At 68.9% G+C, this 53010-nt stretch carries 62 protein-coding genes (1 of these 62 only partly in view); 29 read left to right on the top strand and 33 right to left on the bottom strand.

The features are described from left to right. Together ACFOM9_RS16215 and ACFOM9_RS16210 are read right to left on the bottom strand one after the other, a co-directional pair. Positions 1 to 413, bottom strand: the 5' portion of a protein-coding gene (locus ACFOM9_RS16215; protein ID WP_386713342.1) for a hypothetical protein. The gene continues 82 nt to the left of window position 1, outside the view; the window shows 413 of its 495 coding nt (coding positions 1-413); its start codon is at positions 411 to 413; its stop codon lies off the left edge, out of view. A gap of 83 nt (positions 414 to 496) precedes the next feature. After that, entirely contained in the window at positions 497 to 685 is a 189-nt protein-coding gene (locus ACFOM9_RS16210) for a CPXCG motif-containing cysteine-rich protein (protein WP_386713339.1), read from the bottom strand. 70 nt (positions 686 to 755) lie between these two features. Here ACFOM9_RS16210 and ACFOM9_RS16205 point away from each other — a divergent pair, with 70 nt between their 5' ends. Further along, positions 756 to 1985, top strand: a complete 1230-nt coding sequence (locus tag ACFOM9_RS16205; protein WP_386713336.1) for a PQQ-dependent sugar dehydrogenase — start codon at positions 756 to 758, stop codon at positions 1983 to 1985. 120 nt (positions 1986 to 2105) lie between these two features. Here the strand turns inward: ACFOM9_RS16205 and ACFOM9_RS16200 are convergent, their stop codons facing one another. Together ACFOM9_RS16200 and ACFOM9_RS16195 are read right to left on the bottom strand one after the other, a co-directional pair. Beyond that, positions 2106 to 2876 carry a lytic transglycosylase domain-containing protein gene (locus ACFOM9_RS16200; RefSeq protein WP_386713333.1) on the bottom strand — a complete coding sequence of 257 codons (771 nt, stop codon included), beginning with the start codon at positions 2874 to 2876 and terminating at the stop codon, positions 2106 to 2108. A 10-nt stretch (positions 2877 to 2886) separates the two neighbouring features. After that, positions 2887 to 3486 (bottom strand): hypothetical protein, encoded by a 600-nt coding sequence (locus ACFOM9_RS16195; RefSeq protein ID WP_386713331.1) that lies wholly within the window; start codon positions 3484 to 3486, stop codon positions 2887 to 2889. Positions 3487 to 3711: 225 nt separating this feature from the next. Here ACFOM9_RS16195 and ACFOM9_RS16190 point away from each other — a divergent pair, with 225 nt between their 5' ends. From ACFOM9_RS16190 to ACFOM9_RS16180, 3 genes are all read left to right on the top strand, one after another. Beyond that, complete coding sequence (locus tag ACFOM9_RS16190) at positions 3712 to 4968, top strand: sensor histidine kinase (RefSeq protein WP_386713328.1); 1257 nt, start codon at positions 3712 to 3714, stop codon at positions 4966 to 4968. Continuing rightward, the gene (locus tag ACFOM9_RS16185) at positions 4958 to 5749 is read left to right on the top strand and encodes a LytR/AlgR family response regulator transcription factor (protein ID WP_386713325.1); all 792 of its coding nucleotides are present in this window, start codon (positions 4958 to 4960) and stop codon (positions 5747 to 5749) included. Before ACFOM9_RS16190 ends, ACFOM9_RS16185 begins: the two co-directional genes overlap by 11 nt. A gap of 68 nt (positions 5750 to 5817) precedes the next feature. Beyond that, positions 5818 to 6198: a hypothetical protein gene (locus tag ACFOM9_RS16180; RefSeq protein WP_386713322.1), complete on the top strand. Its 381-nt coding sequence runs from the start codon at positions 5818 to 5820 to the stop codon at positions 6196 to 6198. Positions 6199 to 6755: 557 nt separating this feature from the next. Here ACFOM9_RS16180 and ACFOM9_RS16175 read toward each other — a convergent pair. Further along, on the bottom strand, positions 6756 to 7184 hold the full coding sequence (locus ACFOM9_RS16175) for a hypothetical protein (RefSeq protein WP_386713387.1): 429 nt from the start codon (positions 7182 to 7184) through the stop codon (positions 6756 to 6758). A 274-nt stretch (positions 7185 to 7458) separates the two neighbouring features. Here ACFOM9_RS16175 and ACFOM9_RS16170 point away from each other — a divergent pair, with 274 nt between their 5' ends. The 3 genes from ACFOM9_RS16170 (at position 7459) to ACFOM9_RS16160 (ending at position 10491) form a co-directional block, all read left to right on the top strand. After that, complete coding sequence (locus ACFOM9_RS16170; protein ID WP_386713319.1) at positions 7459 to 8622, top strand: M23 family metallopeptidase; 1164 nt, start codon at positions 7459 to 7461, stop codon at positions 8620 to 8622. A gap of 64 nt (positions 8623 to 8686) precedes the next feature. Next, complete coding sequence (locus ACFOM9_RS16165) at positions 8687 to 10000, top strand: APC family permease (RefSeq protein ID WP_386713316.1); 1314 nt, start codon at positions 8687 to 8689, stop codon at positions 9998 to 10000. 287 nt (positions 10001 to 10287) lie between these two features. Continuing rightward, positions 10288 to 10491 (top strand): hypothetical protein, encoded by a 204-nt coding sequence (locus ACFOM9_RS16160; RefSeq protein ID WP_386713313.1) that lies wholly within the window; start codon positions 10288 to 10290, stop codon positions 10489 to 10491. A 22-nt stretch (positions 10492 to 10513) separates the two neighbouring features. On the opposite strand, the gene ACFOM9_RS16155 is transcribed toward ACFOM9_RS16160, so the two are convergent. From ACFOM9_RS16155 to ACFOM9_RS16145, 3 genes are all read right to left on the bottom strand, one after another. After that, positions 10514 to 11476: a cation diffusion facilitator family transporter gene (locus ACFOM9_RS16155; protein ID WP_386713310.1), complete on the bottom strand. Its 963-nt coding sequence runs from the start codon at positions 11474 to 11476 to the stop codon at positions 10514 to 10516. Positions 11477 to 11524: 48 nt separating this feature from the next. Beyond that, a complete protein-coding gene (locus ACFOM9_RS16150) occupies positions 11525 to 12160 on the bottom strand; it encodes a DUF2242 domain-containing protein (RefSeq protein WP_386713307.1) in 636 nt (211 codons plus the stop codon). 87 nt (positions 12161 to 12247) lie between these two features. Next, a complete protein-coding gene (locus ACFOM9_RS16145; RefSeq protein WP_386713304.1) occupies positions 12248 to 12481 on the bottom strand; it encodes a hypothetical protein in 234 nt (77 codons plus the stop codon). Positions 12482 to 12673: 192 nt separating this feature from the next. Between ACFOM9_RS16145 and ACFOM9_RS16140 the strand changes: the two genes are divergently transcribed. Continuing rightward, a complete protein-coding gene (locus ACFOM9_RS16140) occupies positions 12674 to 13192 on the top strand; it encodes an adenine phosphoribosyltransferase (RefSeq protein WP_386713301.1) in 519 nt (172 codons plus the stop codon). Between the two features lie 253 nt (positions 13193 to 13445). Then, on the top strand, positions 13446 to 13979 hold the full coding sequence (locus ACFOM9_RS16135) for an outer membrane beta-barrel protein (protein WP_386713298.1): 534 nt from the start codon (positions 13446 to 13448) through the stop codon (positions 13977 to 13979). A gap of 84 nt (positions 13980 to 14063) precedes the next feature. Here ACFOM9_RS16135 and ACFOM9_RS16130 read toward each other — a convergent pair whose 3' ends face one another. The 3 genes from ACFOM9_RS16130 to ACFOM9_RS16120 all read right to left on the bottom strand — a co-directional run bounded on the left by ACFOM9_RS16130 (position 14064) and on the right by ACFOM9_RS16120 (position 15069). Beyond that, on the bottom strand, positions 14064 to 14195 hold the full coding sequence (locus tag ACFOM9_RS16130; protein WP_386713295.1) for a hypothetical protein: 132 nt from the start codon (positions 14193 to 14195) through the stop codon (positions 14064 to 14066). A 98-nt stretch (positions 14196 to 14293) separates the two neighbouring features. Next, a complete protein-coding gene (locus ACFOM9_RS16125) occupies positions 14294 to 14476 on the bottom strand; it encodes a hypothetical protein (protein ID WP_386713292.1) in 183 nt (60 codons plus the stop codon). A gap of 68 nt (positions 14477 to 14544) precedes the next feature. After that, positions 14545 to 15069, bottom strand: a complete 525-nt coding sequence (locus ACFOM9_RS16120) for a YciE/YciF ferroxidase family protein (protein WP_386713289.1) — start codon at positions 15067 to 15069, stop codon at positions 14545 to 14547. 410 nt (positions 15070 to 15479) lie between these two features. Between ACFOM9_RS16120 and ACFOM9_RS16115 the strand changes: the two genes are divergently transcribed. From ACFOM9_RS16115 to ACFOM9_RS16080, 8 genes are all read left to right on the top strand, one after another. Continuing rightward, positions 15480 to 15776: a hypothetical protein gene (locus ACFOM9_RS16115; protein ID WP_386713286.1), complete on the top strand. Its 297-nt coding sequence runs from the start codon at positions 15480 to 15482 to the stop codon at positions 15774 to 15776. A gap of 164 nt (positions 15777 to 15940) precedes the next feature. Then, entirely contained in the window at positions 15941 to 16471 is a 531-nt protein-coding gene (locus ACFOM9_RS16110; RefSeq protein ID WP_386713283.1) for a hemerythrin domain-containing protein, read from the top strand. Between the two features lie 6 nt (positions 16472 to 16477). After that, positions 16478 to 16951 (top strand): hypothetical protein, encoded by a 474-nt coding sequence (locus tag ACFOM9_RS16105; protein ID WP_386713280.1) that lies wholly within the window; start codon positions 16478 to 16480, stop codon positions 16949 to 16951. A gap of 212 nt (positions 16952 to 17163) precedes the next feature. Beyond that, on the top strand, positions 17164 to 17826 hold the full coding sequence (locus ACFOM9_RS16100; protein ID WP_386713277.1) for a DUF4142 domain-containing protein: 663 nt from the start codon (positions 17164 to 17166) through the stop codon (positions 17824 to 17826). 201 nt (positions 17827 to 18027) lie between these two features. Further along, positions 18028 to 18777, top strand: a complete 750-nt coding sequence (locus ACFOM9_RS16095) for a hypothetical protein (protein WP_386713274.1) — start codon at positions 18028 to 18030, stop codon at positions 18775 to 18777. Beyond that, positions 18761 to 19318: a DNA-3-methyladenine glycosylase gene (locus ACFOM9_RS16090; protein ID WP_386713271.1), complete on the top strand. Its 558-nt coding sequence runs from the start codon at positions 18761 to 18763 to the stop codon at positions 19316 to 19318. Before ACFOM9_RS16095 ends, ACFOM9_RS16090 begins: the two co-directional genes overlap by 17 nt. A 567-nt stretch (positions 19319 to 19885) precedes the next feature. Continuing rightward, complete coding sequence (locus ACFOM9_RS16085; RefSeq protein ID WP_386713268.1) at positions 19886 to 20371, top strand: pyridoxamine 5'-phosphate oxidase family protein; 486 nt, start codon at positions 19886 to 19888, stop codon at positions 20369 to 20371. A gap of 79 nt (positions 20372 to 20450) precedes the next feature. Continuing rightward, a complete protein-coding gene (locus ACFOM9_RS16080) occupies positions 20451 to 20624 on the top strand; it encodes a DUF1328 family protein (RefSeq protein ID WP_386713265.1) in 174 nt (57 codons plus the stop codon). A 128-nt stretch (positions 20625 to 20752) separates the two neighbouring features. Here the strand turns inward: ACFOM9_RS16080 and ACFOM9_RS16075 are convergent, their stop codons facing one another. The 3 genes from ACFOM9_RS16075 to ACFOM9_RS16065 form a co-directional block, all read right to left on the bottom strand. Next, positions 20753 to 21205, bottom strand: a complete 453-nt coding sequence (locus ACFOM9_RS16075; RefSeq protein ID WP_386713262.1) for a GFA family protein — start codon at positions 21203 to 21205, stop codon at positions 20753 to 20755. A 67-nt stretch (positions 21206 to 21272) separates the two neighbouring features. Then, a complete protein-coding gene (locus ACFOM9_RS16070; protein ID WP_386713259.1) occupies positions 21273 to 24275 on the bottom strand; it encodes a bifunctional diguanylate cyclase/phosphodiesterase in 3003 nt (1000 codons plus the stop codon). A gap of 251 nt (positions 24276 to 24526) precedes the next feature. Continuing rightward, positions 24527 to 25174 (bottom strand): glutathione S-transferase family protein, encoded by a 648-nt coding sequence (locus ACFOM9_RS16065; RefSeq protein ID WP_386713257.1) that lies wholly within the window; start codon positions 25172 to 25174, stop codon positions 24527 to 24529. A 226-nt stretch (positions 25175 to 25400) separates the two neighbouring features. On the opposite strand from ACFOM9_RS16065, the gene ACFOM9_RS16060 reads away from it, so the two are divergent. After that, positions 25401 to 25904 carry a VOC family protein gene (locus ACFOM9_RS16060; RefSeq protein WP_386713254.1) on the top strand — a complete coding sequence of 168 codons (504 nt, stop codon included), beginning with the start codon at positions 25401 to 25403 and terminating at the stop codon, positions 25902 to 25904. 1 nt (position 25905) lies between these two features. After that, the gene (locus ACFOM9_RS16055) at positions 25906 to 26550 is read left to right on the top strand and encodes a glutathione S-transferase family protein (protein ID WP_386713251.1); all 645 of its coding nucleotides are present in this window, start codon (positions 25906 to 25908) and stop codon (positions 26548 to 26550) included. Between the two features lie 23 nt (positions 26551 to 26573). On the opposite strand, the gene ACFOM9_RS16050 is transcribed toward ACFOM9_RS16055, so the two are convergent. Further along, a complete protein-coding gene (locus ACFOM9_RS16050; RefSeq protein ID WP_386713248.1) occupies positions 26574 to 27056 on the bottom strand; it encodes a pyridoxamine 5'-phosphate oxidase family protein in 483 nt (160 codons plus the stop codon). Positions 27057 to 27226: 170 nt separating this feature from the next. Between ACFOM9_RS16050 and ACFOM9_RS16045 the strand changes: the two genes are divergently transcribed. The 3 genes from ACFOM9_RS16045 to ACFOM9_RS16035 all read left to right on the top strand — a co-directional run bounded on the left by ACFOM9_RS16045 (position 27227) and on the right by ACFOM9_RS16035 (position 30556). Continuing rightward, complete coding sequence (locus tag ACFOM9_RS16045) at positions 27227 to 28507, top strand: putative DNA modification/repair radical SAM protein (protein WP_386713245.1); 1281 nt, start codon at positions 27227 to 27229, stop codon at positions 28505 to 28507. 2 nt (positions 28508 to 28509) lie between these two features. After that, complete coding sequence (locus ACFOM9_RS16040) at positions 28510 to 29940, top strand: UdgX family uracil-DNA binding protein (RefSeq protein WP_386713242.1); 1431 nt, start codon at positions 28510 to 28512, stop codon at positions 29938 to 29940. Positions 29941 to 30088: 148 nt separating this feature from the next. Further along, complete coding sequence (locus ACFOM9_RS16035; protein WP_386713384.1) at positions 30089 to 30556, top strand: Hsp20/alpha crystallin family protein; 468 nt, start codon at positions 30089 to 30091, stop codon at positions 30554 to 30556. Between the two features lie 90 nt (positions 30557 to 30646). On the opposite strand, the gene ACFOM9_RS16030 is transcribed toward ACFOM9_RS16035, so the two are convergent. Both ACFOM9_RS16030 and ACFOM9_RS16025 read right to left on the bottom strand, forming a co-directional pair. Next, positions 30647 to 30862, bottom strand: coding sequence for a hypothetical protein (locus ACFOM9_RS16030; protein ID WP_386713239.1), 216 nt, complete (start codon positions 30860 to 30862; stop codon positions 30647 to 30649). A 338-nt stretch (positions 30863 to 31200) separates the two neighbouring features. After that, positions 31201 to 31446, bottom strand: coding sequence for a hypothetical protein (locus ACFOM9_RS16025; RefSeq protein WP_386713236.1), 246 nt, complete (start codon positions 31444 to 31446; stop codon positions 31201 to 31203). A gap of 328 nt (positions 31447 to 31774) precedes the next feature. Between ACFOM9_RS16025 and ACFOM9_RS16020 the strand changes: the two genes are divergently transcribed. Beyond that, a complete protein-coding gene (locus ACFOM9_RS16020; protein ID WP_386713234.1) occupies positions 31775 to 32833 on the top strand; it encodes a GGDEF domain-containing protein in 1059 nt (352 codons plus the stop codon). Between the two features lie 205 nt (positions 32834 to 33038). Here ACFOM9_RS16020 and ACFOM9_RS16015 read toward each other — a convergent pair whose 3' ends face one another. The 5 genes from ACFOM9_RS16015 to ACFOM9_RS15995 form a co-directional block, all read right to left on the bottom strand. Beyond that, entirely contained in the window at positions 33039 to 34880 is a 1842-nt protein-coding gene (locus tag ACFOM9_RS16015) for a putative bifunctional diguanylate cyclase/phosphodiesterase (protein WP_386713231.1), read from the bottom strand. Next, positions 34877 to 35329: a YfiR family protein gene (locus ACFOM9_RS16010; RefSeq protein WP_386713228.1), complete on the bottom strand. Its 453-nt coding sequence runs from the start codon at positions 35327 to 35329 to the stop codon at positions 34877 to 34879. The genes ACFOM9_RS16015 and ACFOM9_RS16010 overlap by 4 nt, the downstream gene beginning before the upstream one ends. Positions 35330 to 35379: 50 nt before the next feature. Further along, a complete protein-coding gene (locus ACFOM9_RS16005) occupies positions 35380 to 37476 on the bottom strand; it encodes a TonB-dependent receptor plug domain-containing protein (protein ID WP_386713225.1) in 2097 nt (698 codons plus the stop codon). Positions 37477 to 37716: 240 nt separating this feature from the next. After that, positions 37717 to 38160 carry a DNA methylase gene (locus tag ACFOM9_RS16000; protein WP_386713222.1) on the bottom strand — a complete coding sequence of 148 codons (444 nt, stop codon included), beginning with the start codon at positions 38158 to 38160 and terminating at the stop codon, positions 37717 to 37719. A 76-nt stretch (positions 38161 to 38236) separates the two neighbouring features. Next, positions 38237 to 38728, bottom strand: coding sequence for a hypothetical protein (locus ACFOM9_RS15995; protein WP_386713219.1), 492 nt, complete (start codon positions 38726 to 38728; stop codon positions 38237 to 38239). A 296-nt stretch (positions 38729 to 39024) separates the two neighbouring features. On the opposite strand from ACFOM9_RS15995, the gene ACFOM9_RS15990 reads away from it, so the two are divergent. Then, a complete protein-coding gene (locus tag ACFOM9_RS15990; RefSeq protein WP_386713216.1) occupies positions 39025 to 39735 on the top strand; it encodes a GGDEF domain-containing protein in 711 nt (236 codons plus the stop codon). A 159-nt stretch (positions 39736 to 39894) separates the two neighbouring features. On the opposite strand, the gene ACFOM9_RS15985 is transcribed toward ACFOM9_RS15990, so the two are convergent. The 3 genes from ACFOM9_RS15985 to ACFOM9_RS15975 all read right to left on the bottom strand — a co-directional run bounded on the left by ACFOM9_RS15985 (position 39895) and on the right by ACFOM9_RS15975 (position 41828). Beyond that, positions 39895 to 40638: an MOSC domain-containing protein gene (locus ACFOM9_RS15985; protein ID WP_386713213.1), complete on the bottom strand. Its 744-nt coding sequence runs from the start codon at positions 40636 to 40638 to the stop codon at positions 39895 to 39897. Between the two features lie 248 nt (positions 40639 to 40886). Next, a complete protein-coding gene (arr, locus tag ACFOM9_RS15980) occupies positions 40887 to 41336 on the bottom strand; it encodes an NAD(+)--rifampin ADP-ribosyltransferase (RefSeq protein ID WP_386713210.1) in 450 nt (149 codons plus the stop codon). A gap of 276 nt (positions 41337 to 41612) precedes the next feature. Continuing rightward, entirely contained in the window at positions 41613 to 41828 is a 216-nt protein-coding gene (locus ACFOM9_RS15975; RefSeq protein ID WP_386713207.1) for a DUF4287 domain-containing protein, read from the bottom strand. 254 nt (positions 41829 to 42082) lie between these two features. On the opposite strand from ACFOM9_RS15975, the gene ACFOM9_RS15970 reads away from it, so the two are divergent. The 3 genes from ACFOM9_RS15970 to ACFOM9_RS15960 all read left to right on the top strand — a co-directional run bounded on the left by ACFOM9_RS15970 (position 42083) and on the right by ACFOM9_RS15960 (position 45442). After that, positions 42083 to 42667, top strand: a complete 585-nt coding sequence (locus tag ACFOM9_RS15970) for a glutathione S-transferase family protein (protein ID WP_386713204.1) — start codon at positions 42083 to 42085, stop codon at positions 42665 to 42667. A 153-nt stretch (positions 42668 to 42820) separates the two neighbouring features. Beyond that, positions 42821 to 43318: a hypothetical protein gene (locus ACFOM9_RS15965; protein ID WP_386713201.1), complete on the top strand. Its 498-nt coding sequence runs from the start codon at positions 42821 to 42823 to the stop codon at positions 43316 to 43318. A 438-nt stretch (positions 43319 to 43756) separates the two neighbouring features. Continuing rightward, the gene (locus ACFOM9_RS15960; RefSeq protein ID WP_386713198.1) at positions 43757 to 45442 is read left to right on the top strand and encodes a GspE/PulE family protein; all 1686 of its coding nucleotides are present in this window, start codon (positions 43757 to 43759) and stop codon (positions 45440 to 45442) included. 151 nt (positions 45443 to 45593) lie between these two features. Here ACFOM9_RS15960 and ACFOM9_RS15955 read toward each other — a convergent pair whose 3' ends face one another. The 6 genes from ACFOM9_RS15955 to ACFOM9_RS15930 all read right to left on the bottom strand — a co-directional run bounded on the left by ACFOM9_RS15955 (position 45594) and on the right by ACFOM9_RS15930 (position 50124). Further along, positions 45594 to 46511 (bottom strand): TolB family protein, encoded by a 918-nt coding sequence (locus ACFOM9_RS15955; RefSeq protein ID WP_386713196.1) that lies wholly within the window; start codon positions 46509 to 46511, stop codon positions 45594 to 45596. A gap of 141 nt (positions 46512 to 46652) precedes the next feature. Then, complete coding sequence (locus tag ACFOM9_RS15950; protein WP_386713193.1) at positions 46653 to 47054, bottom strand: FKBP-type peptidyl-prolyl cis-trans isomerase; 402 nt, start codon at positions 47052 to 47054, stop codon at positions 46653 to 46655. Positions 47055 to 47111: 57 nt separating this feature from the next. Beyond that, positions 47112 to 47585, bottom strand: a complete 474-nt coding sequence (locus ACFOM9_RS15945) for a hypothetical protein (RefSeq protein WP_386713191.1) — start codon at positions 47583 to 47585, stop codon at positions 47112 to 47114. Positions 47586 to 47737: 152 nt separating this feature from the next. Next, the gene (locus tag ACFOM9_RS15940; protein ID WP_386713188.1) at positions 47738 to 48358 is read right to left on the bottom strand and encodes a cytochrome b; all 621 of its coding nucleotides are present in this window, start codon (positions 48356 to 48358) and stop codon (positions 47738 to 47740) included. Further along, complete coding sequence (locus ACFOM9_RS15935; RefSeq protein ID WP_386713185.1) at positions 48355 to 49464, bottom strand: catalase family peroxidase; 1110 nt, start codon at positions 49462 to 49464, stop codon at positions 48355 to 48357. The genes ACFOM9_RS15940 and ACFOM9_RS15935 overlap by 4 nt, the downstream gene beginning before the upstream one ends. Before the next feature lie 426 nt (positions 49465 to 49890). Further along, positions 49891 to 50124: a hypothetical protein gene (locus ACFOM9_RS15930; protein ID WP_386713182.1), complete on the bottom strand. Its 234-nt coding sequence runs from the start codon at positions 50122 to 50124 to the stop codon at positions 49891 to 49893. A 199-nt stretch (positions 50125 to 50323) separates the two neighbouring features. Here ACFOM9_RS15930 and ACFOM9_RS15925 point away from each other — a divergent pair, with 199 nt between their 5' ends. Further along, positions 50324 to 51244 carry an SOS response-associated peptidase family protein gene (locus tag ACFOM9_RS15925; protein ID WP_386713179.1) on the top strand — a complete coding sequence of 307 codons (921 nt, stop codon included), beginning with the start codon at positions 50324 to 50326 and terminating at the stop codon, positions 51242 to 51244. A 315-nt stretch (positions 51245 to 51559) separates the two neighbouring features. Here the strand turns inward: ACFOM9_RS15925 and ACFOM9_RS15920 are convergent, their stop codons facing one another. Both ACFOM9_RS15920 and ACFOM9_RS15915 read right to left on the bottom strand, forming a co-directional pair. Further along, positions 51560 to 51910, bottom strand: a complete 351-nt coding sequence (locus ACFOM9_RS15920) for a DUF2200 domain-containing protein (RefSeq protein WP_386713176.1) — start codon at positions 51908 to 51910, stop codon at positions 51560 to 51562. Between the two features lie 251 nt (positions 51911 to 52161). Beyond that, positions 52162 to 52398 (bottom strand): type I restriction-modification system subunit M N-terminal domain-containing protein, encoded by a 237-nt coding sequence (locus ACFOM9_RS15915; RefSeq protein ID WP_386713173.1) that lies wholly within the window; start codon positions 52396 to 52398, stop codon positions 52162 to 52164. A 138-nt stretch (positions 52399 to 52536) separates the two neighbouring features. Between ACFOM9_RS15915 and ACFOM9_RS15910 the strand changes: the two genes are divergently transcribed. Then, a complete protein-coding gene (locus ACFOM9_RS15910) occupies positions 52537 to 52965 on the top strand; it encodes a competence protein CoiA family protein (RefSeq protein WP_386713170.1) in 429 nt (142 codons plus the stop codon). Positions 52966 to 53010 lie beyond the last annotated feature (45 nt).

Here is a 53010-nt window from a genome sequence, read left to right as displayed (position 1 = left end):
CCGCAGGTCAAAGGGCTGAGTTGCGCGCCTGACTGCATGGCTGCGTCGAAGTGTCCGAAGTGGACCCAGCGCCAGGCCAGCCGGGCGACCAGCAGCAGCGCGATCAGCCCGCCGATCCAGGGATTGGGAACGTATTCGCGCATCCCCGCCACGATGGCCACGCGGGTGTGTCGCAGCGCCAACCATCCGAGCATCGCGCCAGCGATGGCGCCGATCGCCAGCGCGGGACCCAGTCGCGGCGCCAGCAAGCCGATCGCCAGCAACCCGCACGCGACCAGCGACAGCAGGACGATGCGCAGCATCGTGCGCCTGGGACGATAGGGCTGGCGCCCGAACTGGCGGCGGATGCGCCGGTAGTACAGCCAGCCGATGCCGGCGGTGGCGAGCAGCGGCGCAATCGCGGTTGCGGGCATGGCGGTGATCCTCCGTGACGGGAGCATAGCGCCCGGCGGCCCCGGCGCAGCTGCCGGAGGCCACGCCGGCCTGGCACGCGTCGTCAGACTTCATCCTCCGCGCGCACGCCGACGGTGGGTTCCCCGTCCGCGTCCAGGGTGACCGTCACCTGGATCGGCCGGCAACAGACCTGGCAGTCCTCGATGTATTGCTGGTCGCCGGCGGAGCCGTCGACGAACAGGGCAATGGTTTCGCCGCAGTACGGGCAACCGATGTCGATCGCTGGCAGCATCCGATCCTCCTTGCACGCTGGTGCTAGTGTGCATTCCCACCCGTGTCGACACGTGAACCGGAGCGCCGCCATGACCGTTTGCCGCATCACTCCCCGCCGCCTCCATCGCCGCCTGCTCGTGCTCGCCTGCGCGGGCAGCCTGGGCCTGCTGGCGTGCACCGGACCAGGCGACGCCGCGGCACCCGATCCATCCGCGCCATCCGCCGCGGCCACGCCAGCGCCGGCCTCTGCCACGCCCGCCGCGGCGCCTGCCGACCGCGGTGCACTCCCGTTCGCGGCCACCGAGGTTGCCACGTTCGACGAGCCGTGGGCGATGGCCTTCCTGCCCGATGGGCGCCTGCTGGTGACCGAGAAGAAGGGCGGGCTGAAGCGCGTCGACCCCGCCACCGGCGCAAGCGCCGACATCCGCGGCGTGCCCGAGGTCGACTACGGCGGCCAGGGCGGATTCGGCGACATCGCCCCGCATCCGGATTTCGCCCACAACCACGTCGTGTACGTCAGCTACGTCGAGGCCGGCGACGACGACACCCGCGGCGCCGCCGTGGCCCGTGGCACGCTGGCGCTCGACGACAGCGGTGGCGGCGCCCTGCAGGACCTCGCGGTCATCTGGCGGCAGGTGCCGAAGGTGGACGGCCGCGGCCACTTCGGCCACCGCCTGCTGTTCGGCAGCGACGGCAAGCTGTGGATCACGTCCAGCGAGCGGCAGAAGTTCGACCCGGCGCAGGACATGCAGTCGAACCTCGGCAAGGTCATCCGGCTCAATGACGACGGCAGCGTGCCGGCCGACAACCCGTTCGCCGCCAAGGGCGGTGTGACCGCGCAGGTCTGGTCGCTGGGCCACCGCAACCTGCTGGGCATCGACTTCGACGCGCAGGGCCGGCTGTGGGAAGTGGAGATGGGACCGCAGGGCGGCGACGAGCTCAACCTGGTCGAGCGCGGCGGCAACTACGGCTATCCGATCGTCTCCAACGGCGACCACTACGACGGCCGCGTCATCCCCGACCACGACACCCGCCCGGAATTCAGCGCGCCCAAGGCCTGGTGGACGCCGGTGATCTCGCCATCGAGCCTGATGATCTATTCGGGTGCGATGTTCCCGGACTGGCAGGGCGACGCGTTCATCGGCGGCCTGTCGTCGCAGTCGCTGGTGCGGGTCGAGTTCGATGGCGATGCCGCGCGCGAGGCGCAGCGCTTCGACATGGGCCAGCGCATCCGCGCGGTGGAACAGGGGCCTGACGGTGCGATCTGGCTGCTTGAGGACGGCAAGGGCGGGCGGTTGCTGAAGCTCACGCCGCGCTGATCCTCGCTCGCGTGGGAGCGGCTTCAGCCGCGAGCTTTTGGCGCTCTTCTCGAAAGCGCTGCGATTCGGGAGCAAGACTCGAGGCCCGGGCGGCTTCCACGGAATTGCCCACCGCAAGCACTACTGTGCCGGCGTTTCCCGCCGGACGCCCATCGCCTCGCGGTAGCGCTCGTACAGGGTCAGCACCTTGTCGATGTAGGTGCGCGTTTCGGCGTACGGGGGCACGCCCTTGTAGCGGGCCACGGTGCCGATGCCGGCGTTGTAGGCGGCGGCCGCCAGCGCGCGGTCGCCATCGTAGCGGCGCAGCAGCGACTTCATGTAGCGCGCGCCGCCTCCGATCGACTGCGCCGGCGCGAACGGATCGCTGACCCCGTACTCCGTCGCCACCGCTGGCATCAGCTGCATGACGCCCTGCGCACCCTTGGGCGACACCGCGCGCGCATCGAAGCCGCTTTCGGCGTGGGCGATCGCGCGCAGCCACGCGTCCTCAACGCCGGTCGCCCTGGCCGCGGCCTTGAACAGCTTGGCGTGGCGGTCCAGCTGCGGCCTGCCCACCTTGCCCAGGCCCACGTGCGCTGGCTCGCCCGGCGGCGTCTGCACGGTGAACTTCAGGAACACGCGCGACCCGGGCAGGTTGCGGGTCGAATACACCAGCCGACCGTCCTGTTCGCGCTCATAGAGCGTGCCGCTGAACACCCCCATCTCGCCCCACAGATTGGGCGCCTGCACCGCGTTGTCGTCGATCTGCTTCGCGACGCATTTCGAACCCGGCTCGGGCGCGGTCGCCAGGCTTACCGTGCCGTCGCGCACGCAGCGATAGACCGTGCGCGCCTGCGCGTCGATGGCGGTCGCAAGCAGCGCGGCGGCGAGCAGGACAGGCCAGGGGTGCATGGTGGCTCGGCTATTGCGCCGGCTGGATCGCGACGACGCGCACGTCCGGATTCGCGCAGTTCCCGTCGGCGCAGACACCGTTGATCCAGGCTTCGCCGTTGCCGAACATCACCCCGCGCTGGTTGACGAACAGGTCGGCGTAGCGCTGGTCTCCGATCGCACGCGCGATGGCCGGCGTGACGATGTCGTCGTAGCGGGCGACGAATGCCGCCGCGTCCGCGATGCGAACCTCACCGCGGTCGAGGTGAGCGGTGAATGGATAGGCCACCATCGCCGCGACCGCTGCCCGGTCGCCCGCCTGCACCGCGGCGCGGAACGCGAGCACGGCGCGTTCGTACGGCGCGTGGTCGCCAAGCACGTTGTCGATCCGGGCGTTGACCGCGGCATGGTCGTCCGGCTCCGCTGGTCCCTCCGTCCGGCCAGCGGGCGCGGCATCGTCCGGGACACCGGCAGCCGGGACGGCGGTCGCAGCCGGGGCATCCGCCTGGGCAGCAGATGGCGCGGTGGCGGGCGACGTGCTGGCGGGTTCTGCCGGGGCAGCCCGATCCTGCCCGCATCCGGCAATGGACAGCAGCAAGGCGGCAGCGATGGCCAGCAGGGCAAAGCGCATGTGGAGTCCTTGGTTCGAACCCGGGCAGCCGGGACCGGCATCATCCCCCATCGCTGCGCACCACCGCGTCAATGCCCTGCCCGCGGCCACGCGACATCCGGCGGCGCTGGCTCCACGCGCGCAGCCGGCGCTTCGGTCGCCGTTTTCCCGCCTTCGTCGCACGGCGCTGCCAATGGGCAGGGGGCGTCGTTATCCTCGCCGCATGATTTCCCGGGCCGCATTCCGATGACCACCCTGTTCTTCGTCACCCGCCACGTCCTGGCCTGGTGCATCTTCTATCTGCTGGTGCTGATGGTCTGGTCTTCGGCATTGAACCTGCCCGAATTCCCCATCGTGCTGCTGTGGATGATCACCCTGGCGTTCGTCGTGCCCGACGTGATCTCGCATATCCACCGCGTCCGCATGATCGTCGGCCAGGACGCGACCGCCGAGCAGCTGCGCAACCGGCAGCGCCGACAGATCGAGGTGCCGTTTCCCGCCGACGACGCGTTCGGCCTGGTCGATGCCGCGCTGCGCGAGTTGCCCAGGGCGGTCGACATCGAGTCCGCGCGCGACAGCCTGCGCGTCCGCTCCGGCGTGAGCCGCCCCGATCCCTACGGCGCGCACAGTCGCTTCGATCCCATGCACTGGCTCGATACCCGGCTCGGCGGACAGCGCGACGTGGTGGTCGCCACCGTGCTGCCGGGCGGCGACACCTCCAGCATCACCCTGGCGTGCGAGCCCGAAAGCGGCGCATGGACCGACTGGTTGCGCGTCGACCACGGCAGGAACCTCGAGACCATCGAAGCGATCACCCGCGCCATCACCCGCCGCGTGGCCGAACACCGGCGCGGCGAGAAGGAAGTGGTGCGCGACACGGCCAGCGCCAGGGAGCTGAGCGAGGCCAAGCTGAGCCTGCTCAACGCCCAGGTCGAGCCGCACTTCCTCTACAACACCCTGGCCAGCGCGCAGCTGCTGACCCGCAGCGACCCGCAACGCGCCGACGCCATGCTCGGACACCTGATCGCCTACCTGCGCCGCTCGCTGCCGCGCACGCTGCAGGGCCAGTCCACGCTGGGCGAGGAACTCGAGCGCGCCAACGCCTACCTCGAGATCCTCAAGATCCGCATGGGTCCGCGGCTGTCGACCCAGGTCGACGTGCCCGAGGCGCTGCATGCGCTGCCGTTCCCCTCGATGATGCTGCAGACGCTGGTGGAGAACGCGATCAAGCACGGGCTCGAATCCAAGCCCGGCGGCGGCACCGTCTGGATCCGCGCCACCACCGGCAACCAGGAACTCTCGGTCACCGTCGCCGACGACGGCCGCGGCTTCAACGCCGAAAGCAGCGGCACCGGCATCGGCCTGAAGAACGTGCGCGAGCGCCTGCGCCTGGCCTACGGCAACGCCGCCCGCTTCAGCATCGCCGCCAACTTCCCCGCCGGCGTCGCCGCCACCATCACCCTGCCCACCGACAACGCCCGGGAGCACGACCATGTCGCGTGACACCGCCGTCGCTTCGAGTCCCACCTGCGTCATCGCCGAGGACGAGGAGATCCTGCGCACCGCGCTCGAATCGCTGCTGCGCCAAGCCTGGCCGGAGCTGTCGATCGTCGCGACCTGCGACGACGGCGGCAGCGCGGTCGAGGCGATCGCCGAACACCAGCCCGACGTGGCGTTCCTCGACATCCGCATGCCCGGGCTGACCGGCCTGGAAGTCGCGTCCACCGCGGCCGAGGCCAGCCCGCGCACGCAGGTGGTGTTCGTCACCGCCTACGACCAGTACGCGATCGATGCCTTCGACAACGGCGCGGTCGACTACCTGCTCAAGCCGGTGTCGCGCGAACGCCTCGATGCCACGGTGCAGCGCCTGCGGGCGCGCGCGGCGGGGGCGCACCCGGATGCCGCCACGCTCGCGGCGCTGATCCGCCAGCTCGACGCCACCCGCACGCCGGCGGCGACGCCGCTGTCGTGGATCACCGCCAGCGCCGGCAAAGACACGCGCCTGATCCTGGTCGAGGACGTGGCGTATTTCCGCGCCGACAACAAGTACACCACGGTGATGACCGCCGAGGGCGAGGCGCTCCTGCGCACGCCGATCCGCGAACTGCTGGGCCTGCTCGACCCGGCGATGTTCAAGCAGGTCCATCGCTCGACCATCGTCAACCTCAAGGCGATCGCGTCGATCACCCGAGACGACAGCGGCCGCGGCGCGATCCGGCTCAAGCAGCGACCGGAAACGCTGGCGGTGAGCCAGCCGTTCATGCCCCTGTTCCGCAACATGTGACATCCGACGCGCACGCGCGAACCACTGATCTGCCTCCCCCGCTATCGCGACAACCGCAAGGAAACGCCATGCGCAACGCCGTCGTATTCGCCACACTCCTGTTGTTGGCCGGTTGCAGGATCGACGCCGGCACCACCACGATCACCAACGTGTCGATCGACGGCAAGGCGCAGAACGTGATGCGCTCGTACGTCAACGGCGGCGCCGGCGACTTCGAGTGCATCAAGAGCATCAGCGGCCGCTGCCACTACCTGCTGTTCGTGCGCGAATGTGGCGACGCGGCCGACGAGCCGGGCGATGACGCGCGCTGCGACACGCGGACCGTGCAGGCCTTCACCCTCGACGCCGGCACCTCGCGGCACCTGGCCAACCTGCCGCCGCGGCTGCAGCAGTGCGTCAGCCACGACCGCGAACCGTCGGCGCCCGATTGCCTGGCATCCCAGGGTTGATCGCGAAGGTGCGGGTGGCCGTGGATCCTCTGCAGGAGCGGCTTCAGCCGCGAGCCTTTCCATCGGTTTGCTCGATTCAGAGGCTTGCCATGAGCCGCCTGCAATATCGATCGCGACGGCCAAAAGAGTTCTTCGCTCTACCGGGAAAAGCCACTGCTTGCAATGGACTGAGCGCCGGATACGAATGCCCTGGGGCGCGAATGTCCTCCGGCGCCGGCGTTGCCGACGCCTCCCCCTTGATTTCGCGCCCCAGGACATCCGCATCCGGCGTTCCGGCTTGCGCGGCGGTCCACCGAGTCCACGTCACCCTCAGGGCCCCGGCTATGCAGTCTGCGATCCAATCGTCCGCCGCGACCTGCAGGCCTTTGGGGCGAAATCAAGGAGGAGGCATTCGCCCAAGGCAAATGCCGGAGGACATTCGACCCGAAGGCCTGCAGGTCGCAGCGGACCCGCCAGGTCGCGGGGAACACGAAACAGAGGCGTTCCCTGAAAGCGGAGAAGAACCCCAAAAAAAAGCCCCGCGCAGGCGAGGCTTCTTCCGTACGACACGCGATCGCCTATTCGCGATAGCCGCTGTCGTCCTTGTTGTGGATGATCCAGATCAGGTTGCCACCCGTGCCCATCGACTGGCCGGCGAACACCAGCCGGCCCTGGCCCTTGTAGGCCATCTCGTAGCGATACTTGTCGCCGCCGAAGAAGAACGGGATGAACGCCTTGCCGGTGACGTAAGCACCCTGGTCCGTGGGTTCGCCGATCAGGTCGGTGACCTGCTTCATCGGCATGCCGATCTTGAGTTGGGTGAACTTGCTGCCCGGCGCCGGCTTGCCGGTGATCTCGCCCTCGTAGTCGTTGATGCCGACCACTTCCTCGCCCCAGCCGGCCTCGACCTGGGCGGAATTGACGACTTCACCCGCCTCGTTCATGCCCGGGCCGACGCCGGACTGCTTCTTCTTGGCCAGCGCCGACATCGGCGCGGCGACCACCAGGGCCGACAGCGCGACCGCGAGCAATACCTTCTTCTTCGACATGCCTGAAATCTCCATTCTCAGTTGATCCCCATTCCTGTCCATCACGCCTCCCCCGAGCCTGGCGGCGGGGACACCGCCACGGACCAAGACGCGGCGCATAGTGTCAACGGACATGCCGGCCGGCACAAGCGTCGATGCACGATGCCGCATTGCTGCGGGCAGTGACTTCCGATCCCTGCCTGCGCCCTGAGGCGCGGCTATCCTGGGAGCGTCCTTCCCTGGTGGACATGACATGGCAGATTCCCCCCGCGTCGCGTGGCGCGCGCTCGCCGGCCTGCTTGTTTGCCTCGCCAACGCCGCGCCCGTGGCAGCCGGGGTGGTGCTGACGCAGTCGTTCGACCTGCAGGTCCCGGCCGTGCCACGGGCCGTGCCTGTCAATGGCCGGCACCTGCTTCGCCACGAGTTGCACCTGACCAACTTCGGACGGGAGCCGCTGGTGCCCGTGAGCATCGAGGTGCGCGACGCGGACGCCGGTAGCATGCTCGCCCGCATCGAAGGTCCCGCACTGGCGCAGCTCCTCGCCATCCCCGGCTCGGACAGGCAGGGCATGGGCCCGCCGGCTATCGCACCCGGAATGCGCGCCGTGGCCTACCTCGACATCATGTTGCCGGGCGAGGTGCCGACAGCGCTCGAGCATCGGGTCGAGTATCGCGTCGCCGGTGGCGATGGAAGCAACGGCGCGGTGGAGGGCGCACGCGTCGCGGTCGATTCGCGCCCGCCACCCGTGTTGGGCCGGCCGCTGCGTGGCGGCCCGTGGGTCGCGGTGCATTCGCCGGCGTGGCCGCGCGGTCACCGCCGGGCGCTCTACGCGCTGGATGGCCGCGTGCGCATCCCCGGGCGCTTCGCGATCGACTGGGTGCGGGTCGATACGCGGGGCCACATCGCCGATGGCGACCCCGACCGCGTCGACGACGCCCCGGGATACGGTGCCGACGTGTTGGCGGTCACGGACGCCACGGTGTCTGCCGTGCGCAACGACGTCCAGGAAAGCAGCACCATCTCCGGCCATCGGCCACACGCACTCGCCGATGCCAGCGGCAACTACGTCGCACTGGATCTCGGCGACGGCCGCCACGCTTTCTACGAACACCTGCAGCCGGGCAGCATCCGGGTGAGGCCCGGCCAGCGCGTGCGCCGCGGCGAGGTGATCGCGGCGCTCGGCTTCACCGGCGATTCCACCGGCCCGCATCTGCACTTCCACGTCGCCGACGGATCGTCGCCGCTGGGGGCGGAAGGCATTCCGTTCGTCATCGACCGCTTCCGCGTGCTCGGCCACTATCCGGACATCGGCACGCTCGGCGCGGCCCCTTGGCTGCCACCCGCCGCGGAGCGGCCGGCGCTGCACCTGATGGAATGGCCGGCGTCGAACGTGGTGGTCGACTTCAATACCGATTAGCCGCGCGGCGCGACGGCGGCCCGGCATGCTAGGTTGCGCCGGTCGCCACCGTGGATGAACGCCCATGCTCACCCCGCCGTCGCCTGACGTGCCGCGCCTCGACGACGCCGAACCCGCCATGCGCCGCGCGGTCGGGCGCTGGCAGCTGTACGGGCTGTCGATCAACGACGTGATCGGCAGCGGCATCTACCTGCTACCCGCGGCTGCGGCGCTGCTGCTGGGGCCGGCGAGCCTGTGGGCGGTGCTGCTGGCGGGACTGGCAGTGAGCCTGCTGGTGCTGTGCTACGCGCAGGCGGCGAGCTATTTCGACCAGCCCGGTGGCGGCTACCTGTATGCACGCGAGGCGTTCGGTCCGCTGGTGGGTTTCGAGGTCGGCTGGATGCTGCTGATCACGCGCGTCGCCAGCGCCGCTGCGCTGGCCAACGGCCTGGCCGAGGCGGTGACGCATTTCTGGCCGCACGCCGCCAGCGGCGCCGTTCGGGTCGCGATCGTCTTCGGCTCGCTGGCGTTCCTGGTCGCCGTCAACGTGATCGGCGTGCGCGCCGCCGCGCGCACCGGCGTGTTCCTGGCCGTCGCGAAAGTGCTGCCGCTGCTGATGTTCATCGGCATTGGCGCGATGTACGTCGACCTGTCGCTGGCCACGCCGCTGCCCGGGCCGATCCCGCTGCGCGACCTGGGCGAGGCCGCGCTGCTGCTGCTGTTCGCCTACGCCGGCTTCGAGAACCTGCCGGCCGCCGCCGGCGAATACCGCAACCCGCGCCGCGACGTGCCGTTCGCGATGCTGGCGATGATCGTCACCGTGACCGCGCTGTACTTCGCGGTGCAGTGGGTCGCGCTGGGCACCCTGCCCGGCCTCGCCCAGTCGCAGACGCCGCTGGCCGATGCCTCCGCGCGCTTCGGCGGCGCCTGGCTGGCGATGGCGCTGACGGTGGGCGCGGCGGTGTCGATCCTGGGCACCAACAGCAACACCATCATGCTCGGGCCGCGCTACCTGCACGCGCTGGCGATGGACGGCTACGGCCCGCGGGCGCTGGCGCGCATCCACCCGCGCTTCCGCACGCCCGCAGTGGCGATCGTCACCGTCGGCGTGCTCTCGCTGGCGCTGGCGCTGTCGGGTTCGTTCGTGCAGCTTGCGCTGCTGTCGGTGGTGGCGCGGCTGTGCACCTACATCGGCACGTCGCTGTCGGTGCTGGTGCTGCGGCGTCGCCACGGCCACCGTGACGGCGCCCTGCACCTGCCCGGCGGGCCGCTGATCCCGATCGCCGCGACGCTGCTCTCGATCGGACTGCTGGCCAGTGCAACCGCGTGGAACCTGCTTGCCGGCGTGGTGGCGCTGGTGCTGGGCGCGATCGTGTTCCAGTTCCGGCGCAAGGTCTAGGCAGGCCAGGCGTTCGGACCTTGCTCGGCATCGTCGCGCAGGTTGGCGTCCGGCCTGCAAAGCCAGGGTCCATCGATGACCAAGCTTTTTGTTGAAGGCCCGCCCCCACGGGAATGACCGCCAGTTTCGCGGCATCCCGGCGTGACCCGCCACGCATCGCGGGTCCGACCAGTCCGACGAAATCCCGCAGGCGCGAGGCGCGGCACCGGTAGCGCGACGCACACGGTTCACGCGCTCGCTTCGCGGCAGCCGGCATGCTCGTGCCACCTCCATCGCCGAACACGCCGATGCACCACGACCAATTGCATTCCGAACCCGATCCCGGTGATCCCGATCCCGCGCCAAGTCCCGATGTCCCCGGCCAGGTGCCCAATCCGGTCCGCGACCCGATGCCCGGGCGACCGGTGGACCCGGTGATTCCGCCGATCCACGATCCCGGCACCCCGGGCCGCCCCGAGCGGCCGGAGCCGCCGCCCGTGCAGCGGCCCTAACGCACGACGGCGAGGCGGCAGGTCACAGCCCTGGCGTTCCGGTGTCGGACAGCCGCGTCAGCCGCTGTCGCCACGTCGCCTGCGTCTGCGGCTTGACGAACAGCGCCGCGAGCGCGGGATGCGCGGCCTTGGCCGCGTGTTCCACGCGGCTCACGCAGGCCTCGATCTCGGTCGTGGTGAGCGCGTCCTCGAACTCCGCGCTGAGCGCGGCCACCACCTGGTCCGGCCCAAGCTGCACGGTGAGCACGCCGTTGGCGGTGCGGATCGCCGCATCCTCCCCCGCGATCCGCAGGATGTCGTCGCGCACGTGCGGATGCGCGGACTCGCCCAGCAGCAGGCCCTTGGTTTCCCGCGCCAGGAGCAGCGACGACGCGGCCAGGACCCCGCCAATGAGGATCGATGCGATGCCGTCGAATTCCGGCCGTCCCAGCACGTGGCTGGCGGTGATGCCCGCCAGGGCGATGAACAGGCCGATCAGCGCTGCGCTGTCCTCGAACAGCACGGTGAACGTGGTCGGATCCTTGCTGTGGCGGAACGCCTCGAAGTATCCCAGCCTGCCCTTGCCGGCGCGGAACGCGCGCAGCGCGATGCACCAGGTCACGCCCTCGAACACGATCGACGCCGCCAGCACCACGTAGTTCACCAGCGGCCGGGTCATCGGTTCGGGGTGGCGGAGATGGCTGATCCCTTCGTACACCGACATGCCCGCGCCGAGCGCCAGCACCAGCAGCGCGACGATGAAGGCCCAGAAATAAAGTTCGCGGCCGTAGCCGAACGGATGCTGCGCGTCCGGCGGCCTGGCCGCGCGCGCGCCGCCGTACAGGAGCAGCACCTCGTTGGTCGAATCGACCATCGAATGCACCGCCTCGCTCAGCATCGCCGAACTGCCCGTGATCGCCGCCGCAGCGAACTTGGTCGCGGCGATCGCGAGGTTGCCGGCGAGCGCGGCATACACCACCAGCTTCGAGGACGGAGTGCGTGGCATGGAGGATTCGCGATGCGGGGCCGATGGCCGCGCCGACGCCTGCGTCGGCTACGGATCCGGCGTGGCGGCGGCCGGGGGCGGGTCGGGCGGCGCGGCGGGTTCGGCAGGCGGCAGCGCCACCGCCCTGTCGGGGCCCGACGGCAGGTAGTACTTCACGCGCTCGAAGAAGCGGCGGTAGAAATCCTGGTTCTGCACGGTGTTGCTGGCGACCTTCACCAGCGAATCGTCGCTGCTGCCGACCGGCAGCGACACCGAACCCAGCACGCCAACGCCGAGGCTGGCGGAACTGGACGTCTTCTTCAGCGCATAGCGGTCCTGCACCGCGTTGACGAACACCAGCGCGCGGCCGTCGTGCCTGGGCATGCAGGTCACGCGCACCACCAGCTGGGTATGGGTCTCGGCGTCGGGCTGGAAATTCTTGCTGGCCTCCACGCCTTCGCCGCTGGCCCGGCTCACCACGTAACCCTGCCCCAGCAGTGCGCGCTGCGCCGCCTCGCAGGCCTGCGCCGGCAGCGACTCGTAGCTGCGCGAATAGGTGTCGTCGGCGTCGAAGGTCTCGCCCGATGGCGCCATGTCCTGCTTGCCATGCGACGCGCAGCCGGCCAGCAGCGCGCCGAGCGCGAGGCCAAGCAGCGCGCCGGAAGCACGAGAGACGTCGGGACGGAACAGGGCGGGACGAGGCATGGTGGGAAGCAGCGGCGGGAAAGTCGCGAGTCTAGCGACCAGCGTGTTCAGGCGGCCTGAACGCAGCTGCGCCGCGGACCGCAGCGTCTAGGCGCGGTCTTCGATGCCTTCGACGCCCGCATGCTTTGCGCAATGTGCGCAGCAATACATCGATCCGGCGTGTTCCGCGCCATGGCCGATGATCCTGCACTGGCAATGTGCGCACGTCGGCGCCATCTCGTGGATCGCGCATTCGAACGAGTCGTAGGTGCCGCGGCGGTCGCCCATGACGACCTGGAATGCCTTGTCGTAGTCGTTGCCGCATACGTCGCAGATGGCCATTTCCTGTACTCCATGGGAGGGACCCGCAGGCTAGTCCGCGGCGCGGCCAAGGCGGGTGAAGCCCCGCGCAGCACGTCGATGGGATGCCGCTGCGCGGCCAGAACGGGCGAAGCCGCGCGCGACACATCGATGCGATGCCGCTGCCAGCGATCTCCGCTAGCATCGCCGCCTGTCCGACACGAACAAGCGCCCATGCCCGACTGGCAGACACTGATCCGCGACGTCCGCGACTTCCCCAGGCCGGGCGTCACCTTCAAGGACATCACGCCGCTGCTCGCCGACGCCGATGGCTACGCGGCGGCGATCGATGCGATGGCTGCGCCGTGGCGCGGGGTGGCGCTGGACGCCGTGCTTGGCATCGAGGCGCGCGGCTTCATCCTCGGCGCTGCGCTGGCGCGTGCGCTGGGAACGGGCTTCGTGCCGATCCGCAAGCCCGGCAAGCTGCCGGGGCGCACGCATGCCCAGGCCTATGCGCTCGAGTACGGCAGCGACCGGCTGGAAATCCACGCCGACGACTTGCCGCCTGGCGCCCGCGTACTGATCGTCGACGACGTGCTCGCCACCGGCGGCACCCTGCGCGCCGCGCTCGCGCTGGCGCGACGGCAGGGTGCGCTCGTCGTCGGCGCGGCGGTGCTGCTCGAGATTGCGGCGCTGGGCGGTCGCGCGGACTGGGATGATGCCGTCGCGCTGGAAGTGACGGTCGGCTACTGAGCCGCACCGGTTTTCCTCGGCCACGAGGGCTGGTGTGATTTTAAAAGTGGCAGCGTCCCGATCTCGCACCAGCGGATCCCATCGCGTGGCCCACTGACGGGACGATTCATCCCCTTTTCCGCACTTCCATGCCACCGCCGCATACCCACTTCTCCCGTGCAGCGATGGTTGCCCAGGCATTCCGCCGGGGCCCGTCGCACGGAAATCGCCACCCTCCCCTGCGCGATCTCCGCTGCTGGAGTGCAATGCAATGATGAGCAACAAGATGCTGTCCCGCGCCCTGTTTGTCACCCTGCTTGGCGCCACCGCGTTCGGCGCCCAGGCGGCCGAAGACCACGGCTTCTACGCCGGCGTCGGCGCCGGCCAGTCGTTCGTCGACGAAGCCGCGTACGACGACGAGGACACCGCGTTCTCGGCGTTCGGCGGCTACCAGTTCAACCGCTACTTTGGCCTCGAAGCCGGCTACGCAGACCTGGGCGAACTGGAGTCGGAGACCACCGGCGCGGCGCTGGAAGCAAGCTCGGCCTACTTCACCGCGGTAGGCACGCTGCCGTTCACTGAAAAGTTTTCCGGCTATGCCAAGGCCGGCATGCAGCGCTGGGATCTGGACACCGCGATTCCCGGCCTGACCGGCACCAATGACGACACCGGCACCGATCCGGTCTACGGCGTCGGCCTGCAGTACCGGTTCACCGATACGGTCGCACTGCGTGGCGAATACAGCCGCTTCGAGATCGAGGACCTCGACGCCGACCTCGCCCAGCTGCAGGTCCGCTTCGACTTCTGACCAAAGCGCGCGATCACGACAAGGCCGCCGGCGCGTCGCACCGGCGGCCTTTCTCCTTGCCATTGCCGCGCGGTTGCGCGAGCGTCAACCGTTCTTCTGGTTGTCGCGGGCCTGGTCGGTGCGCTCTTCCTGGCTGCGCTGATCCCGGCGCATATCGCGGTCCTGGTCGCTCTCGCGCTTGTTGCCGTTGGGATTGTCCCGCTTCTCTTCGGTCATGAGGTGCTCCGCTGCCTGGTCGCCGGCCATTAGGGACCGGCGTTGGTCCGATCGTTACGCACCGCCCCGCAAGCAGGCGGCAACGCTGGCGATCGGTTCTATTTCTTCTTCTGGTCGCCGCGATCGCCCTGCCCGGATTTCACGACGGTTTCGGCCTTCTTGGCCCGGTCCTGCTTGAGCGACCTGCCCAAGTCGTCCTGTTCGGCGAATTCGCCCTTTTCGTTCCGCCGCACATACCGGCTGTCGCCTTCGTGCGGGGTGATGAGCTCGCGCTTGGTCATGTCGGTGTCCTCTGGATACGAAAGGTGGATCCGCGGACGTGCGTCAGCGCCGCGGGATACAGGGTCGGTCACGCGGCCTTCTTGCCCTTGCGCGCAGCCGGTGCGTCGTCGGCTTCTTCGTTGGCGCCGCCTTGGGCGATCATCGACAGCTTCTCGTCGGTCGACTTTTCCTCGTCCAGGGTCTGCTTGAGCAGCTTGACTGCCTCGGTGTAGCCGAGCTGCCTGCCCAGTGCGCACAGCGTGCCGCGGCTCGCGATCTCGTAATGCTCGACTTTCTGCGCCGCATTGATCAGGCCCGCGTCGCGCACCGGTCCGGCGTCGATTTCCTCGATGACCTCCGCGCCTTCCTCGACCAGGCCTTCCATCGCCACGCACTTGATGCGCTTGAGCTTGAGTTCGAGCAGATCGACCACCTGGTCGATGCGCTCGATCTGGCCCTGCGTTTCCCCGAGGTGCGCGGTGAACGCATTCTTCAGGGCTGGATTGGTTGCAGCCTTGGCCAGTTTCGGCAGGGCCTTGGTCAGCTGTTTTTCGCCGCTGGCCATGTCCGAAAGGGCGTGGAGGAACAGGTCTTCGAGTGTCTTGACCGCCATGGGGGGGCCTCCGGTTGGTTGGTAGGGTGGCAGGCGATCGACGGCGATCACGCTGCGGGTGTGCGCCCGCCTGGGGGTGAGCGCGGCATCGCGCCGCACGCATGGCGACTGCAATCATCGACAGCGGTAGAACCTACGCCGCGCGATGCTGGCGATGCGTGAAAACAATGCAGCGCAAACATGAATCCTTCACTTTGGACATCGGGCCTGCGAGCGCTCCGCAAGCGCTCGTGCAGCGGGCTACGTCGTCGCTCGACGCGCGCTCCGGGCAGCGTCCCTCCAGGCGTTCACGCCCTCCGCGCGCTCCCGCTCCCTATCGTTTGCCTTTGCCGGGAGTACGCGATGCATGGACCAAGGGCGGTCACGTCCGTCGATAGACGATATAGACCGTCCCGCTGCGGAGGCGGCCGGTGAACCCGGATCTGGTGGGATGGGCCGCATCCGCGGTGCTGCTGGCCACCCTGTCGCGCCAGATCCACACGCAGTGGCAGGACAGGGAAGCCAAGGGCGTGTCCCGGTGGCTGTTCCTCGGGCAGATCGTTGCTTCGGCCGGCTTCATCGCCTACAGCTGGATGCTCGACAACCTGGTTTTCATCGTCACCAACGCGCTGATCCTGATGACCGCGGTCGTGGGCGAGGTCGGCCTGCTGGTGCGTCGGCGACGGACATTGCGATCGCGCGACACGGCGTCACGGACGCGCGACTAGGGTCCACGCGGTGAACAGCCGCGGCGGAATAGCGTGGCCGTCGATACGTGCAGGCGAACGGCCCTCCTGTCAGCGCACACGCGCGCGAACCGTCGCCGCAGGACATCACGTTTCCTCGACCCCGACTCGCACAATGTCGCTGCCTCCGATCCGGAAATATCCCCATGGCCACCCGCGACATCCTCAAGACGCTGCAAGCCGAACACGACGAGCTACGCTCCCTGTTCGAAGAAATGGAAGCCACGACCGATCGCGCCACCAAGAAGCGCGCCGACCTGCTGCTGAAGATCAAGGCCGGCCTGCTGCCGCATGCGAAATGGGAGGAGCAGGTCTTCTATCCCGCGTTCGCCGAGCGCGCCGATCGCGACGGGCTCAAGACCCACGCCGAAGCCGTCGAGGAACACCGCGCGGTCGAGAAGACCGTCATGCCCGACGTGCACGCCGCCGACTTCGGCACGCCGCAGTTCGCAGGCCGGGTGAAGGTGTTCGGCGAGATGATCGACCATCACGCTACCGAGGAAGAAACCACCATGTTCAAGATGGCGCGGCGCCTGTTCACCGCCAAGGAACGCTCCGAGCTGGATGTCGCGTACGAGGAATGGAAGGCCTCCCCCGCCGCGGCCGCGGCCGTGGCCGCCGCCGAGGGCGAAACCGGCGTCAAAGCCGTGGTCCGCAAGATCACCCGGCGCGCGTAGATCCCCATGATTGACCGGGTCGTCATCGAAGTCGCGCGTCGCAACCTGCAGGCAGCAGCCGGACTCGACGAGGCCGCGTTCTGGCGCGAATACGCCGCGATCGAGGATGCCGCCCTGTTCTGCACCGAGCAGAAGGAGCATGGAGAACTGATCGATCTGCTCAACGCCATGCTGCTCGACCTGGGCAAGATCCGCGGTTTCGACACCGGGCTTCCCGCCCCCCGAAAGACGCGGGACGAACTCGACCAGAAACTTTCGCGGCTGGCAATCGACCTGCCTGCGATCCTGCGCTTCACGCCCAGCCAATCCAGGGAGTCGGTCCTGTCCGACATCGCGCGCGACCTGCTGTCGTCGGCGTCGGTGGAAGACCGGGACTATGTGTCGTCCCGGCTGGAGCGCCTGTCCGCTGAATTCGGCATGGCGCCCGACGACCGGAACGGCGCAGGCGCAAACCCGGCTGGCGCCTTGCCAGCATCGTGATTCCGACGGGCGACACGCCCGTGGGTGCTGCCTCGATAGCCGTGGCGCGAATCCGATTCGCGCTGCCGGCTTGCCGCCGATTCCGGCGTACGGAAGCATCCGGCACGAGGGCCACAATGCGAGCGCACGTTCAGTGAACAGACACCTCGCGCTCACGTCTCCCGCACGTTGCCGGTGGCATTTTTTTCGCCCCCCAGCAAACGAGCACGGACATGAAAGCACCCCTGATTGCCGTCACCCTTCTGAGCCTCGCGATCGCCAGCGGCTGCGACCGCGACCGGACCGATGACCAGACCGCAATGGCCGACAGCACGCCGGCCACCGACACCAGCGCGCCCGCCGACGCCGCGGTGACTACGGATGCCAACGCGAATGCGAATTCGATGTCGGCCGATGGCGCGGCCATGCCGCAGGACGACACGATGCCAGGTGGAGACGCCGCGCAGACCGGCGACGCCCTCGCACTGGGCCTGCTGGCCGCCGTCGACGAACACGAGATCGCCGCGGCGAAACAGGCGCAGGAAAAAGGCGTGACCGGCGACGTGCTGGACTACGCCAGGATGATGGAGAAGGAACACGGCGACAACCTCGCCAAGACCCGATCGCTCGGCAGCCCCGCCGATGGTTCCGACGTGCAGGCACTGAAGGACAAGGGCGCGAAGGAACTGCAGACCCTGGACGCGGCTTCGGGCAAGGCTTACGAGAAGGCCTACATCGATGCCATGGTGAAGGGCCACCAGGAAGCGCTGGACGCGATCGACAACAAGATGATGCCCGCCGCGACGACCGACACGGTCAAGCAGCACCTGACCGACACTCGCACGCACGTCGCCGCACACCTCGACAAGGCCAAGGCGATCGCCGCCAGGCAGTAGGCGGCGCATCGCGGACACGGGCGACGGCTGCGGCCGTCGCCTTTCTTATGCAAGAAAAATCCGGAAGGCTACTGCCTTACGGTCAACGCACAGCGTTCAGCGCTGCCGGTTCTGGCCTTCCTGACGACATGTCGCCGGTGACCCAAAATTTCGGCGGCTGGGGGACGAGGATTTCGAACTGTCCAGCGGCGCCAGGCCGCTGTGGCATCCCGATGGTCGCCGCGCCGCGCCGCGACGATCGGCGACGTGCGCGGGCTGCACCGGCTGGTGCTCGTCGACGTGGAACAGGGCACGATACGCACGCCATCGCTGGACGAGCAGTCAGTGGAGGACCTGGCGCAGTGCGGCGAGCGCTTTTGCATGGGCGGCACGGGCATGCGCGACCTGGACGAGATCCACAGCGTGGACTGGGACGGCAACGACGCGAATGCATTCGAGTTCAATGACTGGTTCGAGAAGCGCCAGCGTCCGCGCGCATCGCTGCGGCGCTTCGAGGTGCCCGACGGCCAGGATGGAACCGAAGAAGCCGAGGCCTGGCTGCTCCTGCCGGCCGAAGGCGAAGGCCACCGGGACGGTCCGTATCCGCTGCTGGTCGACATGCACGGCTGGCCACACAGCATCGTGCTGGTGGGCACCCACGTGCCTGGCGATGGCGCCGCGCGGAGCAAGGCCAGCTTGGGGCGTTGCCCCAGCTTTCACGCGTGCTGCGCGGCGTTCGCAGCATCCTGTTTCGTCATGGCCACGCGCACAGAATTGCTGACCGACATCGAGCGGCTGGACCAACCGATGCCATCGCCCGCGGGCGAAGGAAGCCGCTTCGTCCGCAGCTTGGAGGAGCGCGCCGGCCGGCCGGCGGCATTGGCCTTCGCGGGTGGGTACGCACGGCTCGTGGACGGGGTGCCGCGCATGGCTCGGTGGCCCGGCATCGCGCCCGATGCGCCGGATCGCTGACGTGCGCCGGCTCGGACGCGAGTTCTTTGACCGTGACGTGCTGCTGGTCGCGCCCGACATGGTCCACAAGGTGCTGGCGGTCGCCGACGGGCGCGCGGGTCGGATCGTGGAGGTCGAGGCCTATCGCGGCGCCGACGACCCGGCCGCCCACAGCTACCGTGGCCCGACGCGCCGCAACCGCGCGATGTTCGGGCCGGCCGGCCATCTCTACGTGTACCTCAGCTATGGGCTGCACTGGTGCGCCAACGCCACCTGCGGGGCCGGCACCGGCGTCCTGATCCGCGCGGTTGCGCCGCTGTCCGGGATCGACGCGATTCGCGCGGCGAGGCCGGGCGTGCGCGATCGCGACCTGGCGAACGGCCCGGGCAAGGTCACGCGCGCGCTCGGCATCGACGGCAGCTTCGATGACTTGGACCTGGTGACCGACCCGCGCGTGAGCATGTTCGACGACGGTTATGCGCATCCGCACCCGCATCGCGTCACGCCGCGCATCGGCATCACCAAGGCGGTCGATCGCCCGTGGCGATGGGTGGCGGGATGATCGGGTCGGCGCGCATCGCGGCGAGGGCGACCCTGCGGTCGGCCGCCCATGATGCCCACGCCGCCCACGGCGTCATCATCGTGGCGCCCGCGCACGGGAGCCAGGCGCCTGCGGTGCTGAAGCTGCGACATCGCGGAGGCGCTGGGCGATTGGCTGGCGCGAGCGGGATTGATCGAGGCCGGCAGGTCATCGCAGCTCGATCGCGCCATCGAACACTGTGCACCTTGCGCCACCCGCCACGCGGGGCTGGACGCCAAGGCGCCGAATGGTCGTGGAACCCCGCAGCGCCGTGCGCTCGCTGGACCGCGCGCAGGAATGCAGCCGCGCCGTTGTACGGGCGGCGCGCACCTGAGAGCTGCGCAGGAAATGAGCGCAATCGACAGCCAGTCGAGCGACCGCGTGCCGCGAAGCCGTGGCCGGTCGCAGCGTGCCGATCCTCCGGGACGAGCCCGGCCGCAGCGGCGATGCCGACGGCGATTCATCTTCGTGACCAGGGTCGAACGCTTCTTTCACGTCAGCGCCAGTGTGCGCGCCCTAGGATCGAACGCCCCCACCTGGAGCGACCACATGAGCAATGACCCGCGGGAACTGGAGAAGAAATTCTGGGACGCGCTGAAATCCGATCGCACGATGATGCTCGGCCTGGACGGCGTGGAAGACGGCCATGCCCGCCCGATGACGGCGCAGGCTGAAAACGATGCAGGTCCGATCTGGTTCTTCACTGCCATCGACAACGCGATCGTTGCGAACCTGGGTCGCGGCAATCGCGCGATCGCGACGTTCACCGCCAAGGACCACGACCTGTTCGCCAGCATCAAGGGCAACCTGAGCGTGGACAACGATCGGGCCACCATCGATCGCCTGTGGAATCCCTTCGTCGCCGCCTGGTACGAGGGCAAGGATGATCCCAAGATCGCGCTTCTGCGCCTGGACGCCGAGGACGCCGAGATCTGGTTGAACGGTTCCAGCCTGCTGGCCGGCGTGAAGATGCTGTTCGGCGTCGACCCGAAGCAGGACTACCAGGACAAGGTGGCGCAAGTCGACCTGCGCTGAGCGATCCGCCGGCCGCCGCATCACGTTACCCCGACCGGCGAGGGCCTACCGTACGGCTCTTCTTTTCCGGAGCCTTGCCATGATCAAGTGGGCCATCATCTTCCTCGTCATCGGCCTCATCGCCGGCGCGTTGGGTTTCGGCGGCATCGGCGGGGCCGCCATCGGCATCGCCAAGTTCCTGTTCTTCGCGGCGATCGTGATCGCGGTCGTGCTGTTCCTGTTGGGGGTCACGATCTTCAAGAAAGTGACCTAGGGCGGCGCCGATCAAGGGGTCGTGGTCGTCATTTCTGCGACGCGGCGTATGCCGACGCCGTGGCTTCTGAGGCCGGTCGTCGAGAACCGTCGGGTTGGCGGATCGACACTCGCTGCGCCCGCCGCGGGTCAGTCTTCGAAGCGGCTCGTCGCCTTGCGGTTCCGCTCGTATCGATGCGCGAGCGGAAACGGCGGCAGCCAAGATTCGCGGCGAATGGTCCAAAGCTCGTAGGTCGGCCGGAACTGGTCCGGCTCATCCAGCGCGCCCACGCTCACTTCGATCTCGTCATCGGTGCGCGCGAATACCGAAGAGCCGCAGCGCGGGCAGAAGTGCCGCCCGGCGTAATCGCGGGTCGCGCCTTCGATCGCCACGGCCTCGGCGGGATAGATCGCCGACGCGTGGAACAGCGATCCGTGGTGCTTGCGGCAATCCATGCAGTGGCACAGGCCAACCCGGCACGGGCGGCCGGAGGCCACCAGGCGCACGTCGCCACACAGGCACCCGCCGGTGAATCGTTCCATGCTGCGTCTCCTCTGCAAGGCAAAGCCAGTCGCCGACATCAGGCAGCGCGTGGTCGACAAGCCTGTCGCGAGGCCCGTTCGCGGAGCAGCGCCCGTATCCAAGCCATGCGCATGCCGCACCCGTGGCTCAATGGCTGCCCGGATCGTTGGAAGGCGCACCAGGGGCCTGTCCGGCAAGCTGCCGTTCAATGGACGCCACCACGTCCTCCAACGGCGCGGGACGGCCCAGCAGGAAACCCTGCGCTTCGTCGCACCCCTGATCGCGCAGCCATGAAAGCTGCGCCTCGTCTTCCACGCCCTCGGCGATGATGCGCAGATCCAGGCCGTGGCCAAGCGCGATCAGCGCGCGGCAGATCGAGGCATTGCGCTCGTCGTGGTCGACGTCGGTGACGAAGGCGCGGTCGAGCTTGAGGTAGTCGAGCGGCAGCGCCTTGAGATAGGCCATGCTGGAATACCCGGTGCCGAAATCATCGAGGGCGATGCGCACGCCGTCGTCGCGCAATTGGCTCATGACCGCGCGCGCGGAGTTGGGGCGCCGCAGCAGCGTGCTCTCGGTCAGCTCCACCTGCAGCGCGCCGCGTCGCAGGCCGTGCTCCCGATGCAGATCGCGCAGCAGCGCCGGCAGGGAATCGGCGAGCAGCTGCACGGCCGAAACGTTGACGGCGATCGACAGGTGGCCCAGGCCGCGCGCCTCGAGGGCGCGGTGGTAGCGCGCCGACTCCTCCAGCACCCATTTGCCGAGCGGCACGATCAGTCCGGACTCCTCGCACAGCGGGATGAACTTCGCCGGCGACACGAAGCTGCCGTCGGCCTGGGGCCAGCGCAGCAGGGCTTCGAGCGAAACCACGCTGCCATCGTCGAGCCGGTGGATGGGCTGCAGGAACAGTTCGAACTCGCGCCGCTCCAGCGCCCGCCGAAGGCGCCCGGCCAGGGCCACACGCTCGTTGGCCTCCGCAGCCATGGGCGCGTCGAACTGCATCACCATCCCGTGCTCCCGGCGCGCCTGCAGCGCGGCCAGCGCGGCATTTCCGATCAGGATCTCCGTGCTTTCGCCGGCCGCGGTCCGATCGGCAAGGCCGATCCACGCCGCCAGCAGGTGGGTGCCGCCATCGCCTTCGACCGGGCTGGCGATGGCCCGCACCAGCGCCGCAAGCATGGCGTCGCGCTGGGCGTGGTCCAGCACGACGATCACGAACGCATCCGCGGGCCGGTAGGCAGCGAATCCGTACGTACGGCCGATCCAGCCAAGGCGCTCGGCCGCGGCCTCCAGGATCGTCTCGCCGGCGCGGCGGCCCAGCGTCGGTGCGACCAGGTCGAGGTCGCGCAGCTGCACATAGGCGACGGCGAGCCGGCTGTCCGGCGCTTTCTCCAGTAGCGCCTCCACCTGCTCGATCACCGCCGGCACCGTGAGCATGCCGGTGGTGACGTCGTGCGTGGCACGCCATGCCAGGTCGCTTTCGTAGGCGATGCGTTCGCTGACGTCCTCGGCCAGCACCAGGCGTGCCGGCCGCCCGGCGAACTCGATGCTGCTGCTGTGCACGCGCACGTTGATGCGCCGACCGTCGCGCGTCACGTGGACCCAGACCCGGTTATCGAAGCCGCCCTTGGGAATGTCCCACATCGACTTGAGCACCGCCTCGACGTCCTCGCCGGGACGGATGTCCAGGATCGTCATGCCCAGGAATTCCTCACGCGAGTAGCCGTACTTGCGCACCGCGGTTTCATTGACCGCGAGGAAGGCCAGCGTCTTTACATCGAAGACCCAGAACGGCAGCGGATTGCGTTCGAACAGCTCGCGCAGCTGGGACTCGGCGCTTTCGATGCGCAGCATCGCCTCGCGGCGCTGGGTGATGTCGCTGATGGTGCCGGTCATCCGCTCGTTGCCACGGCGATCGGTGGCCATCGCACCGTAGGCGATGATCCAGCGACAGGTGCCGTCGGCCAGCATCACGCGATACTCGGAACGGAACGGTGCCCGGTTCGCCTGCGCCTCGGCGAACTCGGTGCGCACGCGCGGTCGGTCGTCGGGATGCATCCGCTCGAAGACGCTTTCGAGCGGGACGAGACTGGTCGATGCGGGGAACCCGAACAGTTCGGCGGCTTGTTCGGAGACGCGTACCTGGTCCTGGTCGGGCTCCATCCGCCACACGCCGGTACGCGCAGCCAACTGCGCGTCGCGCAGCCAGTCCGCGCTGGCCCGCAGTTCCTCGAGCATCGCCTCCCGCGCCACTTCCGCACCGCGCATGCGACGCACCAGGAACCACCATCCGAGCCAGTACAGCAACAGCAGCAATGCGACCGCGCCGGCATAGGCGCGCCACGGCGCCATCGCCTCGCGCAGCGCGATGCCGGCGCTGACCACCACCGGATAGCCGCTGTCTGCGCTGAAGCTGGCCTGGCGCTCGATGCCATCGAGCTGGCTGACCATGCGCAGGCTGGTCGTACCGTCTTCCTGCAGCTGCGCAGTGGGCACGCGCACATGCCGGCCAACGAACGCACCTTGGGCGCCGGTGCGCGCCAGGACCGAGCCGTGACGATCAAGTACCGCCACGCTGCCCTCGCGCCCGGTATCCAGCCCGCGGATCATCCGCTCGAATTCGGCGGTGCGCAGCCGCAACACCAGCCATTCCCCCGCTTCGGTGCGCAGTGCGATCGGCAGCGTCCAGTCGCCGTCGCGTCCGGCCCGGACTCTGCCGAAAACCAGCGGGCGCGTTCCCCTCGACCCGGCCGCCAGCCAGCTTGCCAGCGCCGGGTCGTCCGCGCCCGCGGTCAGCGCATGTCCCTGCGTGTCGTACAGCACGATCGTCTCGAGCTCGGGATGCCGCGAGAGCACGCCGGCGATCGACTCCGACAGCATCGCCGGCGCGCGCTCGGGAACGGTGCGGCGCAGCTGCTCGCTGTCGATCGCGATCCCGGTCATCGCGCGCTCGAGGTTGCGCAACTCGTACATGAGCAGGCGATCCACGCCGGTCGCCAGCGCCTGGCTGTGGCGTTGCGCCCCGTCCAGGCGCTCGACCCGGGCCTGGCCCAGCATCGCGGCCATGCCCGCAGTGACGAAGAGACCGAGCAGCAGGCCAATCGTGCGGACCGTCCGGGCCGAACCCAGTGAATTGCGATCATCCGTTCGCAATGCGTGCCTCCGCCCGTGGAGATCGACCTTGCCAACTCGCGCGGCGGTGTGCAACCCCGCGGCGGCGCGATGGCCCCAGACGGATCCTCGTTCACGAGCGGTGACGGGCACGTGCTTGCCAGCGCTGCGGCGATCCCAGGCTGCTGCGCCATGGTGAACCTGCGGTGCGAGCGCGGGACGGTGCCTTCCCGGGCAGCGGCGGCGACGGCTGCCGGCGCTCGCGCAACCCGCGCATGCGCTGGCTCGAGGCGTCAGCCCTGCGTGCCGTTGAACACCGCCAGCTGCGCGGCGAATGCGCGCCGGTAGCCCGGTCGCGCCTCGGCGCGGGCGAGATAGGCGCAGAGGTTCGGATAGCCGTCGAGCAGGCCGGTGGGCCGCGCCCGCAGCAGCACCGTCGCCATGAGCAGGTCGCCAGCGCTGAAGGCGCCATCGAGCCACTGGGCATCGCCGAGGCGACGGGACAGCTGTGCCAGCCGATGGCGTACGCGCTGTTCGACGGCGGGCAGGCGCTGCGCATACCACGGCTCGTCGCGCTCGAGGATGCCGACCATCGAGCGTTCCACGATCGGCGGCTCGACCGTGTTGAGCGCCGCGAACATCCAGGCGATCGCCCGCGACCGCGCACTGGCCTCGTCCGGCAGCAGGCCCGCGTGCTGCTGCGCGATGTGGAACACGATCGCTGCAGATTCGAAGAGCACCAGGTCGCCCTCTTCCCAGGTCGGGATCTGCCCGAACGGATTGAGCGCCAGGTGCGCGGGTCGCTTCATGGCCGCGAAAGACACCAGGCGCACGTCGTAGGGCTGGCCGACCTCTTCCAGCGCCCAGCGCACGCGCATGTCGCGCGCCAGTCCCTGGCCGCGATCGGGCGACTGTTCGAAGGCAGTGATCGTGGGCGTCATGGGCATGCTCCGGGTGGTTGCCTGGAATGACGAACGGCGCGCCCTGGAATCGACAGGGCCGAGCCGGAACGCCGCGGCGGCCTTCACGGGAGCGGCTGGCTGTCCACCGCACGATCCCGCTGCCGCTGCGCGCGCCATGTCGAAATCCTGCACCGCCGTTCGTCGATCGAGCACGGGCGGCAATTGCCGCCTTCCACCACGCAGCCAACCCGCCCCAGGAGACGCCATGACCACGCCCGCGAAGAACAGGCCCAATAAAAACACGATTTGCCTCTGGTACGACGGCACCGCGCTGGACGCCGCGACCTTCTATGCACAGACCTTTCCCGACAGCGCCGTGACCGCCGTCCACCACGCGCCCGGCGACTATCCCGACGGCAAGCAGGGCGACGTGCTCACGGTCGAGTTCACGGTGCTGGGCATCCCCTGCATCGGGCTCAACGGCGGACCGGTCTTCAAGCACAGCGAGGCGTTCTCGTTCCAGGTTTCGACCGAGGACCAGGCCGAGACCGACCGCCTGTGGAACGCGATCGTCGATAACGACGGGCAGGAAAGCGAATGCGGCTGGTGCAAGGACAAGTGGGGCCTGTCGTGGCAGATCACGCCGCGCGCCCTGATCGAGGCCTACACCGGATCGGACCCTGCCGCGGCCAAGCGCGCCTTCGATGCGATGATGACGATGCGCAAGATCGACATCGCCGCGATCGAGGCGGCGGTGCGCGGTGACTGAGATGCTCAGGCTCTATGGCTTCTCGCGGGTGAACCCGATCGCCCACGGCAGGACGCGCGACCTGCGCGTGCTGTGGGCGCTGGAGGAGATGGATCAGCCGTTTGAACTGGTCGGACTGGATCATCCCGCCAAGGAGCTCAATACCGCGGCCTACCGGGCCGTGAGCCCCTTCGAGCAGATCCCGGTGATCGAAGACGATGGCCTGGTGCTGTCCGAGTCGGGTGCGATCGTGTTGTACCTGGCCCGCAAGACCGGCCGCCTGATCCCGGCCGATGCAGCCGGCGCGGCGCGGGTCGAACGCTGGTGCTTCGCCGCGCTCAACACGATCGAGGTGCCGCTGCTGAACCTGCAGCTGATGGATTTCGTCACGCACGACAGCGGCGCGAACGAGTATCGCGGCTTCCTGGTGCAGTGGGCGATGCGCCAGCTCGGTGCGCTCGAGCGCTGGCTCGAGGGACGCGAGTACGTCGCGAACGACGATTTCAGCGTGGCCGACATCCTCCTGTCGCACGTGCTGACCGAAACCGACGACCCGGCCCTGCTCGACTCTCATCCCGGCGTGCGCGAGTACCGCGAGCGCTGCCTGTCGCGCGCGTCCTGGCGGCGCACGATCGAGCGCTACCGCGAGCGGGTCGAAGCGGGTTGACCGGCCGGGCGCACCGTGCCGCTTCACCGCAGGTCGACGTCCGCCACCTTGTCCTGGTAGTCCTGCTTGGGATCGGAACCGAACAGCAACTTCACCCCCGCCAGCAGGTTCGATTCGTTGAGCCAGACCTGGGCGTGTTCGGCATCGAAGCGCAGCAGCACCAGCTTCGGATCATCCTTGCCTTCGAACCATGCGGCGATGAAGGGGTTCCAGAGCCGGTCGATCACCGCACGGTCGTTGTCCACCGACAGCCGGCCCTGGATGCTTGCGAACAGGTCGTGTCCCTTGGCGCTGAATGCCGCGATCGCGCGCCGGCTTTGACTGAGGTGATCGATGACCGCGTTGGGCTTGCCGGTGAAGAACCAGATCGGCCCGGATTCGCCCTCCACCATCGCCGTCATCGGGCGGGAATGCCCATCCTCGACGCCATCGACGCCCAGCATCACAGTGCGATCGGATCCTATGGCCTTCCAGAACTTGCGTTCGAGTTCTTCCTGCTTGGACATGGTGTGTTCCCGGTTGGCGCCGCAAGGCATTCGCGGCGGCGGATCCATGTTGTAGGGGTGCGGGGGTGAAGTAGGCGTGGCGACTGGGCCGCGTGTCCCGGCCGCCAGCGTTCATCTAGCTGACCGCCCCGCTCCCTTGCAGTGAGACCCGTTGGCGACACACTGGCTGCATGGAATTGAACCGCAAGCTCGCGATCCTGGCCGACGCCGCCAAGTACGACGCCTCGTGTGCGTCGAGCGGCGCGGGCAAGCGGGATTCGAGCCGCAGCGGCGGTATCGGCAGCACGCAGGGCATGGGCATCTGCCACAGCTACACGCCCGACGGGCGCTGCGTGTCGCTGCTGAAGATCCTGCTGACCAACTTCTGCATCTTTGACTGCGCCTACTGCGTCAACCGGGTGTCGAGCAACGTGCCGCGCGCGCGGTTCGCCACCGACGAGGTCGTGCGGCTGACCCTGGACTTCTACAAGCGCAACTACATCGAGGGCCTGTTCCTGTCGAGCGGCATCATCCGCGACAGCAGTTACACCATGGAACAGCTGGTGGAAGTGGCGCGCAGCCTGCGCGAGGACCATCGCTTCGCCGGTTACATCCACCTCAAGACCATCCCGGACGCCGCGCCGGAGTTGCTCGAGCGCGCCGGCCGCTTCGCCGACCGGCTGAGCATCAACGTCGAGCTGCCGACCGAAGCCGGGCTGTCCGCGCTGGCGCCGGAGAAGAGCCTGCCGCGCATCCGTGGCGCGATGGGCGAGTTGCGCTGGCGGATCGAAGAAGCCAGGGAGGCGCGCAAGCCGCAGGCGGCCAGCAGCAGCGCCGGCATCGGCAGCGGCACGCGCAGGGCGCGTCCGCCGCGATTCGCGCCCGCCGGCCAGAGCACGCAGATGATCGTCGGCGCGGACAGCGCCAGCGACCGAGACGTGCTCGCCGCCAGCAGCAACCTCTACGGCAACTACCGCCTGCGCCGGGTGTACTACTCGGCCTTCAGCCCGATCCCCGATGCCGCGCGCAGCCTGCCGGCGCTCGCGCCGCCGCTGCAGCGCGAACACCGGCTCTACCAGGCCGACTGGCTGCTGCGCTTCTACGGATTCGACGTGGAGGAGATCGTCGCGCCGGGCAGCGACGCCGGCATGCTCGACCTGGACATCGATCCAAAGCTGGCATGGGCATTGCGCAACCCGGCGCAGTTCCCGGTCGACCTCAACCACGCGCCCCGCGAGGCCCTGCTTCGCGTCCCGGGACTAGGCACACGCAACGTCGACCGCATTCTGGCGTCACGAAAGCATGCGCACCTGCGGCTGGCGGACCTGGCGCGCCTGCGCACCCCGCTGGCCAAGCTGATGCCCTTCGTGCAGCTGCTCGACCACCATCCGGGTCGGCGGCTGGATGATCCCGCGCGCCTGCGCGCGGAACTGGCGCCGAAGCCGCGCCAGGCCGACCTGTTCGCGAACTGAGCATGTTCGCCGCGCACGTCGAGCCGGCGTGGGACGTGCTGGCGTGGCGACGGATGGCGCTCGCGGGGCTGCGGGCGCGCGTCGCGCCCGAGGCGGTGTCGTGGCAAGGCGACGCGCAGGGCAGCCTGCTGGCGCTGCCGGCGCTGGAGGCGCAACCGGCCCGCGATGCGCAGGCCCGGCTGCCGGCGCCGCTGCTGCAACTGGCGAGCCAGGTGCTGTGCCATCGCGACCCGCAGCGTCACGGCCTGCTGTACCGGATCGCCTGGCGGATGCGACATGGCGAACCGCACCTGCTGGACACCGTGGTCGACGCCGACACCCATCGCGCCGGCGCGCTGGCGCAGGCGGTGCGTCGCGACAGCCACAAGATGAAGGCCTTCGTGCGCTTTCGCGAACTGCCGGGGCAAGCGGACACGTTCGTGGCGTGGTTCGAACCCGAGCACTGGATCGTGGACCGGATCGCGCCGTTCTTCGCGCGCCGGTTCACCGGCATGCGCTGGAGCATCCTCACCCCGTACCGGAGCGTGCGCTGGGACGGTACGTCGCTGTCGTTCGGCGATGGCGCGTTGCGCGCCGACGCGCCCGCCGATGATGCGGGCGAGGCGCTCTGGCGCACCTATTACGCGCACATCTTCAATCCCGCGCGGATCAACCCGCGGATGATGCGGCAGGAGATGCCGCAGAAGTACTGGAAGCACCTGCCCGAAGCGCAGCTGTTGCCGGAGCTGCTGCGCGATGCCGGCGCGCGCACGCAGGCAATGGTCGAGCGCCAGGCCGTCGCGCCGCGGCGGAAGATACCGGCGCCGGCTGCGGCGCCCCCGCCGCCTGTGGATGGCGACCTCGATCGGCTGCGCGGAGCCGCGCACGCTTGCCGCCGCTGCGAACTGTGGCGCGATGCCACCCAGACCGTGTTCGGCGAAGGCCCGCGCGACGCAAGGATCGTGGTCGTCGGGGAGCAGCCGGGTGACACGGAGGATCTTCGCGGGCGCCCGTTCGTCGGGCCGGCGGGAGAACTGTTCGACCGCGCGCTCGCGGAACTGGGCCTGGATCGCGCCCGCTTCTACGTCACCAACGCCGTGAAGCACTTCCGCTTCGAGATGCGCGGCAAGGTGCGGCTGCACCGCAACCCCGAAGTCATGCACCAGCGGGCTTGCCATGCCTGGCTCGAGGGCGAACTGGCGGCAATCCGTCCCGAGGTGGTGGTCTGCCTGGGCGCCATTGCCGCGCGTGCCGTGTTTGGAACGCGTTTCCGGCTGATGGCATCGCGCGGAACGTGGCACGTGCAGGACGACGGCAGTCGCGGATTCGCCACCGTGCATCCTGCCTGGGTGCTGCGCCAGCCTGTCGGCGCGCTGCGGGAGGCGGCGTGGCGGGGTTTTGTCGATGACCTGGCACTGCTGCGGGAGCGCGACCGGTCGGCCCTCCGCACCTGAGCCGAACGGCCATGCGCCTCGAATTCAGGCCCCTGAATTTTCGCTCAACACGCTGCAGCGATGACGGATTGAAAGCCGATCCCGAGCACCTATCTGGCGCTCGGGCGACTTGCCCGCCAACCCTCATGAGGACACATCGATGAACAAGATGGTTCGCTATTCCCAGGGATCTGGCCAGGACGTGGGCCAGGATCCGATCAAGCAGATTTTCGAGCGCCTGTTCGAAGGCAATCCCTTTGCCAACCTGGCCACGGACGAGTCCTCGGTCGTCACCAGCCAGTGGGTACCGCGCGTGGACATCAAGGAGGAAACCACCCGCTTCGTCCTGTACGCCGACCTGCCGGGCGTGGCGCCGGAGGAGATCGACGTGCAGATGGAAAAAGGCATGCTCACCATCAAGGGCGAACGCCGCAGCGAGGACGTGCTGGAAGCCGGAGGCTTCTCGCGCATCGAACGCAGGCATGGCAGCTTCCATCGCCGCTTCGCGCTGCCTGACAGCGCCGATCCCGATGGCATCACCGCGTCGGGCCACAACGGCGTGCTGCAGATCGTGATTCCCAAGCGTCCGGAGACGACGCCGCGCCGGATCCAGGTCGGGACGACCCTCAACTCCTGACGCGATCTCCGCCCGGGCCGTCCTGGCCCGGGCACTGCGCGCTGCGGTGCGTGCGGTGTACGTCCGTGGCGCGCGTTCCTGCGTCGGCCCTCAGGCGCCGCCGAACCCGCGGCTGGATTGCACGCCCGCCGACGGCACGGGCCCGACTTGCAGCGTTTCGCCGACCAGCACCGGATCGCCGTGCGGCGGCGTCCGCGTGCCGTCGTCCACAAGCGAAGAGTCCAGCGCGCGCGCCTTGTGCTTCTGCCACGCCTTGTACGCGAACAAGCCCAGCCCGGCGGTGGCGATCAACCTGATGAAACCCATGGGGGAGCTCCCGGATGTGGATGAAGGCGCCCAAGATGCACCGGCGCCGGTGATCCGTGCGTGACCGCTGTTCTGCGCGCGTCGGCTGTGGGCGCTGTCGCCGCCCCACCGACGGCCGACTGCCCCCGGCCCGCAGCGCAGGGCTCGATCGAGTCGAACGACAGGGGCCACCGCATGCCGTACGAGGCGATCCGGACACGTCGATTCCGCGCCGTGGCAAGGGTACGCGCGCTGCCGCGCATGCACGTGCAACCCCGGAAACGGCGAACGGGCCCCGCAAACATGGCGCTGCGGAAATCCGCGGCCGGCGAACCCGCAATAGCGCACACCATCGGTTATCACGCCAGCTCCACCTCGGGCTGCGGCACGCCAGCGGGCACCCGTGCATCGGGCCGGGCGACCCGATACATCTCCCAGGCGATCGTACGCGACAGGCCGCGCCGGTCGTCGCCGATAGCGTACAGGGCGCCGTGCGTGCGCCCGGGCAGGTAGCGGAAATCGGTCTTCGCGCCCACCGAGCGCATCGCCTGTTCCAGCTTGCGCGCGGCCCCACGGATCCGCGGACTCGGGCCGACGTCGGGCACGGCGCGCGAAATCGCGCGCGACCCTCGGTTTCGGTAGCGGACTTCGCGCCCACGTCGCTTTCGCGGCAGGCATCCCGGCGGCGGCTTGCAGCTGTCCGATGTCGCAGATGACGGGCATGTCTGCGGTCTTGCAGGACTCCGCCGCCACGGCCGCCAACCCGCCCTGGGCGACCTCCGCCCGCGGCACTGCTCTTGGGCACGGCGCTTGCACGGACCCGAGCGCACCCTTCCGGGGTGGGCGACACGCGGGCTGACCGCGCACGTCGATCCCGGATCCACTGATGGACTCTCTCCCCGACGCCGGACGCAAACCGGCAGGACCCCAGAAATGTGGAGCAATCCACGCGGTGACTTCAAACTGACGCTGATCCTGTTCTTCGGTGCCCTCACCGCGGGCGGCGTGCTGCCGTTTGCGATCTACCGGTTCGCCACCGGGCAGACGTTCGTCGGGCTGGTGGACCTGGCCATCGTCGCCGGGGTTGGCCTGGGCGCACTGCGGGCCTGGAAGACCGGCAAGAGCGAAGGCACCGCCCTGATGATCGCGGTGATCTATTCCATCGGCTGCATGCTGGTCTCGCGCATGGCGGGGCTGTCGGGCGTGCTGTGGATCTACCCGGTGTTGCTGGCCAACTTCCTGCTCGTGCGGCGCAGGCACGCGGCCGTGCTGTCGATCGTGGTGATCGCGTTCGTCGCGGCCTTCGACGTCGCCCTGCCCAACATTCCGCAGAAGGCGATGTTCGCGGTGACCGCGGTGGAGGTGAGCCTGTTCGCCTATGTCTTCGCCTGGCGTGCGGAAACCCAGCGCACGCAGCTCGAAGCCGTGGCCGCGCGCGATCCGCTCACCGGCGCGCACAACCGCCGCAACATGGCCGACGAGCTCAAGGCGGCGATGGCCGCGAGCGAGCGCGACGCCGCGCCCGTCGGGCTGCTGATCTTCGACCTGGATCATTTCAAGTCGATCAACGACAGCTTCGGCCACGAGGCCGGCGACCGCGTCCTGGTGGAGGTGTCCGAGCTCGTCCGGCGCTGCACGCGCAAGCAGGACCGCTTCTTCCGCATGGGGGGCGAGGAATTCGGTCTCCTGCTGCCTGGCGCCGAACCCGCTGCGCTGCGCCGCATTGCCGAGAAGCTGCGCACCACGGTCGAGCAGGAAGTGCGACGCGGCGACCGCCGCGTGACCATGTCGCTGGGCGCGGCCAGCTATTGCGCCGGGGAGTCCGCGGACAGCTGGCAACGTCGCGCCGACCTTGCGATGTACCGCGCCAAGCGCGATGGCCGCAATCGCACCGTCTTCGATGACTGCTGCGAGCACACGGCTGGCCTGGCGGGCGACGCGACGCCGGCCCCCGCCTTTGGGACGGCAACTCGGTCGTCGCAGGACGGCTGAGGCGCGCGGCGAACCGGCGCCGCCTGGCCGATATCCGGCGCGATCAGCGACCACGGTCCGATGGGCTCCGGGCGATCGAATCCCGGGTGTCCTCAAGCGCCGCAGCCCGACGCACATCGCACTCTGGAGCGGCGGGCGATCGCGACCGCCGCTCTGGATGCCGGGTGAAAACTCCTCTTCGTCGCGGATGTATCGCCAAGGGTGGCTACGACGCCCGCGATGTCCTCGGCTGCAGCCAGCGCGCGGCGAAGGTTTCCGGGTCCAGCGGCGGGTCGAAGCGGTAGCCCTGCAGCGTGCCGCAGCCTTCCCGGGCGAGGAAGGCATGCTGCTGCCCGGTTTCCACGCCCTCGGCCACCACGGCAAGGCCGAGCTGCCGCGCCATCGCCAGGATCGCGGTGGTGATCGCTTCGCCGTCGCCGGGGATCGCGCGCACGAAGGTCATGTCGATCTTGAGCGTGTCGATCGGCAGCCGCTTGAGGTAGGCCATCGAGGAATAGCCGGTGCCGAAGTCGTCGATCGCCAGGTGCAGGCCGCGCGCTCGCAGCCTCGCCAGCAGGGCGATCGCCAGTTCGGTTTCCTCCATCAGCAGGTTCTCTGTGATTTCCAGCTCCAGGCAGCCCGGCGCGACCCCGGTCTCCTCCAGCACGTCGTCGATGAACGCGAGCAGCTGCTCGTCGCGGGTCTGGCGCACCGACAGGTTCACCGCCATGCGCAGCTGGCCGAAGCCCTGTTCGCGCCACGCCTGTGCCTGGCGACAGGCTTCGCGGATCACCCAGCGACCGATCTCGACGATCAGCCCGCTTTCCTCGGCAATCGGAATAAACACCGCGGGCGACACCGGATCGATGCCGCCGCGATCCCAGCGCAGCAGCGCCTCGACGCCGCTGAGCGTGCCACGCACGGCATCCACCTGCGGCTGGTAGTTCAGGCGCAATTCGCCACGCGCCATTGCGCCGCGCAGGTCGGCCTGCAGCGCCAGGCGCGCCGCCTGCGCCTCGCGCAGCCGCGGTTCGAACAGTGCCGCCCGGTTGCGGCCATTGCGCTTGGCCTCGTACATCGCCGCGTCCGCATTGCCGGCCAGGTCGCGCAAGCGCTCCGCATCGTCGGGCCACAGGCTGACGCCCGCGCTGCCGGTGATGAATAGCTGCTGGCCGGACACGTTGAACGGCGCGTTGAGCCGTGCGAGTACCGCCTGCGCCTGCGCCAACGCGGCGTCGACCGACTCCACATCCGCCATCAGCACCGCGAACTCGTCACCCCCCAGGCGAAACAGCTGGTCGCCTGCGCGCAGCACGCTTGCGATGCGGACGGCGACCTGCCGCAACAGTTCGTCGCCGCCCGCGTGGCCCAGCGTGTCGTTGACTTCCTTGAAGCGGTCGAGGTCGAGCTGGATCAGCGCGTGCCGGGGCGAGCCGGGCCCGGCCGCGGGCGTCTGCGCCATCTGCGCGATGAACGCGTTGCGGTTCTCGCGCCCAGTCACCGGATCGACGTGGGCGAGGTAGTCCAGCCGCGCCTCGGCTGCCCGCACGCTTGCGCGCGCGCGGCGCATCAGCGGCATGGCGAGGCCGACGCCGGCCAGCGAGGCCAGCAGGAACGCGCCGGCGAGGCCAAGCAGGCGTCGATGCACCCGCGCCATGTCCACTTCCAGCTCCACCGTCCCGACCTGCTCGCCCTGCAGCTGGATCGGCGCGCGCACGACGGCGCAATCCATCCCGCACGCGGGCAGCGCGCGTGCGGCCTCACGGTCGGGATACGAGCCCACCACTTCGCCGCCGCGGTTGCTGATGCGCGCGGTACGCACCGGGCCCAGCGTGCCCAGCGAGACCATGGTATCGGCCACCGCTTCGGTGTCGCCGAACATCACCGCTGCGGCGCTGCTGGAGGCGACCACCTGCGCCTGCGTACGCGCATCGGCAATCGTCTCCTGGCGCTGGATCGCGTACTGCAGCGCCAGCAGGAAGCCGCCGGCCAGCACCAGCGCCACCGTCGCCCCCACCACGCTCGTGCGCAGGCCCGAAGCGCGGCTGCCGTGCAGCAGCGCGCTCACAGCACTCGCCTGGCCAGGCGGAGCAGCTGGCTGCTGAAGCCGATGCCGGCGCGCGTCGCTGCGGCGGCATCGACCTCGAAGCGGATGCGATCGTCCTCGCGCAGCAGGCTGACCGCGCTGCTGCCGTCCGGCAGCGCGCAGCCATCGCAGATCACCAGCGTTGACGGCGACGCAGGCGGGGCCAGATCGCGGGCGCCACGCACCACGACATCGCAGCCGGCGCCGAAGCCACGGCGCACGTCGATGCGGCGCTGGCCGAGCTGGCGCCCTCCCAGCCGCGCGAGCTCGGCGTCCAGCGGCCCGCCGGTGGCGGTGCACACATGCAGGCGCGCGTCGGACGGCGCGCCGTTCCAGCTGGAAAAAGCAACGATGTTGTAGACGAAGGCGGCCTTGAGCCGCGCTTCGTCGACCTGCGCCCGCGCGGCGCTGGCCGTGGCCGCGAGCAGCATCCCGACCGCTGCGCACGCATGCGCGCGGCGCCGGCATGGGGCGATGGCACTCAGAACTGCCACGTCAGCTCGACGCGCGTTTCGCGCCCCCTGCGCAGCACCGCGTCCTGGACGAACTCTGGGCCGACCGGATCGGCGTACCGCGCGTCGAACAGGTTGCGCACGCCGGCCGAGAGCGTCATCGGCAGGCCATCGGGCTGCCAGAGCAGGTTGACGTGGAGTTGGGCATTGGCCCCGACGTGGCCGGCGCGGGTCGCGCGTCGGCGCATGTAGGAGCCGGTGGCGCCCAGCGACAGCCCGCGCGCGAGCGGCACTTCGGCGATCACGCGTGCGACGCCGCTGGGCGCGTTGACCACCTCGCCCCCCGCGGAATCGCGGACCCGGCTGTAGCTGTAGCTGGCGCGCACGCTGGCACCCTCGGCCCAGTAGTGGCGCAGCGAGAGCTCGGCTCCGGTGGAGTCGGCGCTGGCGCGGTTCTCCAGGGTCAGCATCCCGGCGCCGTCATCGACCAGCGTGACCAGGTCGGTCAGCGAGTAGTCGTACAGCGACAGCTCCGCGCGCGTGCGCGGCCCCAGGTTGCGCCCGAGGAACAGTTCCGCGGTGCGGATGTGTTCGGCGCCAAGGTCGGGATTGGCGTGCTGCCCACCCTCGTCGGTGTCGACCTCGTAGAACCGCTCGTAGGCGTTGGGCGCGCGGAACGCGCTCCCGGCGATCAGCTTCACCGTGGTGCCGCCGGCCGGTGCCGAGACCAGCGCCAGCCGCGGGCTCAACCGCACCTTGCCCCTGTCGCTGCGATCCAGGCGCAGGCCGCCGTTGAGCCGCCAGCTGCCGCGCAGCGCGAACTCGTCGCTGGCGAAGACGCCGACGCTGCTGCCGTCATGACGCGATCGCAGGTAGTCGGCGCGCGGCTCGACATCGAAGTTGCGCTGTTCCACGCCGCGGTCGAACTGCGCCTCCACCCCGGCCACGAACGTATGGCGGTCGATGGCGGTGGTGACTACGCGGCTCTCCAGCACCAGCGTGCGTCCCGTGTCGATGTCACGGTTGATCACGGTCGGCGGCTCATCGGCGTAGACGTAGTTGCCCACGTAGCGGAAGTCGATCGCATCGAGCTGCGACTGCCAGCGCGTAGCCTCGCCCAGGGCGCGGCTGTACTGCACGCCAAGGACCGCCCAGCGATCGAGGACATTGCCACCCGGAACGCCGAACGTCTGCTCGTAGCTCGCCACCGGTTCGTCCTTGCGACGCTCGCCGGCCAGCAGCGTGACCTGCAGGTCGCCGGCCGAATGGCGCAGCAGTAGCTTGCGCGCGTGCTCCGCGTCGAGGCCGCGGGCGACGCCGTCGGAGGTATCCGAAGCGAATTCGCGCGAATACAGGTCGCGGCCGTCGCTCCGGATTTCGCTGGCTGCCAGCAGGCTCCTGCCGAGCGGCCCCTGCAGCGAAAGCACCGCGCGACCGCTGCGGGTGCCGAAGTTGCCCGCGCCCACCGCCACCTCGGAGCCGCCGCTCCCGGGCGCCCGCGTCCTGACGTTGATCACGCCGAAGAACGCATTGGAGCCGTACAGCGCCGAGCCCGGGCCGGGGACGTATTCGATGCGCTCCACCAGCGCCATGTCGAGCGGGAACTCGGCGCCCACCGGACTCTGGCTGTAGACCGGATCGTTGATGCGATGGCCATCGACCAGCAGCAGGAAGCGGGTGTCGTAGTCGCCGGCGCGCAGCAGCCCGCGCGCGCCCAGGTAGGTGTAGATGCCGTTGTCGCTCAGGTACAGCCCGGGCAACGTCTCCAGCGCCTCGCCCAGCGTGCGCCAGCCGTGCAGGCGAATCTGCTCGCCGGTGATGACCTGCACCGCGGAAGGTGCCTGGCTGGCCTGCTGGTCGAAGCGCGAGGCCGAGGACACCTCGACCTGCAGCAGCTGCTCCAGCGACAGGCTGGCCAGGTTCGCGTCCGGGTCGGTCGCCGCGGGGGTTGCCGATCCGGCTGCGGCTGCAGGCGGGGACTGCGGCTGTGGCGCCTGTGCGCAAGCGTCGCCGAAGCCGAACACGGCGAGCAGCGACGCGGCCAGCAGGCGCGTACCGCCGATGCGCCTGCGCAGGATCGCGTCACGGATCGCGCGCAGGGCGCGAACGCTGGGTTGCCGCTGCATGCCACGACCTGCCTGAAATCATCTGTTGGCGATAACGGCCGCGGCGGCGGATTCTGCAGCGGGCGCCGCTTTCCACCGGCCGTGCACCGGCGCCGGGCCGCCACGCACCTGCGGCATGCGCCCAAGCCGCGGTAGCAGCGGTGGCGGAGGGCGCAGGCGCCCTCGAGGCTCGGAGGAACAGCGCCGCGGCCTACCAGGGTCGGCAGCATCGCGCGTGCACCCGGCCAGCGCCGTCCCAGACTAGGGGCCGTGACCGAACAGCGCGGGCCCGGCTTCGCGCATGAAGATCTCCAGCGTCACCGGACCGATGCCTTTGAACCGGAGCAGCCGACGCTCGAAGTCGTCACGGTTATCGGCGGCCTCCAGCATGCCCAGCACGCGACCGTCGTACTGCTCGAGCAGCGTGTCGCACAGCAACCGCAGGCGCTCGGCGGTGGAGTGGTCGTAGCGCGCATAGCCGCCCTGCCCCAGCATCGCCACCAGCTGCGCGTGCGTGCAGCCACGCAGCTTGCACGGCGAATCCAGTCCATGCGTGTCCACGAGAACGCGCCAAGTGGCGGCCGCGACCTGGTGGCCGATCCGCTTGCCGAACAGGAAGCTTGCCAGCAGCCACTTGAACAGGCTTTGCTCGTCGTCCCCGCGGACGCGAAATCCGAGGTCGGCGGCGGAGAGACGGGCACTCATCGCAGGGGCTCACGCGATCAGGGGGACGTGGCCGATTTTTCCACTCGGCACTTGCAGGGAACATGACGCTGCCGCGTCATTCCTGCGAAGGTGCACCCGGCTCCGATTCCCGGCCGGAGAAACCAAGGGATGCCAGGAGACGCTCGATCTGCGGGCGTTCATCCAGTCCACGCTGGAAATGGGCGGGATCCGCGGGCTGGAAGTTCTGCCCCCGCAGCAGGAATACGCCGGACGAACCGACCACCCCATCCTGCATGTCCCCGAGTTCGGAGTGCAGCATCGACCACAGCGGCACCATCAACACAGGCGGCAGGCGATCGGCCCGCGTGAACAGCACTTCCTTCACCTGCAGGAGCAACCGCAGCCTGTTGTCCGAACCCCGGACCGGTGCGTGCGGCGGGGTCGGTGACGGGTTGTCCCGCACCGTCGACCATCTCCACGCCGATGATCGTGGCGACGACGACATGGTCCGATTCGCGCAGATGTCCTCCAGCGGCTTTTGCGGGACCGACGTGGCAAGGGCGAAGCCGGGAAGGCACGCCATCAGGAGCAGCAGCAGGATCTTCATGCAGGCACCATCCTCGGACCAACTTCGCTTGCGGCGGAGCACTTGGGCGCGGGCTCTCGTCAAACATTGAAAATACTACTCGCCGCGTCTGTGTTGCCCGGCCTCTTACCTGACGCCGCGCCCCGCCCGTTCAATCGATGCCATCTGCACCGCCCTGCTTCGTCCCGGCGCTTGCCACTTCGTAGCGCAGCTCCGCCATGCCCGCACCGATCCGGCGCACGGAGATCAAGCGCAGAGTCGGACTGAGGACCCTGCGGGGGAACAGCGGCTTGCCCTTGCCCAGGGTGACCGATCAAATGCGCTGTGACGACCACGTCATCCTGGTGGACGGGGCCGTGTCGCCCATCCATGGCCGTGACAAGCGCCTGCTCGGGATGGTGGTGACCTTCCGCAACGTGACGGCTTCGACCCGGCTGGCGCGTGAGCTCGCCTACCACGCCAACCACGATCCTTTGACCGGCCTGCAGAACCGCCGCGCCTTCCAGGCGCAGCTGCAGCGCGCCATCGGCGATGCCCGCCTGTTCGGCACCGGCAATGCGTTGCTGTACCTCGACCTGGACCGCTTCAAGGCCGTCAACGACAGCGGCGGGCACCTTGCCGGGGACGAGTTGCTGCGCCAGCTGGCCTTGATGCTGCGCAAGCAGCTGCGCGAACACGACACCGTCGCGCGCCTGGGGGGCGACGAATTCGCCGTGCTGCTGGTGAACTCCATCCCCGCCAACGCGATCAGCGTCGCCGAGAAGATCCGTAACGCCGTCGTCGACTTCGTGTTCGCCTGGAACGGGGGCGAATACCGGATCGGCACGAGCATCGGCCTGGTCGAATTCGACGACGGCGAACGCTCGGTCGACGCGCTCATCGCGCTGGCCGATCGCATGTGCTACATCGCCAAGGATGCCGGGCGCAATCGCGTGGCGGTGCACAGCGTCGTGGATGGCCGCACCCTGCCAGCGGACCACGACGTCTCGCATCGACCCGGCGCCCGCCGCCTGGAGGAGTTCACGTAAAGCGCAGGTCCGATCCGCCGGCGCGGATCCGCTTGCCTGGTCGCATCCGGCGCCGCGGGCCCGGTGACAGGCCATGCGCGGGTTGGCATGGCCGCGGCCGTGCTTGTGTTCGCCACGCGGACTGGTCATCCAGGCGCGCACGAGTGCGCAACGCCTGGCTCAGCCATCCTCTTCGATCGCCACCGCCTCCTGCAACGCGATCCTGCCCGGGGTGACGGTCGAGCCGTATACGCCCAGCTTGCCTTCGCGTTCGTGCGCGACCGTTCGCAGGACGGCCGGTTCGCGTTCGCTGGTGGCCGGATCGATGGTGATGACGACGCAGCGGCCGTCGCGCGCGTCCACGCGCATGCGCAGGGCGCCGATGCGCAGCACGCGGCCGACCCAGGTGTCTTCCACGAATGGCTCCGCGGAATCCGCCTCCACCAGCAGGTTCGGACGGAAGCGCTGCGCGTCCAGCGCCATGCCGACGCGATCGCCGATCGCGGCGATCGTCGCGGTCGTGATCAGCGAAAGCGGAAAGGCGTCGAACGCACCGCGATCCAGCCGGATCACGCGCGCGCCGTCGCTGGCCAGTTCCGCGGCCAGCACGGGATCGGCGACATCCAGGTCCGCACCGGTCGGCGTGCGCACCCGCGTCGCCGACGCATCCGGCCTGGCCGGATCGACGAACGAAGGCACGTAGCGGCGCATTTCCGCGCGTTGGCGGAGCGTCAGCCAGGGGAAGCCGCTGCGCTCCAGGCCCTCGCGCACGAATGCCCAGCGGCGGTCCCCGGCCAGTCCGTGCCACGACACATCCACCGCGTGCAGCGCCTCGGCGGCCATCGACTTGACCGGATAGCGCCAGAGTCCGACGACACGACCGATGACTTGGTCGACGCGCTTCGCGTTGCGATTGCCCGACATGGCAGCCCCTCCCGAAAGAGGCGCCCTTGTGCTGTCGACCGCCCGAGCGTCACGGCCAGCGGCCGCTGCAGCGCCTCTCGAAACGGTGCGCGCCACCGATGGCGGCGCCGGATGATGTTAGGTGATTCGACACAAGGCGCGGTAGTGCATCCCGCGTCGCGGGTGCTTGCAGATGCCACCTGGTCCACGAAGCCGGCCACGGCTCGCGTGGACTGTCCGCGCGCCATTCCCCTGCAGGTCGCGCACGCTCAGTTGATGATCTCGCCCATCCCCGCCGCGACGCGTTCGCGCAGGTGCTTGAGGAATTCCGGATCGAAGCGCTCCCAGCTGTCGATCTCGCCCACGACCTTCAGGGGATGCCGGCTGCGGTACGACCGCGTCGGATTGCCGGGGAACTTCTTGTTGGTGACATTCGGGTCGTCTTCGAAATCGCCCATCGGCACGACGACATAGACCCGTGGCCGGCCGCTGCCCCGGGCCATCTCCGCGGCCAGCCCGGCGCCCTTGGCAATGGCGGCGAAGTAGATGTGGTTCATCACCACGCTGTGGTCGTAGTTGGACTGGAAGCCCGCGGTCAGCAGGTCACCAGGCGCCAGCGCAGCCTTGGTCCCGTGATAGAACGGCCCCGCCACCCGATCGCAGTTGCCGGCCGAAACGGGAGTCCAGTCGTGGTCGGGGGCGAACGTGTCGTCTTGCATCGTCAAGCTCGCTTGGGTGTCCTGCCCGATCGGCAGGGCGGCGATTCTAGGGACGCCGCGCCGGCTTGCCGCAAGCCCTGGTCCGGGTTATAAATTGATGGTGGGAGGCGCGGCGCGCCTCCCTTTTTTGTTTTTTTTCCGCCAGTCACCACGAGAAGGGCCGGCGAGCCCGGAGTCAGCCGCCCGCTCCCGGTTGCCACCGTCGCTGTGGATGATTCACGACAAACCACGAAAGCGATCCCGCAGGCGTCCGGCGCACCTCGCTCCGCTTGCTGGTCAGGTCGCTCCGCGCGCCCTGTGATAGGCCACGAGAGCGTTGGCATGCCCGTGGCCGAGCTTGTGTTCGGACTTGAGGAAGGCCACCTGCTCCGCGTGCCTGCTGTCGCCGGTCGCGTCCAGCAATGCGAGCCAGTGCGATACGGGCTTGCAGTACGTCTTCTCGATGGTGGGAAAGTAGGAGGCGGGGCCCTTGGGCTTTGCTTCGGTCGTCATGGGGAATGTCCTGGTCGAGGGATCGCCGGCTGCCGCGGCCGGCGGCGAGAGCCCGGTCTCTCCATCGACGAACCGCGTTTGCGTGGATCGACACGGGCGACGGATGCATTCATCGACAATTGCGGGCCGAGTCGTGCACCGCCAGTGCGGCAGGTGATGCGCCGCGCAATGCCCGGCATCGCCGTACCGGCCCCGCCAGACCCGTCCCCGTTCGCCCCCATGCCTTGACCGCTCACCTCGCTATAGTGGCGGACATGCAACTGCTCTACACGCCGCGCTCGCACTACTCGCGCAAGGTCCGCCTGGTGCTCGGCGCGCTCGGCCTGGAGGCGACGCTGGTCGATGTCGGCAATGCGGCCGTCGCGCAAGCCGCGGTGTTCGGGCCCAACCCGCTGATGAAAGTGCCGACGCTCGTCGACGACGATTGCGTGGTGTTCGACTCCGACCACATCGCGCAGTATCTGGTGCACCGATACGACCCGGACGACCGCCTTGGGGTGCTGGATGGCCGCGTGGCCACGCTCAACGCACGCGCGGTGATGAACGGCGCGATGGCCGCCGAGGTGGAATTGATCCTGGCCGCGCGTACCGGCATCGACACCGCCGCGCACGTGCGCTTCGACAAGATGCGCGGGGCGATCGATGGCGCCCTCGCCTGGCTGGAAGCCAACGTGGGGGTGTTCCTGGAGACGCCGTCCTATCTCGGCTTCCATCTGGTGTCGCTGTGGGATCACCTGGCCCTGTACGACCTGCGCCCGCTGGCCGCCTATCCGCGCCTGCACGCCCTCGCCGCACACTTGAATGCCCACCCCGCGATTGCGGCCTCGCGACCGGTATAACGGCGTCTCCTGGTCGCATGCGCAAAGCGCCTGTCGTGCAGCATGGCAGTGACGCGCGACCAGCGGGAAGGTCGACTCCACGGGTTCCTTTTCGCCATCAGCGCGAGGACATGGACCTTTCCGATGAAGCGTGACTCACAAGGCGCAACCCACATGCCCAGCGTCCAGGCGATCCCGCCGCCAGCCGGCACGCGCCTACAGCATTACGCCGCCTCCGGCGCCTACGCGGATTGCTACGCGGCGACGATTGCAGGAGAAGTTTCGCTTGCCGCGTTCATGGCGGCTTTCTACACCACGCCCATCTTCAAGCTCGAGCGCTGGCTGCTGGCCCGATTCCTGCACGTCCCGTCCACCGACCGGGAAGCGCAGTTGCTCGCCCAGGGCAGTCTCACGCGCTTCTCTGCGTGGACGGTCGAGCATCGCGAATCCCACCAGGCCACGCTCGCTGCAGGCCGTACGCGATCCTGGCTGATGGTGGCATCCGGTCCGGCAGGCACCAAGACGACGACCCTCTTTTTCGGATCGGCGATCGTGCCGTACGAACGCGGCCGCCTTGGCTGGCAGTTCCACGCGTTGCTGCGGTTCCACAAGGCCTATTCGCGCATTCTTCTGGCTGCTGCCATCCGGCACCGGGCCAGGGACGGCGCGTAATCCGGACGAAGCGCATGTCCGGCAATCCGCCCTGGCCCAGCGCTGCGCGACGGGCCAATGGGCACAACGCGCATGCGGGTTCCAGCGGCCAGGGACACGCAGGCGATCGCGCCGGATACGGATCGACCGATACCCTCCCGGGACATGCAACGCGATCCGCGGCGGGCCCTGTCCCGACGCGGCCAGCCCCGTCACGCGCCTGGCACCGTGCGTAGCCGGATGCTCGTGCAACGCGCGCGACCGGCGCAGGACAGCCCGCCCTGATCCCCATGCCCGCCGCCTCATTCCCTGCTTTCGCGACCCGACGCCACCGGAGCGCAGTCAACGACCGCCCCGCTTGAGGTGCGCGCGTCGCGGCCGATAACCACACGACGAAGCCAACGCGCGGCAGGTGCGCCCGATGCCCGCTGGCCGTCGCCCACCACCGCGGAGAACCCCATGCCCAGCGCCACCCCCGGCAACCCGACGGTTGCGGTCATCGGCAACGTCGACCAGCTCGATGCCTACCTGGTCGCCTGCGCCGCCGGCCGACCGGAGCCGGCACTGGCGGGGCTGCAGGTCGCGCAGGCCGCCTGGCGCGAGCGCGCCGGCGACGGCGGCATGGCGGCCTGGGAGCACGCGCACCGGCTGGGGCTCCCGCTCGTGGACACCGCGCGCGTCGCCGCCGAGCCGGGGCTGGGCAAGCATTTCCCGGACGCCGCCGGCCGCCGGCTGCGCGCCACGGCCCTGCGCAGCGCGCACGGCTATCTGGCCGTCGCCGTCGAGCCGGGAAGCGACGAAGCGATCGTGTCGACGCTCGGCTTCGTCGCCAACCTGCCGATCGCCCCGATGGTCGCCAGCGAACACGCCGGAGACGAGCACGGCAGCCCCCAGGACGACCTCGACGAAGACCAGCGCATTGCCAGGCAGATGGGGCTGGAGCCTGGACGCGCCGCGCAGGAGCGTTCGCGACACGACAGCGAGCTGGCCAGCAGGTGGACGATGATCCGGGCCATGCGCGAGACGCTGTCCGCGGCGGTCCGGCAGCGCGCGTCCGACGTCCACATCCGGCCCGGCGCGAGCGACTTCGAGCTGCTGTTCCGCATCGACGGCAACATGGTGCCGCAGCGCCACATCATTCCCGAGGTCGCGGCGCTGGTGATCAACCGCATCAAGGTGTTCGCGCAACTCGACATCGCCGAGCACCGGCGGCCGCAGGACGGCCGCGGCACGTTCAAGCTCGACGACGGGCGTTCGATCGGCCTGCGCGTGTCGGTCGTGCCTAGCGTACTGGGCGAAAGCGTGGTGGTGCGCCTGCTCGACACCGAGGAGAGCCTCAAGACCATCGAGCAGATCCAGCTCTCGCCCGCCGACCGCGCCGAGCTGGACGACCAGATGGCCCGGTCGCACGGGTTCTTCCTGGTTACCGGGCCCACCGGCTGCGGCAAGTCCACCACGCTGTACGCGATGCTGCAGGCGCTGCGGCGCCAGCCGATCAACATCCTCACCGTCGAGGACCCGGTCGAGTACACCCTGGCCGGCATCCGCCAGATGGAGGTGAACCCGCGGATCGACGTGACGTTCTCCAACGCGCTGCGCAGCTTCCTGCGGCACGATCCGGACGTGATCATGGTGGGAGAGATCCGCGACCGCGAGACCGCCGGCATGGCGGTGGAAAGCGCGCTGACCGGGCACCTGGTGCTCAGCACGCTGCACACCAACACCGCCGCCACTACGGTAACGCGGCTGCTGGAACTGGGCGTGGAGGCCTACCTGCTCCGCGCCGCGCTCACCGGCATCATGGCGCAGCGGCTGGTGCGGCTGACCTGCGAACACTGCCGCACGCCGGAAGAGCCGGCGCCGGCGATCCGCAGCGCGCTCGGCGTGGGCCCGGACGAGGAATTCACGACCGGCCGCGGCTGCGCGCGATGCCACGGCACCGGCGTGTTCCGGCGCAGCGCGGTCTACGAGCTGATGCGGATCACGCCCGCGATCCGGGCCCTGATCGAACCGGGCGTGGACGCCGATCGCATGCACGCCGCGGCGCTGGCCGGCGGCATGGTGCCGATCACCGAGGCCGCGCTGCGGATGGCGCGACAGGGCCGGATCTCGCTGGCCGAGGCCTACCGCGTGCGTGCGGACTGATCGGCGCGCGCCGTCGTCGATCCGCTACGGCCCCAGCGCGCAAGTCGGCTTGCACGCAAGCCGGCCGGCGGGTTCGGCTTCGCAGCAACCGATTCGGCGAACAGCCGGGAACCAAGTCGGCCCGACCTCGTTGCGGCGGCACGCGTTGAACCTAGCGCCATTCCTGCCCGCCACAGCGCGGTGGCCAGCGCGGGTCGGCGTCCTTCTCCAGGTCGATCAGGAACCACTCGCCCGAACGCTCCGCCGTGTCGGCCTGAGAGAACAGCAGGCGACGCCCGTCGGGCGAGAGCAGCGGCCCCACCTGGAAGACGTCCGTTCGCGCCGGTACGCGCCCCCGCTCGCGCCACGTGGCGCCATCGCGCCGGTAGATGTACAGGTGGGACGTGGTTCCGCGGTTCGCGACGGTCACCAGCACCTTGCCGTCGCGCGACAGGTCGGCTTCGTACTCGTTGGCGTCCGTGCTGACGGGTGGGCCGACGTTCTCGACGCGCCAGTTTCCGTCCGCGCCCGGCGTGGCCAGGTAGAGGTCGCCTTGCCCCATCCCTCCGGACCGGCTGGAGCCGAACAGCAGGCGACCATCCGGCTGTGGCCGCGGCAAGAGCTGCGACTGGGTCGAGTTGACCGGTTCGGGCAAACGCTCGGGCTCGCCCCATCCCCCATCGGCGCCGCGCTGCACGCGCCAGATGTCGAGCCGCTCGCCGGCGGGATCGGCGCGGGCGGAGACGTAGTACAGCCAGCGGCCGTCCGCGGACAGCGACGGGTCGGCTTCGGACACGCCCGGCCTGGCGAACGGGGGCGGGACCGGTTGCGTCCAGCGGCCGTCCACGCAACGCGAGGCCAGCAGTCGATAGCGCCCGAAGCCGCGATCGGCGCGGAAGAAATAGACCTCGGTGCCGTCCTGCGAGAACGTCGGCGATGACTCGTACTCGCCGCTCGACAAGGCATCAGGCGTCACCCGGACGATCGCGTCCGTTTCGATGTTCCCGGCGATGCACCCGGGCGTGGTCCATGCGAATGCCAGCCATATCCCCGCCTGCATCATGACGCGGCCGCGGCGGTGGTTGGACATCATCATCCGGCCTCCCCGTGTTCGGCTCGGTTGAACAAGTGGACCGGGAGTGGCCCCGGCGCAAACAGCAGCGGTCGCAATGTGGCTTCTCGAAAACCGAGGAGAAAGTCGATTCGGATCCTGCTTCTACTTCTTGCGGGCTCAGGCACCCAGCAGTTCGACGTCGAACTTCAGCGTGGCATTGGGCGGGATGACGCCGCCGGCGCCGCGCGCGCCATAGCCCAGGGACGCCGGGATGATGAGGGTGCGCTGGCCGCCTTCCTTCATGCCCTGCACGCCTTCGTCCCAGCCCTTGATCACCATGCCGCCGCCGAGCGGGAAGATGAAGGGTTCGCCGCGATCCTTGCTGGAATCGAATTTCGCTCCCTGCTCGCCGTTGTCGAAGAGCCAGCCGGTGTAATGCACGGTGACGTTGCGGCCGGGCCTGGCGTCGGCGCCAGTGCCGACAACGGTGTCTTCGAACTGCAGGCCGGAGGGTGTGGTGGTGAATGCCATGGGGGGTCCTTGGTGTCGATTGCGTGCCGCGCAGTCTAGCGGCCGCACAGATTGGGCTGCGCATGCTTGGATCTGGATCGTGACGAGGATGGACAGCCTTCGGCTTTAGTCCCGGCAGTAGCCTTCGCCGGGCTTGACCGTCAGGCAGTCCCGCTTGCCGGCGAGATACTTCAAACCGGTGGCATCGCCACCGGTATGCACGGCGCTCTCCGCGACGCCGTTGCGCATGAAACGCAGCCCCTCGGCGGTGACGGAGCCATCGAACGAGCCCTTGTGGTCGAGATCCCATTGCATGTCCAGGGTCACGCCACCGCCGGGCTTCGCCGCCACCACCAGGTACATCCCCTCGACGCCGGTCCAGCGACCCAGATAGTCGGATTCCTGATTCGCCGTGGCGGTCGGGCCAGGCGCGGTGATTGGGCCGGGGCTGGCATCCGCGCCGTTCCCTCCGGTCTCGGGCTGCGCCGGCGCGGCCGCTTCCACGCTGCTCGTGACATCGGGTGCGGTCGTGTCTGGCGGTTGCTGATCGGAACAGGCGGCAAGCGCGGCGACGGCGAACAGCAGGGCGAACGTCTTCAAGGTGATCTCCGTGGCAGGTGCAATGGAGCGATCACCCTACGGTCACGCGCGTCGACGTGACGTCACCCTAAGAGAAGAACCACAGGTCAGGGTGGCGCTGATTGCAAAGCGAGGAGCAGGTCATGCCGCCCTCGCCCGGCAGAAACGTCAGGTCACACCCGGTTGGACAGCTCAGGTTTGCCCGCAACGATGTCCCGGGAAGCGTCAGGACCCGACGCTGCCCGGTCTTCGCCACGCGCCATCGTCGGGAAAACCCCGTCGCGGCGCACCCAGGCGTGATACAGCGCTGCGGCCAGGTGCATGAGCACGGTGGCGAACAACAGCAGCGCCAGCCAGGTGTGCGCGGTGCGCAGCACCGCATAGACAACAGGATCGTGCGGCGCGATCGGCGGCAGCGAAACCCCGCTCCACATCACGACCGGATACGCGCCCGCCGACAGCATGCCCCAGCCGACCAGCGGCATCGCGAACATGAGCGCATACAGCAGCCAGTGCGATGCATGCGCGGCAAACGCCTGCCAGCGCGGCAGGTCGGCGGGCAGCGCCGGCGGCGGGTGGCGAAGGCGGTTGAACAGCCTCGCGCACGCCAGCAGCAGGATCGCGATGCCCAGCGGACGGTGCAGGTCGACCAGCACCGGCCGCACGCTGATCGATGACACCATGCCGATGCCCACGAACAGCATCACCAGGATCATGGCCGCCATGGTCCAGTGCAGCAGGCGCGCCGGCAGGTTGAAGTGGGCGTGCGTCGTGTCGGGTCCCGGTGCGCTCATCTTGCGTCCTCCCCGGCGGCTTCGCCCGTGGCCGCCGATGCGTCGCCTTCGGCGATATCGCGCTGACGTCGGTTGAACGACGTGGAGTAGACCGCCGAACGCGCGGCGAGGATCGCGTCGTCCGAGCGCTCGACGCCGGGCGGCAGGATCAGCGGATCGAAGTTCAGGTCGCGGCAAGCACCCGTCGCCTGGGGCCCGGACTGCTCGATCACCACCGTGCCGACGTTCACCTTGCGGCGGTCATCAGGCCAGGGCGTGGATGGATCGGACGAATCGTCGCCCGCGCCCGCGACCGTCACGATCATGTCCCAGCGCGCGGGGCCTGCAGCAAGCCGCCTGGCCAGCTCTTCGGCAAGATAGTCGGCATCCGCCGACTTGCGCTGCGCGGGCGCCATCGCGACGAAGCGCGCCTGCGGCTTCATGCTCCAACGGACGTTGTGCACGGCGACGTCGGCGTCGACGAAGTGGAACGTGTTGACGCTGTTGTAAGCGGTGCTGGCCCAGCTGGTCGACCACGGCTCGGCCTTGGCCCACGCGGCGAAGCGCTGGGCTGCCGGATGGGCTGCGACGAACGCCGCCTGCTTCGCGGGATCCGGCTTGCCGGTGGCGGGGTCCGGCCTCGCGGCCAAGGTCTGCTCGTAGAAATCACGGGCGGACGCGGAACCGAAGAACGGAAAGCTGTTCATCGCCATCCGCCATTCGTCGCCTTCGGTGTCGACCAGGCGTAGCGCCATGCTGCGCACGCGCGCCGCGGCGTCGAGGCCGTACGGCGTACCGCCGCCGATCGACATGCGACCGGTCAGCGGGGTGCGCCCGCGCGCCAGCACGGTCGCGGTCGACAAGGCCGTGCCCTCGCCACTGGCCTCGAAGTAGCCCGACACGCAGACACCCTTGGCATGCGCACGACGGAATCCCTTGAAGACTTCTCCGTTCGCGGCCTGGATGGCGTTGGTGAAGCGTGCCGGGGTGAGCCGGTCCGGCGCGAGCCAACCGGCGACCCAGGCAAAGGCCAGCGCAACCACGCCAACGACCGCAGCGATGGCCGCGAGCCAGGGAAGCGGATGGCGCGCACCGGATGGGGGCGGCGCGGGGATCGGCTCGGGCATGGCGGATTCCTGTCAAGGACGCGGCAAGTGTAGGCGCGTGCCCCTCGGACAGTGTCAAGACGACCGGCGAGGCGCCGCGCAACAAGAACCGCCAACACCGGCTCAGGGGTGGTGCTTGCCGCACAGGCGGGGAGAACGTGGGCCCGTTCTTCTCGGTGGCCAGACGGGCCGGCTAATTACCTCCGTCCCCTTTAGTTCTTTGCTTCCCCTTGCTTCCCATTCCCCGCCTGCTTAATTACCTCCGTCCCCTTTGCTTGCCGCGCCATCTCACTCCGTCCCCTTTAGCTCCCTCAGGCAATTAATTACCTCCGTCCCCTTTGCTTCCCGAGCGCGGCTGCCTCCCACACACCGCCCTGCCCCCGGCGACATGTGCGCGATGCCTGCGCGCGGCCTTCCCCATCATCTTCCCGGATCGATCAATGACGGTTACCCCACCGCTCGCGCGCCGCTCGCGCGCCGCTCGCGCACGAGCGACACGGCGACGCCCCTGATCGCAACCGAGCGCCAGCACGCGATCCGCTGGCCGTGCCCGATTCGCGGTGGGGTGCCTTCGCATCGTTTGAGATTGCCGTGGGTATGCTGGTTCGCCGCGCCCCAGGACCAGCCCATGACCACGTCGGACCGACTCCAGCGTCGCGAACAGCTCGACAGCTTCGTCATGCGCGACTCGAAGACCGGTCAGACCCGCCGCCAGATCCGGGACGCGTCACGGGTCGAGCAGCCAGCCTCGGGGCAGGGGCCGAGTCGGCCGGGCACGAAAACCAGCTGGCGAGCGCGCCCGTCGAGATCGTGGCGTTTGCCCACGAACGGCGCAGCGGCCATCCAGTCACGATCGACGAAGTAATGGAGGGCTGACCCGATGTGTTACTCCGCCATGGTGTACGCCGAGATCAAGACCCTCGAACGCAAGCTCGGGATCAGGATCGATCCCGACTGGTACGTCGAGGAGTTCTGGGTGAAGAGAGGCAAGGATCCCGGCAAGCGGCCGAAAACGCCGCGCGCGCTGGAGCTTGACGCGTTGGCCCATGGCCCGCCCGGAGTCGCGAGCGCGGTGCGCGAGGCCGATCAATCGGAGATCGACCGGTTGACGCAGGAAGCATTCGCGCAGCGCAAGCGCGTGGCGGACGCGCAGCGCGCGCTGCAATCGAAGGACACCAAGAAGGCCCGCGAGGACGTGCGGATCGGCACCAACAAGGTCGAGGCTGCAATGAAGCGTCTGGACGAGCTGAAGAAGCCGGGCAGCGCCGGCGGCCTGGGGCGCATCTACCCCGGCTACTACTGCCCCGTGCTGGTGCTGGAGAACGGGCGATACGTGGTGCGGCCGATGCGTTACCAGTGCCGGCTTCCGGGCTGGAACGAAGCCATCGAGCGCAAGTTTCCCGGGACGTACAACGCGCGCCGGGACAAGCTGGAAACGTCATGGGGCAAGGTGTTCGGCCTGAGCCACGGCGTCGTGCTGGCCACGGCCTTCTACGAACACGTCGAGCGCGAGGGCCAGGACGCCATCCTGGAGTTCAGGCCGAGGGACGGCCGGGACATGATCGCCGCCTGCCTCTGGACCCGGACGGTCGAACACGACGGCACGCCCCTGTATTCGTTCGCCGCAGTGACCGACGAGCCGCCGGAAGAAGTGGCCGCCGCGGGCCATGATCGCTGCATCATTCCGATCAAGCGCGAACACCTCGACGCCTGGCTCACGCCGACCTCGGATCTGGCCGCCCTGTACGCCGTGCTGGATGACCGGGAGCGGCCGTACTACGAACATCGGCTGGCGGCGTGAAAGGCGAGGACGGCACGCCCGTTGATTTCCCATGCTCAGGCTGTGACCCACTGGGGCACCTGATCCCTGGGCCCGATCCACGCACGCCGGAGCAGCGGGCCGAGGCGCAGAGAAAGGAGAATGCCCGACGGAAGGGCAGGGGACGCAAGGACTGGTGGAAGAAGTACCCGCCCGCGGACCTGCGATAGCTCCAAGCACCCGCCGCCTCAAGCAGGCGGTCAGATTGATGCACCTGGCGACCGACGCGGAACGATGACGCTGACCGCTATCCTGGTCTCCAGACGGGCGATTGAATGACCTCCACCCCTGCAGCCGCTACGAGCGCAGGATCTTGTCCAGCGCTTTGCCTTTTGCGAGTTCGTCGATGAGCTTGTCCAGGTAGCGGATCTTCCGCAACAGGGTGTCCTCCACCTCTTCCACGCGCACGCCGCACACCACGCCCTTGATGAGGGCGCCATCGGGATTGAACGCGGGTGCCTCGGCAAAGAAGGTTTCCAGGTCGTCCTGGCGCTCGATCTGCGCCTCGAGCCCGGCCTGGCTGTATCCGGTCAGCCAGCGGATGATGAGATCGACTTCGTCCTTCGTGCGGCCCTTGCGCTCGGCCTTCTGGACGTACAGCGGGTAGACGCTCGAGAACTTCATTCGATAGACACGGTGCTGGGACATCCGCTCCTCCCTCGACCACGGCGTGTGCACACGACAGCGATGCGGGCGTCAGGTTAGCCTCGGCCCGCCGGAAACGGGGCAAAAACAGGGGTCAGAGCAGCGCCTTCTCATGACCGGCAATGAAAACCCACTGCTTTTGGCGAGATCTTGCCTGGAAGCAAACCTGGCCCGTTCTTCTCGGTGGCCAGACGGGCCGGTTAATTACCTCCGTCCTCTTTAGCTCTAGCTCGGGTTAATTACCTCCGTCCCCTTTAGCTGGTCCCCTTTAGCTGTCGGAAGCGGTGCGACTCGGGAAACCAGGCCAACTGCTCATCGCCAGTCTCATCAACGATCTCGTCGTACTCCTCGTCCCAGACATCGCAGATCCGCTTGAAGAAGAGCAACGGGAAGATGTAGGTCTTGAAGTCAGCAGCATCGACGGGGCCGCGCAGGATGTTGGCGCACGCCCAAAGGTGAGCCTCCAACTGGCTCAGGGTCGTTTCACTCATGCCCTTTCCCGTCAGCGCGTCCAAGACCAAACAATGGCTTGAGTAAAATTTTCACGTACTCCCCCTTATGTGGGCCGGGCTATCTCAGGGTGCGAGACGCACTCCTTCTAATGTCGGCCCCGGGGAGAGAGGGCTCTGATGACAGGCCAAGCTAGGCGCAACGTCAGTACGGCGGGGCTGAAAGTGCCCTTTGGGGAGCGGGACGGCGTCCTGTATCCGCCGTCGGCCGTGGATAGTGGATTGGCCTGCGGCTGCCGCTGTCCAGGTTGCGGCCAGCAGTTGCTGGCCAAGAAAGGCCAGACTCAACGCTGGCACTTCGCCCACTACCACGGCGGAGGCGACGAGCACTGCTACGAGACGGCCGTGCACAAGATGGCCAAGCAAGTGTTGCTCGCTGCGCGGCAGATCGAATTGCCCGCTTGGAAGCGCATCGCCGTCTTGCCCGACCTGGAGCACCAGTTGCACCAGGAAGTGTTGGAGCGCCCAGCTCGCGGGTGGGAGTACACCCAGGCCCGGGAAGAGGAGTGGATGGTCGGCATGCGCCCGGCGACGTCCCCCCGCTTTTAGTAGCGGGGCGATTTAGAGTCCGGGGTGGATGGTAGTGGATGCCAG

This window comes from Luteimonas notoginsengisoli (assembly GCF_042648885.1).
GTDB classification, from domain to species: Bacteria; Pseudomonadota; Gammaproteobacteria; order Xanthomonadales; family Xanthomonadaceae; genus Luteimonas; species Luteimonas notoginsengisoli.
This window is presented reverse-complemented; position numbering and strand designations above follow the sequence as displayed.

Bases quoted from the DNA above. Each gene is read 5' to 3' on its own strand.
- ACFOM9_RS16180 (WP_386713322.1), top strand. From the start codon at position 5,818: ATGCGCAACGCCGTCGTATTCGCCACACTCCTGTTGTTGGCCGGTTGC.
- ACFOM9_RS15985 (WP_386713213.1), bottom strand. From the start codon at position 40,638: ATGTCGGGCAATCGCAACGCGAAGCGCGTCGACCAAGTCATCGGTCGT.
- ACFOM9_RS16045 (WP_386713245.1), top strand. From the start codon at position 27,227: ATGGAATTGAACCGCAAGCTCGCGATCCTGGCCGACGCCGCCAAGTAC.
- ACFOM9_RS15935 (WP_386713185.1), bottom strand. From the start codon at position 49,464: ATGCCCGAGCCGATCCCCGCGCCGCCCCCATCCGGTGCGCGCCATCCG.
- ACFOM9_RS16195 (WP_386713331.1), bottom strand. From the start codon at position 3,486: ATGCGCTTTGCCCTGCTGGCCATCGCTGCCGCCTTGCTGCTGTCCATT.
- ACFOM9_RS16050 (WP_386713248.1), bottom strand. From the start codon at position 27,056: ATGTCCAAGCAGGAAGAACTCGAACGCAAGTTCTGGAAGGCCATAGGA.
- ACFOM9_RS15960 (WP_386713198.1), top strand. From the start codon at position 43,757: ATGCCCAGCGCCACCCCCGGCAACCCGACGGTTGCGGTCATCGGCAAC.
- ACFOM9_RS16190 (WP_386713328.1), top strand. From the start codon at position 3,712: ATGACCACCCTGTTCTTCGTCACCCGCCACGTCCTGGCCTGGTGCATC.
- ACFOM9_RS16085 (WP_386713268.1), top strand. From the start codon at position 19,886: ATGAGCAATGACCCGCGGGAACTGGAGAAGAAATTCTGGGACGCGCTG.
- ACFOM9_RS16060 (WP_386713254.1), top strand. From the start codon at position 25,401: ATGACCACGCCCGCGAAGAACAGGCCCAATAAAAACACGATTTGCCTC.
- ACFOM9_RS15930 (WP_386713182.1), bottom strand. From the start codon at position 50,124: ATGACGAAGCTGTCGAGCTGTTCGCGACGCTGGAGTCGGTCCGACGTG.
- ACFOM9_RS16090 (WP_386713271.1), top strand. From the start codon at position 18,761: ATGCGCCGGATCGCTGACGTGCGCCGGCTCGGACGCGAGTTCTTTGAC.
- ACFOM9_RS15915 (WP_386713173.1), bottom strand. From the start codon at position 52,398: ATGAGTGAAACGACCCTGAGCCAGTTGGAGGCTCACCTTTGGGCGTGC.
- ACFOM9_RS16000 (WP_386713222.1), bottom strand. From the start codon at position 38,160: ATGAGTGCCCGTCTCTCCGCCGCCGACCTCGGATTTCGCGTCCGCGGG.
- ACFOM9_RS16155 (WP_386713310.1), bottom strand. From the start codon at position 11,476: ATGCCACGCACTCCGTCCTCGAAGCTGGTGGTGTATGCCGCGCTCGCC.
- ACFOM9_RS16030 (WP_386713239.1), bottom strand. From the start codon at position 30,862: ATGGGTTTCATCAGGTTGATCGCCACCGCCGGGCTGGGCTTGTTCGCG.
- ACFOM9_RS16125 (WP_386713292.1), bottom strand. From the start codon at position 14,476: ATGACCAAGCGCGAGCTCATCACCCCGCACGAAGGCGACAGCCGGTAT.
- ACFOM9_RS16185 (WP_386713325.1), top strand. From the start codon at position 4,958: ATGTCGCGTGACACCGCCGTCGCTTCGAGTCCCACCTGCGTCATCGCC.
- ACFOM9_RS16145 (WP_386713304.1), bottom strand. From the start codon at position 12,481: ATGGCCATCTGCGACGTATGCGGCAACGACTACGACAAGGCATTCCAG.
- ACFOM9_RS16040 (WP_386713242.1), top strand. From the start codon at position 28,510: ATGTTCGCCGCGCACGTCGAGCCGGCGTGGGACGTGCTGGCGTGGCGA.
- ACFOM9_RS16170 (WP_386713319.1), top strand. From the start codon at position 7,459: ATGGCAGATTCCCCCCGCGTCGCGTGGCGCGCGCTCGCCGGCCTGCTT.
- ACFOM9_RS16120 (WP_386713289.1), bottom strand. From the start codon at position 15,069: ATGGCGGTCAAGACACTCGAAGACCTGTTCCTCCACGCCCTTTCGGAC.
- ACFOM9_RS16200 (WP_386713333.1), bottom strand. From the start codon at position 2,876: ATGCACCCCTGGCCTGTCCTGCTCGCCGCCGCGCTGCTTGCGACCGCC.
- ACFOM9_RS16135 (WP_386713298.1), top strand. From the start codon at position 13,446: ATGAGCAACAAGATGCTGTCCCGCGCCCTGTTTGTCACCCTGCTTGGC.
- ACFOM9_RS15955 (WP_386713196.1), bottom strand. From the start codon at position 46,511: ATGTCCAACCACCGCCGCGGCCGCGTCATGATGCAGGCGGGGATATGG.
- ACFOM9_RS15920 (WP_386713176.1), bottom strand. From the start codon at position 51,910: ATGTCCCAGCACCGTGTCTATCGAATGAAGTTCTCGAGCGTCTACCCG.
- ACFOM9_RS15940 (WP_386713188.1), bottom strand. From the start codon at position 48,358: ATGAGCGCACCGGGACCCGACACGACGCACGCCCACTTCAACCTGCCG.
- ACFOM9_RS16055 (WP_386713251.1), top strand. From the start codon at position 25,906: ATGCTCAGGCTCTATGGCTTCTCGCGGGTGAACCCGATCGCCCACGGC.
- ACFOM9_RS15970 (WP_386713204.1), top strand. From the start codon at position 42,083: ATGCAACTGCTCTACACGCCGCGCTCGCACTACTCGCGCAAGGTCCGC.
- ACFOM9_RS16205 (WP_386713336.1), top strand. From the start codon at position 756: ATGACCGTTTGCCGCATCACTCCCCGCCGCCTCCATCGCCGCCTGCTC.
- ACFOM9_RS15990 (WP_386713216.1), top strand. From the start codon at position 39,025: ATGCGCTGTGACGACCACGTCATCCTGGTGGACGGGGCCGTGTCGCCC.
- ACFOM9_RS15975 (WP_386713207.1), bottom strand. From the start codon at position 41,828: ATGACGACCGAAGCAAAGCCCAAGGGCCCCGCCTCCTACTTTCCCACC.
- ACFOM9_RS15965 (WP_386713201.1), top strand. From the start codon at position 42,821: ATGCCCAGCGTCCAGGCGATCCCGCCGCCAGCCGGCACGCGCCTACAG.
- ACFOM9_RS15925 (WP_386713179.1), top strand. From the start codon at position 50,324: ATGTGTTACTCCGCCATGGTGTACGCCGAGATCAAGACCCTCGAACGC.
- ACFOM9_RS16130 (WP_386713295.1), bottom strand. From the start codon at position 14,195: ATGACCGAAGAGAAGCGGGACAATCCCAACGGCAACAAGCGCGAGAGC.
- ACFOM9_RS16035 (WP_386713384.1), top strand. From the start codon at position 30,089: ATGGTTCGCTATTCCCAGGGATCTGGCCAGGACGTGGGCCAGGATCCG.
- ACFOM9_RS16010 (WP_386713228.1), bottom strand. From the start codon at position 35,329: ATGCTGCTCGCGGCCACGGCCAGCGCCGCGCGGGCGCAGGTCGACGAA.
- ACFOM9_RS16005 (WP_386713225.1), bottom strand. From the start codon at position 37,476: ATGCAGCGGCAACCCAGCGTTCGCGCCCTGCGCGCGATCCGTGACGCG.
- ACFOM9_RS16165 (WP_386713316.1), top strand. From the start codon at position 8,687: ATGCTCACCCCGCCGTCGCCTGACGTGCCGCGCCTCGACGACGCCGAA.
- ACFOM9_RS16065 (WP_386713257.1), bottom strand. From the start codon at position 25,174: ATGACGCCCACGATCACTGCCTTCGAACAGTCGCCCGATCGCGGCCAG.
- ACFOM9_RS15995 (WP_386713219.1), bottom strand. From the start codon at position 38,728: ATGAAGATCCTGCTGCTGCTCCTGATGGCGTGCCTTCCCGGCTTCGCC.
- ACFOM9_RS16100 (WP_386713277.1), top strand. From the start codon at position 17,164: ATGAAAGCACCCCTGATTGCCGTCACCCTTCTGAGCCTCGCGATCGCC.
- ACFOM9_RS16150 (WP_386713307.1), bottom strand. From the start codon at position 12,160: ATGCCTCGTCCCGCCCTGTTCCGTCCCGACGTCTCTCGTGCTTCCGGC.
- ACFOM9_RS16140 (WP_386713301.1), top strand. From the start codon at position 12,674: ATGCCCGACTGGCAGACACTGATCCGCGACGTCCGCGACTTCCCCAGG.
- arr (WP_386713210.1), bottom strand. From the start codon at position 41,336: ATGCAAGACGACACGTTCGCCCCCGACCACGACTGGACTCCCGTTTCG.
- ACFOM9_RS16160 (WP_386713313.1), top strand. From the start codon at position 10,288: ATGCACCACGACCAATTGCATTCCGAACCCGATCCCGGTGATCCCGAT.
- ACFOM9_RS16110 (WP_386713283.1), top strand. From the start codon at position 15,941: ATGGCCACCCGCGACATCCTCAAGACGCTGCAAGCCGAACACGACGAG.
- ACFOM9_RS16105 (WP_386713280.1), top strand. From the start codon at position 16,478: ATGATTGACCGGGTCGTCATCGAAGTCGCGCGTCGCAACCTGCAGGCA.
- ACFOM9_RS16080 (WP_386713265.1), top strand. From the start codon at position 20,451: ATGATCAAGTGGGCCATCATCTTCCTCGTCATCGGCCTCATCGCCGGC.
- ACFOM9_RS16020 (WP_386713234.1), top strand. From the start codon at position 31,775: ATGTGGAGCAATCCACGCGGTGACTTCAAACTGACGCTGATCCTGTTC.
- ACFOM9_RS15910 (WP_386713170.1), top strand. From the start codon at position 52,537: ATGACAGGCCAAGCTAGGCGCAACGTCAGTACGGCGGGGCTGAAAGTG.
- ACFOM9_RS16210 (WP_386713339.1), bottom strand. From the start codon at position 685: ATGCTGCCAGCGATCGACATCGGTTGCCCGTACTGCGGCGAAACCATT.